Origin of the sequence: Microvirga vignae (genome assembly GCF_001017175.1) — a bacterium.
In the GTDB taxonomy this organism is placed as follows: Bacteria; Pseudomonadota; Alphaproteobacteria; order Rhizobiales; family Beijerinckiaceae; genus Microvirga; species Microvirga vignae.
The window spans coordinates 47,173-100,065 of sequence record NZ_LCYG01000005.1 but is presented as its reverse complement, the minus strand read 5'-3'; the positions used below and the strand labels follow the sequence as shown (position 1 = coordinate 100,065).

Here is a 52,893-nt window from a genome sequence, read left to right as displayed (position 1 = left end):
CCGGATGGCTCGGAACCTCCTCCATCGCCTCTCACGTCACCCCGGCCTTGGGCCGGAGATCCACGTCTTTTCGTGCGGTGGTTCCTAAGACATGGATGGCCGGGACTGATCCCCGGACCAAGTCCGGGGACGGCCATAACAAGAGGAGTGGAGCAGAGGCTATTGAATCCCTCCCGCGTCCCGAGGCCTCACGGCTGGAACCTGCATCGCCTCCTCCCGGTACTCATGCCAGGCCTGACGCAGGATCTGCACCGAGGATGAGAGGAAGAGGCCCGCCATCAAGGCGGCGACGGCGAGATCCGGCCATGCGGTCGCGGTGCCCCACACACCCAGAGCCGCCAGCACCACTACGACATTGCCGATGGCATCGTTGCGTGAGCACAGCCAGACGGAGCGCACATTGGCGTCGCCGTCCTTGTAGCGCATCAGCAGGAGCACCGAGCTTAAGTTGACCATGAAGGCAAGCACGCCGACGCCGCCCATCAGCTCCGCCTTCGGAAGACCAAGAATGAGAACCTGATAGATCGTCGATCCGAGCACCCACAGGGCCATCAGGCTCAGGGAGAGCCCCTTGAAGAGCGCCGCTGTCGCCCGTGTGCGCAGGCTGGCGCCGATGACGGCAAGGCTTAAGCCATAGGTCACTGTATCGCCGAGGAAATCAAGCGCGTCCGCCTGCAGGGCCTGTGACCGAGCGAGGTGGCCCGCGACCATCTCGGTAGCGAACATCGCCGCATTGAGCGCGATCACTGTCCAGAGGACGCGCTTGTAGCGCGGGTCCACTCCGTCAAAGACCGGGACACCTCCATGGCAGCCGCAAGCATCGCCCGTTCCGCAGCTCGTCGCCGGGCCTGCCTTCAGTGTCTCGGGCAAGGGAGCCTGGACCGGCTTGGAGTCACAGCAGGCATCGTTTGAGCAGCAGGTATCGGCCATGCGAATCGTCCTTTTCCTAAAGCGAAAGAGACTCTACGATCTCTAGTGACTAGAGGTTCAAGACCACAATGCTGTCGATTGGAGAATTATCCCGCCGCACGGCCGTGAAGGTACCGACGATCCGCTATTACGAGCAGGTCGGCCTTATGCCTGCGCCGCCGCGCACCGAAGGCAAGCAGCGCCGCTATGGGCCTGCCGAGGTGTCCCGCCTCAATTTCATCCGCCATGCCCGCGAACTCGGGTTCGAGGTAGAGGCCATTCGGGAATTGCTGGCGCTCAACGAGAACCCGGACCAGTCCTGTGCCGAGGCCGACCGAATTGCCCGCAGGCACATGATCGAGGTGGAAAGGCGAATCGAGCAGCTGACAGCCCTGCGAACCGAGTTGCAGCGCATGATCAACGAGTGCAGCCACGGCCGTGTGGGCGAGTGCCGGGTCATTCAGGCCCTTGCCGATCATGATCAATGTGCGCACGAGTGCCATTGACCGCGCTTGGTATGTGGCGGCGGGGCGAGGACATTCGCGCCGCCAACGCGGCAATTCAGATCGTCAAGGGAAAGTGAATTCCGGCGCGCGTATCCAGGACGCCTTCAGGCTGTTCTTGCCCGTGTGAAGGGAAACGAGCCAATCAGGATCTGCGCCATGCCTAAGAGCCTTGTCGCCGCTGCGCTTGTGCTGCTCTCGCTCAGCGCCGCCGCCTGCCAGACCATCGACTATCCTCTCCAGAACACCGACCGCCCCGATGATTGAAGGTCGGCCCCGGCCCGTCCGACCGCGCCCGGTCCCGGGTGGGACCGAGAGGGAGATAGCCGCCGCAGGAGTCGTACCGCAGAAATCGGGTGTCGCCGCCTCCTCAGACCGCCTAGAGTGCGATCAAGAGGAAACACGCCATGCTCGATACCTTGCGCGACATCACCATCGAACCCGGCCATTTCACGATGCCGGAGGAGCCTCAAACCGATTACGAGCGGGTGCGCCGGATCATTGCGTTCATCTCCGAGCGCTGGCGGGACCAGCCTTCGCTGGAGGCGATTGCGGATCATGTGGGGCTCTCCACCACTCATGTGCATCATCTCTTCCGGCGCTGGGCGGGCTTGAGCCCCAAAGCCTTTCTCCAGGCAATCACCCTCGACAACGCCAAGGCGCTTCTGGCCTCCTCCGCCAGCGTGCTCGACGCCACCTACGAGGTCGGCCTCTCGGGGCCTGCCCGTCTGCACGATCTCTTCGTGACCCACGAGGCCATGACGCCGGGCGACTTCAAGGCCGGCGGAGCGGGCCTCACGATGCGCTATGGATTTCACCCCTCTCCCTTCGGCGAGGCGGTTCTGGTGGCGACTGAGCGGGGACTCGCGGGCCTCGGCTTCGTGGACAATGGAGACCGGGAAGCGGCCCTTGCCGACATGACCCGCCGCTGGCCCAAAGCGAGCTATGTCAAGGACGAGGCCGCCACTGAGCCGCTCGCCCAGCGCATCTTCAACCCGACCCAGTGGCAGGCGGAGCAGCCCCTGCGGGTCGTCCTGATCGGCACGGATTTCGAGGTGCGGGTCTGGCAGACGCTGCTGCGCATCCCCCGCGACAAAGCCACCACCTATTCCGACATCGCCCGCCATATCGGAAAACCCGCCGCCTGCCGGGCCGTCGGGGCGGCGGTGGGCAAGAACCCCATCTCCTTCGTCGTCCCCTGCCACCGAGTGCTCGGCCGCTCCGGCGCGCTGACCGGCTATCATTGGGGCCTCACCCGCAAGCAGGCGATCCTGGGATGGGAGGCGGGGCGGAGCATGGGCGAGGGGTGAGGCCTGAGAACGCCTGATAAGTCCTCTTCCTGTCATGGCCGTCCACGGACTCGATCGGGGGATCAGTCCGGGCCATCTCGACCTTATTGAGCGCTGCGCCTTTCCCATCGTCGGATCACCGGCACAAGGCCGGTGGTGACGAGGCGGGTGTCATTCCCGACGAGCGAAGCGAGGGAGGGGAATCCATCACGCTGCGCATGATCGTGGATCCCCTTCCCGGTCCCAAAGGACCGCCGGGGATGACCCGCACGACGTCCCTCCCCCTTTGAGAGGGTTCGGGCGCCCTGGTCTTTCTATCCGTAATCCAAGCTATCCGTAATCCAAGCCGTTCCAGCCACTTACCCCCTATTGCAGTCCTGCAACAGGGGTCTTCTCTCATGCAATGAAGCCAACTAGCCTTCAGGATCGTCTTGCAGCGTTTGAGACGCCTTCTTATATCAGCGCCAGCAAGGCGCTTCGGGCGAAGCGCCCTTGTTTAAGTCATTCAACATGTAAGCCATGGGCCGAGCTGCTTTTAGGGCTCGGCGGTCTGCTTGAAAGTGAGGGATCCCGCCATGGGTAAGGTCATTGGTATCGACCTCGGCACCACCAATTCCTGCGTCGCTGTCATGGAAGGCACGACGCCCAAAGTTATCGAAAACGCGGAAGGCACCCGGACGACCCCGTCCATCGTCGCCTTCACCGACGAAGGCGAGCGCCTCGTCGGCCAGCCGGCCAAGCGCCAGGCGGTCACGAATCCGTCGCGCACCTTCTTTGCCATCAAGCGCCTGATCGGACGCACCTTTGAAGACCCCATGACCAAGAAGGACATGGGCCTCGTTCCGTATCACATCATCAAGGGTCCGAACGGCGACGCGTGGGTCGAAGCCGACGGCAAGCAATATTCGCCGTCGCAGATCTCCGCCTTCACCCTGCAGAAGATGAAGGAAACCGCGGAAGCCTATCTCGGCCAGCCGGTGACGCAGGCCGTCATCACGGTTCCCGCCTACTTCAACGACGCTCAGCGTCAGGCCACCAAGGACGCGGGCAAGATCGCCGGCCTTGAGGTCCTGCGCATCATCAACGAGCCGACCGCTGCGGCGCTGGCCTACGGCCTCGACAAGAAGCAGTCCGGCATGATCGCGGTCTACGACCTCGGCGGCGGTACCTTCGACGTGTCGATCCTCGAGATCGGCGACGGCGTGTTCGAGGTGAAGTCCACCAACGGCGACACGTTCCTCGGCGGTGAAGACTTCGACATGCGCCTCGTCGAGTACCTCGCGTCCGAGTTCAAGAAGGAGCAGGGCATCGACCTCACGAAGGACAAGCTCGCCCTTCAGCGCCTGAAGGAAGCCGCCGAAAAGGCGAAGATCGAGCTGTCCTCGGCCGCTCAGACCGAAATCAACCTGCCCTACATCACGGCGGATGCGTCCGGTCCGAAGCACCTCGCTCTCAAGCTCTCGCGCGCGAAGTTCGAGCAGCTCGTGGACGACCTCGTGCAGAAGACCATCGAGCCCTGCCGCAAGGCCCTCAAGGACGCCGGCATCTCCGCCGGCGACATCGACGAGGTGGTCCTGGTCGGCGGCATGACCCGCATGCCGAAGATCCAGGAAGTGGTGAAGAACTTCTTCGGCAAGGAGCCCCACAAGGGCGTGAACCCGGATGAGGTCGTGGCCATCGGCGCTGCGATCCAGGCGGGCGTGCTCCAGGGCGACGTGAAGGACGTTCTGCTCCTCGATGTGACCCCGCTCTCGCTCGGCATCGAGACGCTCGGCGGCGTGTTCACCCGCCTGATCGAGCGCAACACCACGATCCCGACGAAGAAGAGCCAGGTCTTCTCGACCGCGGAAGACAACCAGAATGCGGTGACCATCCGGGTCTTCCAGGGCGAACGCGAAATGGCGGCGGACAACAAGCTGCTCGGCCAGTTCGACCTCATGGGCATTCCGCCGGCACCGCGCGGCGTGCCGCAGATCGAGGTGACCTTCGACATCGACGCGAACGGCATCGTGAACGTCACGGCGAAGGACAAGGCCACCGGCAAGGAGCACCAGATCCGCATCCAGGCTTCCGGCGGTCTGTCGGATGCCGACATCGAGAAGATGGTGAAGGACGCCGAGGCTCACGCCGAGGAGGACAAGAAGCGCCGCGAAGTCGTCGAGGCGAAGAACCAGGGTGAAAGCCTGGTCCACGCCACCGAGAAGTCGCTTGCCGAGTACGGAGACAAGGTTGGAGAGTCCGACAAGCAGGGCATCCAGACCGCCATCGACGCGCTCAAGCAGGCTCTCGCCGGTGAGGACGCCGAGGTCATCAAGGCCCGCACCACGGACCTGATGCAGGCTTCCATGAAGCTGGGCGAAGCCATGTACGCGGCTCAAGCCAACGCCGGCGAAGGCGGCGAGCAGGCATCGAGCGGCGAAGAGGCCAAGAAGGACGACGTCATCGACGCCGACTTCCAGGAAGTCGACGAGGGTGACAAGAAGAAGCGCGCTTAAAAACGATGCGCACGTCTTGAGAGAATTCGGCACCCGGTTTCATGGCCGGGTGCCGTTTTCGTGAAATGGCTTGAAACAACAATGACCGATCAATCGACCAATCATCACGATGCTGGAGCATCGGACCCAAAAGTGGGTTCCACTTTTGGGATCAATCCGATGCTCCCTTTCTTAAGCAGCTTCGAGCGTCAGGGTCTGATCGGCGGGATGACGGAGCGCTTGTGCGCTCCCAGGGGCGCCTGACATGTCCAAGCGCGATTACTACGACGTTCTCGGCGTTGCGAGGACCGCGACAGAAGCGGAGATGAAATCCGCCTTTCGCAAGCTCGCGATGCAGTATCACCCGGACCGCAATCCGGGCGACCATGAGGCCGAGGTCAAGTTCAAGGAAATCAACGAGGCCTATCAGACCCTCTCCGATGGGCAGAAGCGCGCGGCCTACGACCGCTACGGCCATGCGGCCTTCGCCAATGGTGGCGGCGCGGGTCCTGGCTTCGGCGGCGATTTCTCCGACTTCATGTCGGACATTTTCGAAAACTTCTTCGGCGATGCCGGCGGCGGGCGCAGCCGAGGCCGCGGAGCGGGCGGCCGCGAGCGCGGCGCGGATATGCGCTATAACCTCGAGATCACCCTCGACGAAGCGTTCCACGGCAAGACCGCCGAGCTGAAGATTCCCACCTCCATTACCTGTGAGGCCTGCTCAGGCTCCGGCGCGAAGCCGGGCTCGAAGCCGAAGACCTGTCCCACCTGCGGCGGCGCGGGCCGCGTACGGGCGACACAAGGCTTCTTCTCCATCGAACGCACCTGCCCGAACTGCCATGGGCGCGGCGAGGTGATCGACGATCCGTGCGGAGCTTGCGGCGGCGCCGGCCGTGTCACGCGCGAGCGCACGCTCTCCGTCAATATCCCGGCCGGCGTGGAAGACGGAACGCGCATTCGCCTGGCTGGCGAAGGCGAGGCTGGCCTGCGTGGCGGACCTCCGGGCGATCTTTACATTTTCCTCTCCATCAAGCCTCATCCGTTCTTCCAGCGCGATGGCGCGGACCTGTTCTGCCGCGTGCCGATCTCCATGGTGACGGCAGCGCTCGGCGGCGAGTTCAGCGTGCCGACCTTGGGCGGCTCCGAGGCCCTCGTGAAGGTTCCCGAAGGCACTCAGACCGGCAAGCAGTTCCGCCTGAAGGGCAAGGGCATGCCGGTGCTGCGCTCGCGCGATGTGGGCGACCTCTACATCCAGGTTGTTGTGGAAACTCCGCAGAAGCTCTCCAGGCGCCAGCGCGAGCTTCTCGAGGAATTCGACAAGGAATGCTCGAAGGAAAATCACCCCGAGAGCTCAGGCTTCTTCTCGCGCTTCCGCGAGTTTCTCGATGGGCTTGGCGGATCAAGTTAACTTGACGGTCGTTTCCTTTGAGTTCTAAACAACCCATGTGATCCGCCCGCTTGAGGGGTCTGCCCAGTGCTTCAGTCGTCCCAACGGCCTACGACCCGGAAACTGCCCTTCAAGAAAGACCGCTTTCAGGACGAAGCCCGCTTTCTCCGCTCCTGGTTGGAACGCCCCCTGGTCGTGGGCGCAGTGACTCCTTCAGGCAAAGTTCTGGCGCGGACCATGGCCTCTTACGTCGATCGCCGCATTCCGGGGCCTGTCGTCGAGCTGGGCCCCGGCACGGGCCCGGTGACGGACGCTCTGATCCGGCGTGGCGTGGAGCAGGAACGGCTGATCCTCGTCGAGTTCAACCCCGAATTCTGCCAGCTCCTGAAGCGCCGTTTTCCAAAAGCGACCATCATCCAGGGCGATGCGTACGATTTGAAGGAAACGCTGTCCGGCATTCTGAAGGAGCCCGCCGCCGCCACCGTGTCGAGCCTTCCGCTCTTCACCAAGCCCATGGACCAGCGCCTGGATCTGCTCGAGATCGCGCAGGAGCTGATGCATCCGAACGCGCCCTTCATCCAGTTCACCTATGCCGTCGTGCCGCCGATCCCGGCACGCTCGCAATCGTACAAAGCCCGAGCCTCGAACCGCATCTGGCGCAACCTGCCCCCGGCCCGCGTCTGGGTCTACAACAAGGTCAACCATCCATGAGCAACGGTGTGTCTCCTTCCACGAATCCCGTTTCAGGGGGAGACATTCGCGACAGCCTCATCATTGGTCTCGATGTTCCAAGCGTCGAGGAAGCACGGACCATCGTGACGCGCATCGGCGATGCGGGCACCTTCTACAAGATCGGCTATCAGCTCGCTTATGCCGGCGGTTTTGAATTCGCGCGCGAGCTGATCGGCCAGGGCAAGAAGATCTTTCTCGATCTCAAGCTCCATGACATCGGCAACACGGTAGAAGAAGGCGTGCGCTCCATCGCGCGCATGGGCGTCACGTTCCTCACCGTTCATGCCTATCCGCAGACCATGCGGGCCGCCGTTACCGGAAAAGCAGGATCGAATCTGAAGATCCTCGCCGTCACGGTGCTCACCTCCTACGACGATAACGACCTCGTTGAGGCCGGCTATGCGCCCGTGTCGGCTGCGGAACTCGTTGCTCGTCGCGCAGGTCAGGCCCGCGAGATCGGCATTGACGGCATCGTGTGCGCCGCCACCGAGGCCGAGCGCGTGCGCGCCATCGTGGGACCCGACAGCTTCATCGTGACGCCTGGCATTCGCCCTTCCGGATCAGAGGCAGGCGACCAGAAGCGCATCGTCACGCCGGGTGATGCCATCCGCAACGGCGCCACGCATCTCGTCGTCGCGCGCCCCATCGTGAAGGCCGCCGATCCGCGCGCGGCTGCCGAGGCCATCGTCAAGGAAATGGGCGACGCAACGGCTTGACGCATCGCGCCTCCTGGCGTTCGCTGCACACCCCATACAGAGGAGTCCTCCATGCCTAAAGGCTATGTCATCGCCCGCGTCACCGTCACCAACCCGGAGGCCTATGCCGAATATGCCAAGGGCGCGACGGAGGCGATCAAGAAGTATGGCGGACGCCCGCTGGTGCGCGGCGGCGCCTACGAGGCCCTTGAAGGCGAGGCCCGGCCCCGCAACGTGGTGATCGAGTTCGATTCCGTCGAGCAGGCCCGCACCTATTACAACTCTCCCGATTATCAGGCGGCGAAGGCCAAGCGCGAGGGTGCGTGCGTCGCCGAGTTCGTGCTGGTCGAAGGAGCCTGAAGCGATGCCGAAGGGTTATTGGATCGGCCGGGTCGATGTGTCGAACCCGGAGGCTTACCAGAATTACGTGAAGGCCAATGCGGTCCCCTTCGCCAAGTTCGGAGCCCGCTTCCTGGTCCGCGGCGGCGGCTACCGCGTGGCGGAAGGCGACGCGCGCGCCCGCAACGTGGTGATCGAGTTCCCGACCTACGAGGCGGCTCTGGCCTGCTGGGACTCGCCCGAGTACCAGGCGGCAAAAGCCGAGCGGGACGGCCATGCGGTGGCCGACATCATCATCATCGAGGGTTATGAGGGCCCGCAGCCGGGTTGAAGTTTGTCCCGTCCCCTTCCCGTCATCCCGGACTTGTTCCGGGGATGACCGGAAGGGCATTCTCGAAGGTGGCTTAAGCCGCTATATGCCTTGCGCAGGCAAATAGGAGAACGAGCATGAGCGAAATGCGACTTGTCGTGGTCGGAGCGGCCGGGCGTATGGGGCGCATGCTCATCAAGACCGTGGCCGAGACGGAAGGCTGCCGCCTCGTAGGTGCCATCGAGCGCGAGGGCTCCCATGCGCTGGGCCAGGATGCGGGGGTGCTTGCGGGCCTCTCCCCGCTCGGCGTCAGCGTGACGGCCGATCCCCTCCCGGTCTTCGCCAAGGCCGACGGCGTTCTCGACTTCACGTCGCCTGCCGCCAGCGTGTCCTTTGCCGGCCTCGCCGCCCAAGCCCGCATCGTCCATGTGATCGGCACCACCGGCCTGCAGGACGACGATTTCACCAGGCTCGAAGCCGCCGCCCGGCATGCGCGCATCATCCAGTCCGGCAACATGTCGATGGGTGTGAACCTGCTCGCAGGCCTCGTGCGGAAGGTCGCTGCGACGCTGGGCGAAGATTTCGACATCGAGATTCTCGAAATGCATCACCGCATGAAGGTGGATGCCCCCTCCGGCACTGCGCTTCTCCTCGGCGAGGCGGCTGCGGAAGGCCGCAAGATTTCCCTGAAAGAGCACTCGGTGCGCAGCCGCGACGGGCATACCGGCGCGCGCAATGCCGGCGATATCGGCTTTGCAACCCTGCGCGGCGGCTCGGTGGTTGGCGATCATTCAGTGATCTTCGCAGGCACTGGCGAGCGCCTGGAGCTGTCGCATCGGGCCGAGGACCGCAGCATTTTCGCGCGCGGCGCGGTGAAGGCTGCGCTCTGGGGCTTCGACAAGAAGCCTGGGCTTTACACCATGGCTGATGTGCTCGGCCTTAACGACCTCTAGCGCATCGTGCGGACCCGAAGGGCCACGTCAGTGAAAAGTGGACCCGGTTTTCCGCATCAACGATGCGTTGCTTAAGAAAGGGAGCATCGGATGGATCCCAAAAGTGGATTCCACTTTTCTCGTCCGATGCTCTAGACACCCATCACGAGATTACGGAGACGCTGAGAAATGGATCGCCTTCTTGTGCTTGCCCGCCACGGCCAGAGCGAATGGAACCTCAAGAATCTGTTCACCGGCTGGAAGGATCCGGGGCTGACCGATCTCGGCATCGAGGAGGCGCGCACCGCCGGCCATCGACTGAAGGAGATGGGCGTGCAGTTCGACGTGGCCTTCACCTCCGTGTTAGGCCGCGCCCAGCACACCTGCAAGCTGATCCTGGAAGAGATCGGCCAACCGGATCTGAAGACCTTTACCGACCAGGCGCTCAACGAGCGCGATTACGGCGACCTCTCCGGCCTCAACAAGGACGATGCCCGCGCCCGCTGGGGCGAGGAGCAGGTCCATCTCTGGCGCCGCTCCTACGACGTGCCCCCTCCTGGCGGCGAGAGCCTGAAGGACACGGTGGCCCGCGTGCTGCCCTACTACATCCGCGAGATCCTGCCCCGCGTGATGCGCGGCGAACGCGTCCTCGTGGCAGCCCACGGCAATTCGCTGCGCGCCCTCGTGATGGTGCTCGACGGCCTGACGCCTAAGACAATCCCGAGCCTCGAGCTCGCGACCGGCATTCCGCTGGTCTATAGGCTCAACGCCGACACCACTGTCGCCGACAAGAAGGTGCTGGAGGGGTAATCGCCCTTCACATGTAAGACTCCCCTGTCATGGCCGGGCTCGTCCCGGCCATCTCATTTTGGAAGGGTGCTGTGCTTATTTGCATCGGGATCACCGGCACAAGGCTGGTGATGACAGGCGGAGACGGAACGTGCCAGATAGGGTCATGCCCTGCATCACCCTCAGCCCCGGCCTCGTCTACTACCCGGATTACTTGGATCGCCCTGCGCAGGAGCACCTTCTCCAAGCCTTGCGTGAGATCACGAGGATCGCTCCCCTCTTCACGCCGCGCATGCCGCGCACGGGCAAGCCCTTCTCGGTCCGCATGACCAATTGCGGGCGGCTCGGCTGGGTCTCCGACCCTGAGGGCTATCGCTACCAGCCGACCCATCCCGAGACGGGCCAGCCCTGGCCCGCCATGCCCGACCAGGCGCTCGAGGCCTGGGACGAGTTGAGCGGGTATCCACATCCGCCCGACGCCTGCCTTATCAACTATTATGACCTTCAGGCCCGCATGGGGATGCACCAGGACAAGGACGAGGAGGAGTTCGACGCGCCCGTCGTCTCGCTCTCCTTGGGCGATACGGCCCTGTTCCGCTATGGCGGGCTGGAGCGCAAGGATCCGACCCGCTCGATCCGGCTGAAATCCGGCGACGCGATCGTGTTCGGTGGGCCGGCGCGCCTGATCCATCACGGCATCGACCGGCTGATCCCCCACTCCTCGGACCTGCTGTCGCATGCGGGACGCCTTAATCTCACCTTGCGCAAAGTGGAAAAGCCCTGATAATGTAATTTCGTTCGGGGCAAGACTGATGCGTCTCCTTCTTCTCACGCTTCTATTCCTTTCGAGCCTCGATACTGCTTTTGCAGCGCCTACATTCCCACCTGGATCGAGGATCGGCCTCGTGCCCGCAGACGGGATGACGTTTTCCCGAGCCTCTGGAATTTTCGAGAACGCGTCAAAGCACGCCTCTGTCCGCTTCCGGGAGATGAAGCCAGAGGAATATGCGCTGCTAGAGCGGACCATCACGGATCCCAATCCGAAAGGCATGAAGGTGGTCTTTCAGGAGCGAACCACGATCGGGGGATATCCGGCCGTCCTGGTGACATTGAACCAGAAGTCCCAACATGGCTTCTTGCTGCGCAAATGGCTGCTTGCCGTGCGCGAGCCCACGCTCACGATGTTCATCGTGGTGCAGTCTATCGAAACCCCAGAGGGATATACCGATGCAGCCATTCGCCGGATGCTGAACTCCCTGGTCGCCCGGCCGACCGTTCCCATCGAAGCCGAAATGACTGAACTTCCCTTCGAAATCGGTGATAGGGCAGGTTTCAGGCCCGTGAGAATGGATACACTCCAAATCGCCATGACGGAGGGCCCGAGCGACGACCTTTACCGGCTCGACCAGCCCGTCGTCACAGTCGCCTTCACTCCGTTCAAAACGCCCGGTTCTTCAGTGGCACAAGGCTTTGCCGAGAGACTCCTGAAGGCTGACCCTGATCTTAAGGAGGTGAGTATCGAGCTATCCCAGTCTTTTCAGCATCGTGGCCGTCTCCGTCAGGAGATCGTGGGTCAGGCCAAGGACGCGGCTTCCGGCAAGAAGCTTGTCGTTTTGCAGACCCTGGAGTTCGGTCGACAAGGCATCTTGCGGATTAAGAGCGTGACACGTCCCGGGGAGAGGGACGCGCATTTTCGTCGCTTCCGCTCCTTTGCCGACGGGATTGAAATGAAGCGCTGAATTGACTTACCAATCCAGTATTGGATTGGGAGTATCCATATGAAGCGTGTTGCCCTTGCCGCACTCGGTCTGATTCTGTCCGCCCAGGCGGCTTTCGCTGCCGAGCCTGTCTTTCCGCCCGCCTCGCGGATCGGCCTCGTTCCGCCGCAGGACATGGCCTTGTCCAGGCGCTTCAGCGGCTTCGAGAACGAGGAGCGGGCTGCCGTGATCACCTTCGCGGAAATGCCGGCCCAGGCCTTCGATCAGCTCGCCTCCGGACTCACCAAGGAGGTTCTGAGGAAGCAGGGCCTCGACATGAAGTCCCGCGAGAACGTGAAGCTCGGCTCCAAGAATGCCATTCTCGTCAGCGGCACCATGACGAGGCCCGAGATGGGCCGCAAATGGCTCCTCGTGGTCAAGGATGAGGCCATGACCGGCCTCGTGGTGGCCCAGGTCCATGGCGGTCGGGACGGCTACAGCGATGTGCAGATTCGCGACGCCCTCAAAAGCGTCGCCCTGCGCCGTGACGTGTCGCTCGACGAGCAGGTCTCCGCCCTGCCCTTCCGTCTCGGCGAGAAGGCCGGTTTCAGGCCCGTGCGGGTGATGGCCGGCAACTCCGTGCTGTTCACCGACGGTCCGAAGGACACGATCAAGTCCGTGGAGCAGCCGATCATGATCCTGGCGGCATCCCTTCAGCCCTCGCCCCCTCCCGGCGAGCAGCGCAAGCAATTCGCCCAGGCCGCCCTCTATTCGAACAGGGTTCTGAAAGACATCCGCATCGAACGCTCGGAATCTTTCCGCCTGAGGGGTCAGGACTGGCACGAGATCGTCGCCAGGGCTACGGAAGCGGAATCGGGCCAGCCCATTGTCGTGATGCAGTCGATCCGCTTCGACGGCGACCGTTACGTGCGCATGGTTGGCCTCTCGCGCGAAGAGCAGCGGGATCAGAACCTGCCGCGCTTCCGTGCCATCGCCGATGGAGTCGAGACGAATTTTTAAGAAAACTACTCCCGGCTCGGGAAGGTCGGGAGAGACCACCCGCGCAGGATGGCGAGCGCCCGCAATCCGAAGGCAGCGGCAAAACCTGCTGCCGCACTCAAGGAGAGCGGAAGGCCGATGACCTGCAGGGTGAGGTGACGGCAACGGCGGCGCCCAGGGCCGCCGCCGTGACATAGATTTCCTGCCGTAGGACGAGCGGCGTGATGCCTGCGAAGATATCGCGGATGATGCCGCCGAAGGTGGCCGTAATCGTACCGAGCGCGATGGCCGACAAGGCGGGGACGCCAACCGCCAGAGCCTTGGCTGTGCCGGTGATGGCAAAGAGTGCAAGTCCCAAGGCATCCGCCCAAAGGACCACACGGCCGCGCCGCCCGCCTTCGAGAGCCGCCACCTTCTTCGGGCCGAGGGCAAAGACGATTTCGGCAACGATCAGGTAAACGAGCACATCGGTGGGATCGCCCACCCAGAAGACCGGCCTCGTGCCGATGAGGAGATCGCGCACCGTTCCGCCACCCACGCCTGTGAGGGTAGCAAGCAGGCAAAGCCGAACGGATCCATGCCATTGCAGGCCGCCATCAGCGCGCCCGTGAGCGCGAAGACGGCGACGCCGATGGCTTCAAAAGGAATGTGCTGGAGAAGATCCACTTAGAGCCTCGGACCCAAAAGTGGACTTGCACCTTTGGGATTGATCCGATGCTCATTCTTGAGAGGAGCGCATCGTTGGGAGCGGACCTCCGGTTCCGCACGATGCGCTAGGAAGCGGAGGAAGGATTGTCGGCGGCCTCGGAGCCTGCGCCGTTTGACGGAGCCTTGGGGCCGCCCTTGGCCACGCCAACCAGGGCCGGACGCAGCACGCGATCGCCGATCACATAACCGGACTGGACCACCTGCACGACCGTGCCGCTCGGCACGTCGGGGTTGGGCACCTCGAACATGGCCTGGTGGACGTTCGGATCGAACTTCTGGCCCTGCGGGTCGAGCTTCTTCACGCCGTGGCGCTCCAGGGTCTTGAGAAGGTCGCGCTCGGTCAGGTCGATGCCCTCGATGAGGCCCTTGAAGGCGCCTTCGGCGGAGGCTTTCGCATCCTCCGGAACGCTCTCGATGGCGCGGCGGACGTTATCGGCCACGTTCAGCATGTCGCGGGCGAAATTGGCTACCGCATAGGTGCGGGCATCGGCCATCTCGCGCTCGGTGCGGCGGCGCAGGTTCTCCATGTCCGCCATGAGGCGCAGGAGCTTGTCCTTCAGATCGGCCTTTTCAGCCTCGAGAACGGCCACCGGGTCAACCTGGGGCGCAGCGGCAGCCTCGGTCTCGGCGCCATTGGCGAGCTCGGCCTGGGGGTTCATGTTCTGGTTTTCCGTGTCGTTCGGATTCATGGTCGATCAACTGGGGTAGGGAAAGGGTCAGGGCACATATCAGGTCGAAGCGCTCACAAATCAAGCGCTCCGCTTCTGGGGATGCTCCGCTTCCTCGTTCTTGAACACATCGAGCAGGGTCCGGCGAATCGTGGCCTGGCGGCCGGCATGGGTCACCTTCGTGCCTGTCAGGTCCGTCACATAGAACACGTCCACCGCCTTCTCGCCGAAGGTCACGATATGGGCGGAGGCGATGTTGAGGTTGAGCTTCCCGAGCGCCGTCGTGAGATCATAGAGCAGGCCCGGCCTGTCGAGCCCGGAGATCTCGATGACCGTCTGGCGGCTCGACAGAGAGTTATCGAGGATGACTTCGGGCGGCACGTTGAAGGCCCGTGACGATGGCTTGGACGGCCGCTTGCTCTCCACGAGATCGGCAATCTTCACCTCTCCCTTCAGTGCCCGTTCGATGGCCTTGGCGACGCGCTCCGCGCGGCGCAGCTCGTCCTCGTCCCGGTCGAAGGCGCGCGAGAGCACGATGGTGTCGAGTGCCATTCCGTCCGTGGTCGTGAAGATCTGCGCATCCACGATGTTGCCGCCCGCCGCCGCGCAGGCGCCCGTGACGATGGCGAGCAGGCGCGGGTGATCAGGCGAGAGGACCGTCAGTTCGGTGACGCCGCGGAAGTGATCGGTTTCGTAACAGGTGGTGACCGTGCGTCCATCCTTGTCGGCGGCGCGCACGAAATGCGCCTGCTTCACGCGCCGCTCATCATCGGTCTTCAGCCAATACGCCGGCGTGTGGCGCGCCGCATATTGTTCAAACTCCTCGTCCGACCACTCGGGAAGAGCTTTGCGCAACTGCTCCTGCGCAAGACGCACACGATCAGAGCGCGCGACATCCGCCGCGCCACCGCCGAGCAGCACTTCGGTTTCATAGTAGAGCGTGCGCAGCAGCTGGCCCTTCCAGCCCGTCCATGTGCCAGGACCCACCGCCTTGATGTCCGCGATGGTGAGCACGAGAAGAAGCTTCAGCCGCTCCATGGTCTGCACCACATCGGCGAAGCTCTTGATGGTGGAGGGATCCGACAGATCGCGGCTCTGCGCCGTGTTCGACATGAGCAGGTGATGCTCGACAAGCCACGCCACAGTGTCCGTTTCCGCATCCGTCAACCCGAAACGCGGGCCGAGCTTGCGCGCAATCGCAGCACCTGCGATCGAGTGATCCTCCGGGCGTCCCTTGGCGATGTCGTGCAGGAACACGGCGACATAAAGTGCGCGGCGGTTCTGGATCGTAGTGAAAATCTGGTTGGCGAGCGGGTGCTCGTTGCCGAGCTGACCCGTCTCGATTTCCGTGAGCACACCGATGGTGCGGATGAGATGCTCGTCCACCGTATAGTGATGATACATGTTGAACTGCATCATCGCGACGATGCGGCCGAAATCGGGAATGAAGCGGCCGAGCACGCCCGCCTCGTTCATGTGCCTTAAAACCACCTCCGGGGCGTTCCTGGAGGTGATGATGTCGAGGAAGAGCTTGTTAGCCTCGGGATCGCGGCGGAGGTTCTGCCCGATGAGCTTCAAGGAACGTGTGGCAAGCCGCGTGGCGTCGGGATGAATTGCCAGATTATGCTTGTCCGCCAGCCAGAACAGGCGGATCAGGTTGACGGGATCGCGTCCGAACACATCCTCGTTCTTCACGTTGATGCGGTTGTTGTCGATGATGAAGTCGTTACCTGCGAGCGCCCCGCCGCGACGGCGGCGGAAGCGGCCGAACACCCGATCGAGCATCGGTCGCTTCTTCGTCTGGCGCGCTTCGAGTTCGGCGCAGACGATGGCAGTGAGATCGCCCACGTCTTTCGCGATGAGGAAGTATGTCTTCATGAAGCGCTCGACCGTCGACAGGCCACCGCGCGGCGCGACGCCGATGCGCTCGGCGATGACACGTTGCAGGTCGAAGGTGAGGCGCTCCTCGGCGCGACCGGTTGCGAAATGCATATGGCAGCGCACGCGCCACAGAAACTCCTCGCAGCGTTGGAAGAGCTTGAACTCCTCGGGCGTGAAGAGCCCCGCCTTCACGAGCTCCTTCGGCTTCTTCACCTGATAGACGTATTTGCCGATCCAGAAGAGCGTGTTGAGATCGCGAAGACCACCCTTGCCGTCCTTCACGTTGGGCTCGACGAGATAACGCGACGCACCGGCCTTCGCCACGCGCGCATCGCGCTCCTTCAATTTCGCGTCCACGAATTCCGCGGCGGATGTCGCAACGACCTCCTTGTCGAAGCGCTGCACGAGATCGTCGAACAGCGCGCGGTCGCCAAAGAGGAAGCGAGATTCGAGAAGCGCCGTGCGGATCGTCATGTCGGCCCTGGCCTCTCGAATGCAGTCCTCCACCGAGCGTGTCGCATGACCGACCTTGAGTTTCAGATCCCAAAGGACATAGAGCATTCCCTCGACGACACTCTCACTCCAGGCGGTCTGCTTGTAGGGCAGAAGAAACAGCAGATCGACATCCGAGCCCGGCGCCAGCGTGCCGCGCCCGTAGCCGCCTGTCGCCACCACGGCGATGCGTTCGCCCGATGACGGGTTCTCGGCAGGATAGAGGTGCCGCACCACCGCGTCGTGCACGAGCTGGACGAGATCGTCCATATGCGTCGAGAGATACTTGGCGCAGACAAGGCCGTCCTCGGTATCCAGAAGCTGCTGCTCCCCCCTCGCCCTTCCCTCCTCAAGGTAGAGCTTGAGCTTGGGCACGAGCTTGGCCCGCAACTCCCCCGCATCGCGGAGCGGCTCGTCGCCGAGAGCCTTCAGGATACCATCGGAGGTCTGGAGCGGCATGGAACAACCATCGTCGAAACTCGTTCTGGCTTACCATCCCCGAGGCCTCCCCCCAAGGGTAGACTGGACATATCCGGTAAGACGGATAGAGTGTTCTTTATAAGAAATTTCGTTTGACTTAGAAAACGGTCAGTTCCATAAAAAGAACACGCGCCGATTTGAGCATGCAGCTTGCGGGCGCGAAACAAGTACAGCTAAAGCGCCGGGCGCCTCAAGAACCACAGGTTCGAGCTCCCATGCGCCAAACATGGGACTAAAGACATGAGCCTGACCCGCCGTCTCCTCCTCGCCGCCTCCCTCGCGACCGGCCTGACCTCCTTCGCCACCGGCGCCTTCGCGCAGGTGAAGGAGATCAAGATCGATTTCGCCACCTACAACCCGGTGAGCCTCGTCCTGAAGGACAAGGGCTTCCTGGAAAAGGAACTGGAGAAGGATGGGATCACCGTCCGCTGGGTGCAGTCGCTCGGCTCCAACAAGGCGCTTGAGTTCCTCAACGCCGGCTCCATCGATTTCGGCTCCACCGCCGGCGCCGCCGCCCTGATCGCCAAGATCAACGGCAACCCGATCAAGTCGATCTACGTCTATTCCCGTCCTGAATGGACCGCCCTCGTCACCCGCAAGGATACGGGCATCGCCAAGGTCGAGGACCTGAAGGGCAAGCGCGTCGCGGTCACCCGCGGCACCGATCCGCACATCTTCCTCGTGCGCGCCCTTCAGGAAGCCAAGCTTACCGAGAAGGACGTGAAGCTCGTTCTGCTTCAGCATCCCGATGGCCGCACGGCTCTCGAGCGCGGCGACGTGGATGCCTGGGCCGGTCTCGACCCGATGATGGCGGCTGCCGAAGAGGAAAGCGGCGCGCAGCTCTTCTATCGCAACGCGGGTGCCAACACCTGGGGCGTGCTGAACGTGTCGGAGGCTTTCGCGAAGGACAATCCGGCTCTCGTGGGCCGCGTGCTGAAGGCCTACGAGGAAGCCCGCAAATATGCTCTCGCCAACCCGCAAGAGCTGAAGAAGACCCTCGCGACCTATACCAAGCTGCCGGAAGCCGTGATCGAGCGTCAGCTGCAGCGAACGGAACTCACGCACTCCGCCATCGGCCAGCCGCAGGCTGACACGATCCTCGCCGCAGGCCTTGCCCTGCAGCAGGCCGGTGTGGTGCCCGCCGACACGAATGTGCAGGCGACCGTCGATGCTCTCATCGACCGCCGCTTCGCCACCGCGTCGCGCTAATGACTTCATCGCGGGAGAGCGCCGTGACAGGCAACGCCACAAGCCATGCCTGGTCCTCCCAACAGGGTGCCGCCGCTCTCGCGGCCCCTTCCCTTGCCGAGAAGCGGCGCGCCTTCGACTGGCGCATCCTTCTCGGCTTTTTATTGCCGATAGCCGTGGCGCTTCTCTGGGAAGCCGCCGTGCGCTTCGGCCTCGCGCAAGGCCGCCTTGTTCCGCCGCCGAGCCGCATCTTCGCCGCGCTATGGTCGCTTGCCGAGACAGGCGAACTCTGGACGCATGTCTGGACCACGCTCTGGCGCGTCCTCACCGGCTTCATCATCGGTGCGGTCACCGGCATTGTCTTCGGTGCGTTGTCCGGCTCGGGTGAAACAGTTCGCCGCCTGCTCGATCCAACGCTGCAGGCCTTGCGCGCCATTCCGTCGATTGCCTGGGTGCCGCTGTTCATTCTCTGGCTCGGCATTTTCGAGGCCTCGAAAGTGGCGCTGATCGCGGTCGGCGTGTTCTTCCCGGTCTATCTCGGCATCGCCGGCGCGATCCTGTCCGTCGATCGCAAGCTCGTGGAAGTGGGCCACGTGTTCCGCCTTTCACGCTTCAAGCTCGCCAAGCGCATCCTGCTTCCGGCCGTTCTGCCCGAGGCGGTGATCGCGCTGCGCTCAGGGCTGGGCCTCGGCTTCATGTTCGTGGTTGCCGCCGAATTCATGGGCGCATCCGAAGGCCTCGGCTATCTGCTCGTCGATGGGCAGCAGATGGGCAAGCCCGATCAGATCCTGGCCGCCATCATCGCCTTCGCGCTTCTCGGCAAGCTCGCGGACAGCCTGCTCGTTCTTCTCACCAAGCCGCTCGTGCGCTGGCAGGACACCGTTCGGGAGAGATTGTGATGGCTGGATTCACACCGCCGTCATGCCCGTCCCCGGACTTGATCCGGGGATTGACCCGGGCATCCACGCCTTGGACAGACTGCGTTTCCGAAGACCTGGATGGCCGCAACAAGTGCGGCCATGACGAGAGGAGCGATCATTAATGCTCGAACTCGAACACCTCTCCAAAACCTATGCCGACGGCACACGCGCGCTGTCCGACATCAATCTCTCCGTACGCCAGGCTGAGATCGTCTCTCTGATCGGCGGATCGGGCTGCGGCAAGACGACGTTGCTGCGGCTCATCGCCGGTCTCGACCGCTCGAGCGCCGGCGCGATCCGGCTCGATGGCGAACTGCTCTCTGGTCCGCATCCTTCCGTCGGCATCGTGTTCCAGGAACCGCGCCTGCTGCCGTGGCTGTCGGTTTTCGAGAACATTGCCTTCGGCCTTGAGCACCTCGGCGCGAACGAGCGCAAAGCGCGCGTCGAGCATGCGCTCGACAAGATCGGCCTGTCCGAGCATGCCAAGCGCTGGCCGCGCGATCTCTCCGGTGGTCAGCAGCAGCGCGTGGCGATTGCGCGAGCGTTCGTGACCAACCCGACAGTGCTTCTCCTCGACGAACCCTTCTCCGCGCTCGACGCGTTCACCCGCGCGAGCCTGCACGAGCACCTGCTCGGATTGTGGGAGGAGACGCGGCCCACCGTCGTGCTCGTGACGCACGACGTGCAGGAGGCCGTGACGCTCGCGGACCGCGCTGTCGTCATGCAGCCGAAACCCGGTCGCATCTTCGATGAATTATCGCTCACGCTGTCACGCCCGCGCGACAAGACGGGCTTAGCCTTCGAGAATTCGGTGCGCCGCGTCTTGACGGCGCTCGATCATTCCCTCAACCCGTCTCAACAGCAGCCCCAGCGGGAACGCGATCGGCAGGCTGCCGCGTTGTGGTGGTAAGATCATTCAAGGACAAGCAACATGGACTCGACCGAATTGCGCGCGCTCCAGGCGCCGCTGAAAGACCAATATCGAAACGATCCAAACTCAGCTGTCATCACGCTGAAAGCGCAGGGCGCGCTGGATGATCAGCACATCGCCTGCAAGGTCGAGACCGGCCGTGCGCTTGCCGTCGCGGGTCTTCACCCGGCGACCGGCGGCTCCGGCGCGGAGCTGTGCTCCGGTGACATGCTTCTCGAAGCGCTCGTCGCCTGCGCGGGCGTGACTCTCAAGGCTGTTGCCACCGCGCTTGAGATCGATCTGCGCCACGGCGCCGTGAAGGCCGAAGGCGACCTCGATTTCCGTGGCACGCTCGGCGTTGATAAGACTGCACCCGTCGGCTTCAGGGACATCCGCCTCTCCTTCGAGGTGGACACGGATGCGCCGCAGGAGAAGATCGATCAGCTCCTCAAGCTGACCGAGCGCTATTGCGTGGTGTTCCAGACCCTCAACAACAAACCGAATTTGAGCGCGGTGCTGACGCGCAAGTAAGGCCTTGCGTTCAGTTGTTTGCCACCAAGGTACGCGGCGCGGCGTTGATCACGACAGCCGTGCCGCTCCGGATTTCCTGAACGGTCAGGGCGCGGTCATTGGTGCCGTTGGGGTTGAAGCGGAACACGCCGTCGGCACCGGCGAAGCCCGCACCGTTCGTGAGCACGCTGTCGTTGAAGGCCTGCGGCCCCTGCATGCGGGCGAGCGCAGCGGCAAGCGTCACCGCATCGTACGAGAGCGTCGCGAGGCGAACCGGATCGCTGTTGAAGCGCGCACGATAGCGCGTGGCAAAATCCATGAAGCCCCGTTTGTCCGGCGCGGCAAACCAGCCGCCCTGAAGCGTCGGCAATCCGAACACACGCGCCTCGTCCCACACGCCGGAGCCGAGCGGTTTTACCTGCTGGGCGTTGAAGCGAACCATCTGAAGCGCCTGCGCGACAGCGGGCAGTCCATCGCCGTTCTCAGGAATGAAAAGCGCGTTGGCCTGCGGCGCAGGCCCGCCGATCACCCGCGCCAGGCGTTGAACGGCTCCTTGCGGTTGCCCGGCAGGATAGCGCTCGACGGCAACGAGGCGGATGCCGTTTTCCGCCGCAGCCTCTCGCAGCTGCGCCTCCGCCACGCGACCATAAGCCGTCTCCGGGATCAGAGCGGCAATGGAGCGGCGGTTCTGGGTCGCAGCGAAAGCAATGATGCGGTCCACCTCCGCCTGCACCATGAAGCTCAGGAGATAGACGCCCTGCGCGGCCGCAGCGCGGTCGGAGGAGAAGCCGATGAGCGGCCTGCTCGCTTGGCGCGTCACTTGCCCGGCCGCCTGGACGGAGCCGGCAAAGAGCGGCCCGAGGATGAGTTGTGCGCCTTCCACGACGGCTTGGTTTGCAGCTTCCCGCGCACCTTCCGGCGTGCCGCGATCGTCCTTAATGAGGATGGTGAGATCGGAGCCTTGGAAGTCGCTGAGGGCGAGATCCGCGGCATTGCGCATGCTCTGCGCCACCAGAGAGCCCTGGCCGGGAGCGGAAAGCGGCAGGATCAACGCGACCTTCACGGGACCGTTGCCGAGAGTCATGCCACGCATCTGAACCGGCGCAGGGCCCGCAGGGACAGCCTGCATTTGAGCGGCCTGGACCTGGTGAATGGCCTGGACTTGGCCGACAGAAGTGCCCTCCGGAGGAAGATCGGCGTTGTAAACGGGCTGAGAGGGCGCGGATTGCGGGGCGGGTCGGCTCGCCTTCCGCGTTTGCCGCGCAGGGCCCGCTCCGATGCATCCGGACAGCGCGAGAGCGCCTGTCACCACAACCGCCAAGACCGCCCGGCTTTTCCAGCCCTGCTCCATTGCCCCAAAGAGAGACGCCATCTCCACCCCCTTTTGGAAACAGCTCGTCGGACATGCGGCCAACCTTGGCACCAAAAGGTAAACATTGTTTCCAAGTTCGGCGGGACGGGAAGCCAAGGCTTCTTCCGCCGGCTGGGGCATTCATGCGAGAATGACAGGTGATGACACAGAGAATCGACAACCGGACCCGGCGGCGCGAGCCGGGCGAGCGGACCGCCACCTTCACCGCCTTCGGCCTTGCGGCCGAGGCCAAGCCCCTGACGCCCGGCCTCTATGTGGTCGCGACTCCCATTGGCAACCTGCAGGACGTATCCTTCCGGGCCCTGAACGTGCTGGCAGCGGCGGACGCGATTCTCGCCGAGGACACACGGGTGACGAAGACGCTTCTCGCCCATTACGGCATCACGACGCCGCTGGTGGCCTACCACGAGCATTCCAACGACGCGGTGCGCGAGCGCATGGTGCACCGCATCCGTGAAGGCCAAGCCCTCGCGCTCGTGTCTGATGCGGGCACGCCGCTTGTCTCGGACCCCGGCTTCAAGCTCGTGCAGGCCGCCATCGAGGAAGGATTGCCGGTGACGCCAATTCCCGGCCCCTCCGCCGTACTCACGGCTCTTGTCGCCTCGGGTCTGCCCACCGACCGCTTTTTCTTCGAAGGTTTCCTGCCGCCGAAGAGCGCGGCGCGCCGTGCACGTCTCGCCGAGATCGCCTCGATCCCCGGCACGCTGATGCTGTTCGAAGGCCCGCATCGCCTGCCCGAAATGCTGGCCGACGCGGCCGCCATTCTCGGTGAACGGCAGGCCGTGGTGGCGCGCGAACTCACCAAGATGTTCGAGACGATCCGGCGCGGCACCTTGCCGGAACTCGCAGCGCAATTTGCGGAAGAAGGCCCGCCGAAGGGCGAGATCGTGGTGCTGATCGGCGAAGCGACGAAAGAGATGCATGCAGCGGAAGCCGATGCAGCCCTCGACGGCAGGCTCGAAACAGCTTTGAAAAGCCATTCGATCAAGGATGCAGCGGCTCTCGTCGCCGCAGAGCTCGGCCTGCCGAAGCGCGAGGTCTATACCCGTGCTCTTGAACTCGCGAAACGGGATGCATGAAGACGGCTCCAGAGCATTTTTCGGCGAAGTGGATCCGGTTCGCCGTACAAAAATGCGGCCGAGCAAAGAGAAGAGCGGATTCCGCGCGTGTGGAATCTGCTCTGGCGCGTCGACGAGTGACCTTCCTGCGTGGCCATTATGCGGAGTGGGTTGCGTTGCTGTTCCTGCTTGCGAAAGGCTATCGGCCGCTTGCACGCCGCTATGCCGCTGCGGGCGGCGAAATCGATCTCATCATGATGCGCGGCGATATCATTGTGTTTGTCGAGGTGAAGGCGCGCGGGCTCATGGACAATGCCTTGTCCGCCATCACTGCCACCAAGCGCCAGCGCTTTTCACGTGCCGTGCGCGCATGGCTGGCGCGCCATCCTCACGCGCAAGGAAAGACATGGCGGGCGGATGCGGTGTTCATCGCACCGAAGCGATGGCCGCAGCACATCGTATCGGCATTCGAGCTGGAAATGTTCTGAGACAGATTGCTCATCGTCGTGGCCGCACCTGGTTTAGGCCATCCACGCTTTTGAACCATTGCGCCCGAAGACGTGGATGCCCGGGACAAGCCCGGGCATGACGATTGGAACCAGCGCCTACGCGGCAATCTTTCGCGGATCTCTCACGGCATCGCGGATCATGCGCGCCATTTCCTGCACGATGTGATTGCCGCCGCCCTTCGGCAGGTAGAGGTTGACCATGAAGGGCGGAAGCAGCGGCAGGCCCGTGTCGGGGCCGAGGACCTCTAGGTTGCCCGGCACGGTGGAAGCCATCCCGGCCATCACGGCGGTATCGGCCGCAACGGTCGCCACTTGCGCCGATGTGTTGGTGGAATCGAACACCGAGCGCCATTCGATCCCGGCCTTCTGCAAGGCTTCGCGGATCGGCGCGCGGAAAGCGCAATCGGAGCAGCCGATGGAGACAGGCAGCGGCCGCTTCCAGGCCGCCTCACCTCCCCGCGCGCCGACCCACACGAGACGATCCATCACGAGGTTCTCGCCATCGGGATCGCAGGTGAGCTCGGTCGCCATCACCACATCGATTTTGCCGGCCGCGAGCTTCCCGCGAAGCTCGGCACTTGAGCCGCTGTTGAGCGAGATCTGCACGCGCGGATAGCTCCGCGCAAAACTCTTCAGGAAGGTGGGCAGATACGTGGTGATGATATCGCTGGGGATGCCAAGGCGGATTTCGCCCTCGAATTCCGGCGTCGTCATTTCGGTCCAGATCTCGTCGTTCATGGCGAGCAGGCGCTTCGCGCGTCCGAACAGCCGCTCGCCCGCGCTCGTCAGGGTCACCCCTCGCCTGTCGCGGGTGATGAGCTCCTCGCCCAAGGTCTCCTCAAGCCGCTTGATCTGCTGGCTCACCGCCGCCTGGGTGAGATTGAGGACACCGGAGGCTGCCGTCATGCCGCCCGTGTCCACCACGGCGACGAACGCTCTCAGAAGGCTGACATCAAGGTTGTGGGGCATGGCCGGATCCATAAATGTTCATTATTTTTGATATAATGAACATTCGTTTCCATTATGCAAGGGGCTGCCTCATACTCTCCTCATCAACCCAAGGAGAGCGCCATGTCAGCCCTTTCGAACACCTGCCCGGAGACTTATGAAACCGCCGCAACCCGTCCTTCCGGCCTGAAGGATCTCTTCTCGGCCGTGATGCGTGAGATCCGCCTCCGCCGCGCCATGCGGGAGATGGCCGCTTTGGACGACGCCATGCTGCAGGATATCGGCCTCGGGCCCGGGGGCATCGAGGATGCCGTCCGGTGCGGACGCCGTTAAGGCGCGAATACCGTTACGGCACAAGGTTTGATGGAGAAGTGCGCAGGCGTCTGGGTCACGATCTCGCCATCCGCATTGATGGGCCTCGACCGTCTTGTGCGGATGTCGAATTCCTTCGCGCGGATCGCCCGCACCTCGCTCCAGGCGCCGTGTTCTCCATAACGAAACGAGCGCGCCATGAAGGCGAGTTTCCAGGCGCGCTCGAGTTCCAGGCTGTAGAGATCGAGGTGCTGGTCGTCGATGGCCGCGTCCTTCTCCACCGCATTGCCGCCACCATAGAAGCGCCCGTTGCCGACGGCGATCTGCAAGGTCCGCACGCGCACGGATTCGGTCTCGCTCGTGATTATCGCGCGGAAGGGCTGGGCCTGCGCCAGCACCTTCATGGCGACCAGCGCATAGCCGAGCCGCCCGAAACGACGCTTGATATCATGGGTCAGCTGCTGCGCGAGTTCCGCCGAGAGGCCAAGGCTCGCCACGTTGAAGAAAGGCTGGCCGTTGACGACCCCCAGATCGATCCTGCGGGTATGCCCGTCGGCAATGACCTGTGCGGCACCATCGAGGTCGAAGGGAATCCCCAAGGTTCGAGCCAGGTCGTTCGCTGTTCCAAACGGCAGGATGCCGAGCGGCAGGCCGGTCTCGATCACGCCGAAAGCTGCGGCATTCAGCGTTCCATCGCCGCCGCCGACAATGGCGCAATCCACCCCTTCGCGATGCTTCACGATGAGAGGCGACAGATCCTCCCGCCGGCCGCATTCCACATGAACGGGCTCGATCCCATGAGCCTCAAGGACCTCGATGGCTGCTTTTGCCTGGGATTCGCCGCTTCGGCTCTTGGCGTTGATGATGAGAAGGGCGCGGCGTGACATGACTATCAGATGTGAAAACTTGGACTTATCCGCAAGGGTTCGGGGAAAGCCTGAAGCGGGGCTATTCAATAACACCCTTCCCGCTTTTTCGTTCATTCCCGCACCACGAGAGTTGCCTTCCTCAGGAAACAGTCCAATAAACCCGCTTCACCGGAGCCGTTTTCCCGCACCTGGAATCGGCTCCGTTTCTTGCCGTGCCGCATTTTTGATGGCGAACCGGGACCACTTCGCTAAAAAATGCCCTAGGAGGCCTAAATCATGACCCTCACCGTTGCGATCCAGATGGATCACATCAACAGCATCAAGATCGCAGGCGATACCGGCTTTGCGCTGCTGCTCGAGGCGCAACGGCGAGGCCATCAGATCCTGCACTACACCCCCGATCGCCTGTCCCTGCACGATGGCAAGGTGGTCGCGCTTGTGGATCCCATCGAGGTGCGGGATGAGGAGGGCAACCACTTCACGCTTGGTAAACCGGAGCGTGTCGACCTCTCGACCGTCGACGCGGTGCTCATGCGCCAGGATCCGCCTTTCGACCTCGCTTACATCACCGCCACGCATTTCCTGGAACGTATTCACCCGAAGACTCTCGTGGTGAACGATCCCATGCATGTGCGCAACGCGCCGGAAAAGATCTTCGTCACGCAGTTCCCGCATCTCATGCCGCCAACGCTGATCTCTCGCGACAAGGCGGAGATCGAGGAGTTTCGCCGCGAGCATGGCGATGTGGTGATGAAGCCGCTCTACGGGCACGGCGGTGCGAGCGTGTTCAAGGTAGGGCGCGAGGATCCGAATTTCGGCTCGCTCTACGATCTCTTCTCGAATCTCTTCCGCGAACCCTGGGTAACCCAGCGCTTCCTGCCGAAGATCACGGAAGGCGACAAGCGCATCATCCTCATCGACGGCGAAGCGGCTGGCGCAATCAACCGCGTGCCGGCCGCCAACGATATCCGCTCCAACATGGTGCGCGGCGGAGCTGCGAAGCCCACGGATCTGACGCCGCGCGAGCGCGAGATCTGCGAGACCATCGGCCCGGATCTCAAGCGGATGGGCCTCATCCTCGTCGGCATCGACGTGATCGACGGCAACCTCACCGAGATCAACGTGACGGCGCCCACCGGCATCCGCGCCATCAAGCGCCTCGGCGGGCCTGATCTCGCCGTAACGGTGTGGGAGGCAATCGAGAGCAAGGTGAAGCGGGTTTGAGCCTGCGTCATCCCGGGCGGAGCAGAGCGAAGATCCGGGATCGCGTGATGAACACTCTCCGTCGTCATGGCCGTCCCCGGACGTGATCCGGGGATCAGTCCCGGCCATCCACGTCTCAAGACAAGATGAAGACGTGGATCACCGGCACAAGGCCGTGATGACGTGGTGGCAGGCATTCAAGCCGCCAATTCCGCAATCACCGCATTCAGCACCGGAAAGCCCTTCTCCGTCACGGCAAGACGTGAGCCATCGACGCGGATGAGGCCTTCCTCTTCCATGATGCGCAGGCCGCGTTGATTCAGCGACTTTCCCGTGAACGCCTCATAGCGGCGCGGATCGATGCCCTCTTTCAGGCGAAGGCCCATGAGGAGGAACTCGTCGCCTTCCGCCTCGGAAGTGAGCACCTCCTCCTCGATCACGCCGTGTCCCTCACGCTCGACATGTTCGAGCCATGTCTCGGGATGTTTTTCGGTCGAGGTCGCAAGCCGTGCATTGCCGGTGACGAGGCGCCCATGCGCACCGGGACCGATGCCCGCATATTCGCCGTAGCGCCAGTAGAGCAGGTTGTGCCGTGATTCCGCACCGGGCTTGGCGTGGTTGGAAATCTCGTAAGCTGGAAGCCCATGCTTCTCGCAGGTTTCCTGCGTGATATCGTAGAGCGCGCGGCCCGTCTCCTCGTCCGGCACGGCGATCTTGCCGGCATTATAGAGACGCTCGAACCAGGTGCCGGGCTCGATGGTGAGCTGATAGAGCGAGAGATGCTCCACCGCGTAGCTGATTGCCTGTTCAAGCTCTGCTGCCCAGGCTTCCGGCGTGTGGCCTGGACGCGCGTAGATGAGGTCGAAGGAATAGCGGTCGAAGATCGACGCTGCGATCTTTACCGCAGCCAAGGCTTCTTCAACCGAATGCATGCGGCCCAGGCGGCGCAGGTCCGGATCGTTGAGCGCCTGCACTCCCAGCGACACACGGTTGATGCCGGCGTGACGATAGCCGCGAAAGCGCTCGGCCTCGACGCTGGTCGGATTTGCCTCGAGCGTGACCTCGGCGTTCGGATCGATAGTCCAAGCGCCGCCGACGGCATCGAGGATTGCGCCGACCGTCTCCGGCTTCATGAGCGAGGGCGTGCCGCCGCCGAAGAAGATGCTGGTGACATTGCGCCCTGGAATGCGCGCTGCCGTATGGGCGATCTCGCGTTTGAAGGCCGTGAGATACCGCTCCTGATCCACCGGCTGGTGGCGGACATGGCTGTTGAAGTCGCAATAGGGGCATTTGGAGGCGCAGAAGGGCCAATGGACATAGACGCCAAAGCCCGCATCGCGCGTCGGATGATCGATCATGGGCCGTATATGGCAGTTCTGAAGCCTGACGTCACGGTCAGCCCTTGCCGCATCGGATCATTTTCTGCTGAACCTCTTTTCCAAGCAGTTGTTCACCCTTCATGGGCCCTCCGCCCTAGCCTCTCCGGGAGCGGGGACTTAAGATTGGCTCATGGAGTGTTCAAAGGAGCCATCATGCGGCATTGGCGCGGCCCGTTCGACCGGCAGGGCTATCACCACGGCAATCTGAAAGAGGCGCTGATCGAGGCAGCGCAGCGTTTCATTGCCGAGCGTGGCCTTGGCGGGTTCACCCTGGCCGATGCCGCCAAGCTCGTGGGCGTCACGCCCGCAGCCCTCTACCGTCACTTCCGTGGCCGTGAGGCTCTGGTCGCCGAAGTGGCCTTCCGCGGGTTCGACGAACTCGCCAAGCGGCTCGGGAAGGCTCTCCAAAGCGAGGGAACGCCGCGGGAGCGCTTCACCCGCATGGGCGAGGCCTATCTTGCCTTTGCCGAGCAGGAACCGGGCTTCTACACGGCCATGTTCTCGGCGAAGCCCCTGGAGGGTGAAGCCTGTGGCCCGTGGGGCAAGGGCGCCTCGGACAGCTCTCAAGCTCCAGCCACGGCATTCGATTATCTGGTCCAGGCGCTCACGAAAACCTATCCCGAGGGTTTCCAGGGCGTGGATGTCCGCTTCATTGCTCTTGAGGTCTGGGCCCTCTCCCACGGCATCGCGACCCTCGATGCCGCGGGCCAGCTTCCGAAGGGTCCCGGCTTGCCGGACAAGTACGAACTGCTTCGCGCAGGCGTCCTTGCCCTGGTCCACGGTGCTCTGAAGGACAAGTCCGGGATGGCCAGCCGCTGACGGCTGCTGGCCTAGCTTCCCTTCCCCATGCCTGCTCCACGGACCGCTCCCGGTCCCCTCCGCCAAAATCGAACGGACCTCCCTTGAAAGCGCCAAAATCGATCCGCATGTTAATGTTGTTAGCATTAACATAGCGAGACTCACGATGTCTGACTCTGCTTCAACCGCCTGGAATCAGGGCCCTCATGCGGGACCTTGGAATGCCGGCGCTCACCGTCGCTGCGGGCGCTCACCCCGACGCGGTCTGGAGATCGTCGCCATCATCCTGGGCTTCATTTGGTTCTGGCCGCTCGCGCTGGCCTATCTGGTGTGGAAAATGTGTGGATATCCGAAATACGACGAGGCGAGAGCCTTCTTCCGCGACACTTTCGGCCGCACGGCTGAGGATCTGTTCGGATCGCGCCGCTCCACCGGCGGCTTCGGCTACACGACTTCGGGCAATGCGGCCTTCGACGAGTACCGCCGCAGCGAGCTGGAGCGTCTCGAGGAAGAGCGCCGCAAGCTCGACGAGGAAGCCCGCGCCTTCCGTGATTTCGTGGAGGAACTGAAGCGCGCCAAGGACCGCGAGGAGTTCGATGCCTTCATGGCCAAGCGCCGCGGCAACGGTCCGACGAACGTTTAACCTTCAAGACAAGCGAAGCGCCCTACGGGGCGCTTCTTCTTTGAAGCCTCTGCGTCACCCCGGGCTTGTCCCGGGGATCCACGCCTTTAAGCCTCGATGCTTCCAAAGACGTGGATGGCCGGGACTGTCCCCGGATCACGTCCGGGGACGGCCATGACGAAAACGGGAATATTACGCCCTGTTTAGGCACCCCGCTGCGAGCTTCACGAAAGCGCGCGCCCGGTGGGAGAGCCCTTCCGGCTCGGGCTTCGACCAGTCGATGCCGTGCTTTTCTTCCGACGACAGCTCGCCGAAGGTCTGGGTGAAACCGTCCGGCTGGAACATGGGGTCATAACCAAAACCCTTGTCGCCCCGCGGTGGCCAGACAACCTCGCCGAACACGCGACCCTCGAACAGTTCCTCATGCCCATCAGGCCAGGCAATGACGAGAGCTGAGACGAAGTGAGCGCGCTTGTCAGTCGCTTCACGTTTTTCCATCTCGCGACGCACTCGTTCCATGGCAGCGTAGAAATCCTTCTTTGGACCGGCCCAATCCGCCGTGAACAATCCCGGTGCCCCGTCGAGCGCATGGACGCACAAACCGGAATCATCGGAGAGCGCAGGAAGGCCTGTGGCCTTGGCCGCAGCATGAGCTTTGATGGCGGCGTTCTCGGCGAACATGTGACCCGTCTCGTCGGGCACGGGCAGGCCGAGTTCCCCGGCCGACGCGGCCTCCACGCCGAAGGGAGCGAACAGCTCCTGCATCTCGCGCAGCTTGCCTGCGTTGTGGGTGGCAATGACGACCTTGCCGGTGAGAGGACGGTGCTGCATCACGCCACCGCCTTCTTCTGCAGCTCCACGAGCTGCGCCACGCCAGCTTTGGCAAGGCGAAGGAGGCTCAGGAATTCCTCTTCCGAGAAGGGCTTTCCTTCCGCCGTGCCCTGCACCTCGACGATGCCGCCCGAACCCGTGATGACGAAGTTGGCGTCCGTCTCGGCGGCGGAATCCTCCGCATAATCGAGGTCGAGCACCGGCTGGCCCTGGTAGATGCCGCAGGAGATGGCGGCGACGGGCTCGCGCAGCGGGTTGATGGAAATGATCGAGCGGTTCTGCATCCAGGTGAAGCACTCGTGCAGGGCCACCCAGGCGCCGGTGATCGAGGCGGTGCGGGTGCCGCCATCGGCCTGGATCACGTCGCAATCCAGCACGATCTGCCGCTCGCCGATGGCCGGCAGGTTCACGACGGCGCGGAGCGAGCGGCCGATGAGGCGCTGGATCTCCTGCGTGCGGCCGGAGGGCTTGCCTGAATTGACCTCGCGCTTGGTGCGCTCATGCGTGGCGCGAGGCAGCATGGAATATTCTGCCGTCACCCAGCCCCTGCCGGTGCCGCGCAGCCACGGCGGACCTTTTTCCTCGAGCGAAGCGGTGCAGAGCACCTTGGTGTTGCCGAAGGTCACGAGGCAGGAGCCTTCCGCATAACGCGCGACGCTTCGCTCCAGGGTAACGGGACGCAATTCGTCGGGGGCGCGGTTGGAAGGACGCATGATCGTTATCTCCATGAGGCTTGTCTGAGAGCCTCTTTGGGCCCAGGAGGCGCTTTAGGCAAGCACAAGCCTTGCCTAAAGCACCGTTCGTCCGCACATAATGACCACTTGCAGGGTGGAATTGTGAAAGCGTAGAACCCATCGCATGCACGCCAACGGCCCCTTCTCGAACCTGTCGGACACCCGCGCCATCGCGGAATTGAACGACCGTTCCCGCGAGATTTTCCGCCAGATCGTCGAGAGCTATCTCGTGACCGGTGAACCCGTCGGCTCGCGCCATCTCTCGCGCATCCTGCCGATGACGCTCTCCCCCGCCTCGATCCGCAACGTGATGGCGGATCTGGAGGCGGCGGGCCTGATCTTCGCGCCGCATACCAGTGCCGGACGCCTGCCGACGGAAATCGGCCTGCGCTTCTTCGTGGACGCCATGATGGAAATCGGCGACGTGACCGCCGAAGAGCGGGCGCGGATCGAGGCGCAGATGCGGGCTGCCGCTTCCGGCCACACCATGGAAACAGCGCTCGCCGAGGCCTCGGCACTGCTGTCCGGCGTTTCGCGCGGCGCAGGCGTGGTGCTGACATCGAAGTCAAACGCCAGCCTCAAGCATATCGAGTTCGTGCGGCTCGACCCGACCCGCGCCCTCGTGGTGCTGGTGTCGGAGGATGGCTCCGTCGAGAACCGCCTCCTCGATCTGCCCGCGGGCCTGCCTGCCGGTGCATTGGTGGAGGCCGGGAACTTTCTCAACGCCCGCATCCGGGGCAAGACGCTGGGTGATCTCAAGCGCGAGATCGAAACCCGCCGCGAGGAGATGGAGCGCGAGCTCGACGCGCTCACCGCCAAGCTCGTGGAGGCAGGTCTTGCCACCACCGTGGGCCCGGCGGAATCGCGCCAGCTCATCGTGCGCGGCCAGGCGAACCTGCTCGACGACCTGAAGGCTGTGGAAGACCTGGAGCGCATCCGTCTGCTCTTCTCCGATCTCGAAACCCAGACTGACGTGATCGACCTTTTGAGCCGCGCCGAGGGCGGCGAGGGCGTGCGCATCTTCATCGGCTCGGAGAACAAGCTGTTCTCGCTCTCCGGCTCCTCGATGATCGCAGCTCCCTTCCGGGACGGCGGCCAGAAGATCGTGGGCGTTCTCGGCGTCATTGGCCCGACACGGCTCAATTACGCCCGTATCGTGCCGATGGTGGATTACACGGCCAAGGTGATCTCACGCATTCTGGAGCAGGGGCGATAGGGATTGCCTCTCACACACGTTGCCGTGAGAGAGGAAACTAACCTTATCGCAAGCGTTAAACCTCCGTCCCAAGGGGGCAAGGCCCCATCAGAGGAGGTTATCTTGAAGAGATTCACATTCATCGCCAGCGCCGGTCTCGTCATGCTTGGCACGATCGGCCTCGCGCAGGCACAGACCAGCGGCACGCCTGGTTCTCCCTTCCCGGACGCCGCTCCGCACGAGATCCAGATCATCAACGGCGTGCCCTGCCGCACCGTTCTCGACCATTCGAGCGACCGGCGCATTCCGGTGCAGTGCGCAGGCCCGGCCGGCATGATCGGCATGGATCCGGTGACAACAGGCAGCATCGTCGCCGCCCCGCCTCCCGGCGCTCCTGTCGCCGGTCCTCCCTATGGTGCCTTCCCCAACGCCGCACCGCATGAGATTCGCGTCATCAACGGCGTCCCCTGCCGCACCGTCCTTATTCCCGGCACCGATCAGCGCGTCCCCGTGGAATGCGCCCGCTGATCTTCCGTCCTCGAGGACAAGCGCAGGCTCGGACGCCTGCGCTTGTTGTCGCATCAGGACAGATGCATCCGAACATCAAGCCACTTGCCGCTCAGCTTTCGGCCGGAGCAACGCATAGAGTAAGAAGATCCCGGCGAGCAGCGCACCGGCGATTGCCGGCGCGCGCCAGTCACCTGTAACGACGCGCACGATCACGAGGCCCGCGCAGACGAGGCTGCCGAGGATCGGCAGAACCAGCGGGATCTCGAAGCGCCCGCGTGGCTCGCCCTCGCGGTTCTTCAGGACCACGAGCGCACCATTCAAAAGCGCGAAGACCGTCAGGAGCAAGAGCACGGTCGCAGCGGCAAGCTGGCCGATGGTGCCGATGACGGCAAGCGGTGCGACCACCGCAAATAAAGCCAGGATTGCAAGATGCGGCGTGCGCCGCGTGGCATGAACCCGGCCAAGCCAGGCCGGCAGCAATCCCTGATGCGCCATGCCATAGGCGAGCCGAGAGGCGGTGACGTAATTGACGAGCGCCGTGTTGGCGACGGCAAACAGCGTGATCGCCGTGTAGACGATCGGCGGAAGCCAGGGAGCGGCCTTATCCATCACTGCCGTCAGCGGCCCCGGTGCTGCAGCAAGCTCCCGCCACGGCATCACCGACACGGCGGTGATCGCGACCGCCATGTAGATCACCGCCGCAATCGCCATGGCGCCGATCAGGCCGATCGGAATCGTGCTCTGAGGATCGCGGCATTCCTCCGCGACGTTGAGGCTGTCCTCGAAACCGAGGAAAGCGAAGAAGGTAAGCACCGCGCCTTGCAGCACGACCAGGATGATCACATCGCTCGCGCCGCCTTCCCCTGGCGGCGGCGTCTCCAGAAGGTCGACAGACCCCCAATAGCTGATGCCTACCGCTACCACGAGCAGCAGGCCGCCCGCTTCGATGCATGTGCATAGCACGTTGACCCACATGGATTCACGGATGCCGCGCAGCACGAGCCCCATGAGCAGCAGGAGGAAGCCCAGCGCCAGCAATGTGATGGCTCCCTCTCCGCTTCCGGTGAAGGTCGCGAGATTGGCCGCAAAGACCCGGGATTGGGTGGCGACCGAGGTGAGCGCCGAACAGGCCACGGCCAGCCCCACCACGAATCCGACAAGGGGCGAGCGATAGGCGCGCTCCGCGATATAGGCCGCTCCGCCGGCGCGAGGATAGCGCGAGCCGAGAGAAGCGTAGGTCAAGGCCGTCAGCAGAGCCGCCACAAGGGCTACCAGGAAGGCCAGCCAGACGGCATTGCCCACTTGTCCCGCTGCCTGCCCGATCAGACCGTAAACCCCGGAGCCCAGCATGCTGCCGAGCCCGTAGAGCGTCATCTGGAATGGCCCGATGGTGCGATGAAGGGCGGGGCGGCCAAGATCGTCCACCACATCTGTCAGAATGGGAGTGTTCGCCATGCCCGCCTTCCAGTCTCCCCTTCCGTTCAGGTAGGGCGATAGCCAGGGAAGGCGAAACTCGGTTGGTGATCAGGGCCCCGGGAGGGGCGCGGCACCAGCCTCCCTTGGCTTTGGTGGCTGCCCCTGCTATTGCGGCCTGAACATTCTTATATTTGCAGAATTATGACCGCACGCACCTTCGACACCATCCGCAACTTCTCCATCGTGGCCCATATCGACCACGGCAAGTCGACCTTGGCCGACCGTCTGATCCAGACCACGGGGGCGCTCTCCGCCCGTGAGATGACGGAGCAGGTGCTCGACAACATGGATATCGAGCGTGAGCGCGGCATCACCATCAAGGCACAGACCGTGCGCCTGGAATACAAGGCTCAGGACGGCAAGACCTACATCCTGAACCTCATGGATACCCCCGGCCACGTGGACTTCGCCTACGAAGTCTCCCGTTCGCTCGCCGCCTGCGAAGGTTCGCTGCTGGTCGTCGATGCCTCCCAGGGCGTGGAAGCCCAGACGCTCGCCAATGTCTACCAGGCCATCGATGCCAATCACGAGATCGTGCCGGTCCTGAACAAGATCGACCTGCCTGCCGCCGATCCGGACCGGATCAAGGAGCAGATCGAGGAGGTGATCGGCATCGACGCCTCGGACGCGGTTCCGATCTCGGCCAAGACCGGCCTCAACATCGAGGGTGTGCTGGAGGCCATCGTTAAGAAGCTGCCGCCGCCCAAGGGCGACAGGGAAGCGCCGTTGAAGGCGATGCTCGTCGATTCCTGGTACGACGCCTATCTCGGCGTGGTCGTGCTCGTGCGCATCATCGACGGCACGTTGAAGAAGGGCCAGACCATCAAGATGATGGGAACCGGCGCGACCTATGGTGTCGACAAGGTTGGCGTGTTCCGGCCCAAGATGACCGATGTGGATGTGCTCGGCCCCGGCGAGGTCGGATTCCTCACCGCATCGATCAAGGAAGTGGCCGACACCCGCGTCGGCGACACCATCACCGATGATCGCAAGCCCACCGCCGAGGCGCTTCCCGGCTTCAAGCCGGTCCAGCCGGTGGTGTTCTGCGGTCTCTTCCCCGTGGATGCCGCAGACTTCGAAAACCTGCGTGCTGCCATGGGTAAGCTTCGCCTCAACGACGCGAGCTTCACCTACGAGATGGAAACGTCGGCGGCACTGGGCTTCGGCTTCCGCTGCGGCTTCCTCGGCCTCCTGCACCTCGAAATCATCCAGGAGCGCCTGGAGCGCGAGTTCAATCTCGACCTCATCTCCACCGCGCCCTCCGTGGTCTATCACCTGCGCATGAGCGATGGCACGGCGAAGGAGCTGCACAACCCGGCCGACATGCCGGACGTGATGAAGATCGACGCCATCGAGGAGCCGTGGATCCGCGCCACGATCCTCACGCCGGACGATTATCTCGGCGCCGTGCTCAAGCTCTGCCAGGACCGCCGCGGCGTGCAGATCGATCTCAACTATGTCGGCAAGCGCGCCATGGTGGTCTACGACCTGCCGCTCAACGAGGTGGTGTTCGACTTCTACGACCGCCTGAAGTCGGTCTCGAAGGGCTATGCCTCGTTCGACTATCACATCTCCGACTATCGCGAAGGCGACCTCGTGAAGATGTCGGTGCTGGTGAACGGCGAACCGGTGGATGCGCTCTCCATGCTCGTGCACCGCACCCGCGCCGAAGGCCGTGGCCGCGCCATGTGCGAGAAGCTCAAGGAGCTCATCCCGCCGCACATGTTCCAGATCCCGGTGCAGGCGGCCATCGGCGGCAAGATCATTGCCCGCGAAACCATCCGCGCGCTCCGCAAAGACGTGACCGCCAAGTGCTACGGCGGCGACGCCACCCGCAAGCGCAAGCTGCTCGACAAGCAGAAGGAAGGCAAGAAGCGGATGCGCCAGTACGGCAAGGTCGACATCCCGCAGGAGGCCTTCATCGCCGCGCTGAAGATGGACACTTGAAAACAGCACGGTCCTTCACTGATTGCAGACAGCCTGGCTTGGAAACGAGCCAGGCTTTTTCGTTCCGCCCAATGGAACCTTGGAACCCGACCTGACGGTCGGAGTTCAACCCACGCACAGGGCCTGAACCCCACCGACATCCTCTCAAGCACGGAGTTTCTCAAGCGCCGGGCTTTGATCTGTCATGGATGCGTGGTTGCGGACCAGGCTCTCACGATACAGACCAAAGATCTCGCCTTCAGGAGAGCCCGTGCCCACCTCCATGCGCTCCGTTCTGCCGACCCTGGTTGCACTTCTTCTCGGCTATGCCCTCATGCAGATCGGCAATACTCTGCAGGGCACTCTCCTCAGCGTGCGCGGCAGCATCGAGCAGTTCTCACCCACAGTCATCGGCGCTGTAGGCGCAGCCTTCTGGGCGGGCATCGTCGTGGGCTCTCTCTGGGCTGGACGCGTCATCCAGCAGGTGGGACACACGCGCACCTTCGCGGCATTGGCTGCCATCGCGGCAAGCGTTGCACTTCTTCATCTTCTCGTGATCAGCCCAATGGTCTGGATCGCCGCCCGTGCGGTGACAGGCTTCTGCTTCGCCGGCCTCTTCATCGTCGTCGAGAGCTGGCTCAATGCCTCCGTCACGGCCCAGACGCGCGGGCAGGTCCTCAGCATTTATGGGATGACGGGGCTCATCGCAGGCATTGGCGGCCAGATGCTTCTTCCGACCGGCGACCCGCATGGCTACAGGCTGTTCTGCTTCGTCGCCATTCTCATCTGCCTCGCGCTCGTGCCGACCGCGCTCTCACGCGCCGTCGCGCCGGCGCATGCGGTGAGCGACACAAAAATCGACCTGATGCAGCTTTATCGGCAGTCGCCCTTCGGTGTGGTGGCCGCGGTTCTCTGCGGCATCACCACCAGTTCGTTCTTCGCACTCGGCCCCATCTGGGCGCAGGATCGCGGATTGGACACGGCAGAGATCGCGATCTTCATGGCGTGCGGAACGCTCGGAGGCTTCGTCACCACATGGCCGCTCGGCTGGTTGTCGGACCGGATGGATCGGCGCCACGTCATCATCGCCGCAGCGGCCATGGCAGCGGCCATCCTGATGGCACTGATCCATTTCGTGCCGCCGACAGTGCCGACATGGCTGATCTTCATCTATGTGGCGATTTTCGGCGGCAGCGTGATTCCCACCTACAGCATCGTCACCGCGCATGTGAACGACATGGTCAAGCCCGGCGAGTTCGTGGCGGCAGCCGGAGGCCTTCTGATCCTGCAGGGTGCGGGCTCCGTCATCGGGCCTGTCGTTTCGGGCCTCGCGATGACCGAGTTCGGACGCCTGGGCCTGCTCTATATTGTCATCGTGGCTCAGGCTCTCATGGCGATTTGGGGAGCCTATCGCAGCCTCATGCGGGCATCTCCACCCCAAGCCGAGAAGGAACACTTCGTTCCGGAACCGACTGTTCCCGTTGGGACGCAGCTTGAAGCCTCTTGAGGCTCAAGCCGTCCCGGCGCGACGACCTGATGCGTCCACGACGATTTCACCATCTTCTTTCCGGAACTCACCCGATTGCGGCGGCAGGATATCGATCACCGTCTCAGAAGGACGGCAGAGACGTACACCGAGTGGGGTAACGACGATGGGGCGGTTGATGAGAATGGGGTGTGCCATCATGGCATCGAGCAGCTGATCGTCACTCAACGACGGATCATCGAGCCCGAGTTCGCGATACGGTGTCCCCTTTTCGCGGATCACTTCGCGCACACTCAAGCCCATGCGCGCGATGAGCTGGCGCAGGAGCAATCGGGTGGGTGGCGTCTTCAGATATTCGATGATGTGCGGCTCAATCCCGGCATTGCGGATCAGCCCCAGCGTATTGCGCGAGGTCCCGCATTGCGGATTGTGGTAGATGATCACGTCCATGATCCGTATCCTCAAGAGGAGGTCAGGGGAACCTTGATCCGGTACGCGGTGAGCACCAAACCGGCGTTGTGCAAGGAGAGCGACTATGAAGGTTCTACATAGAACAAGGGCTCACAAGATGAAATGAGCCTTTGCGGGAAGACCCACCTATTCCTTATTCCGAGTCACAGAGGAGAGTTATCATGCGGATGTCGCAGCATCCCTGGTTCAGAAGGCCATTTGGCTGCCGCAGCCCGGCCCATGATGCACCTTCAGGCCTGCCAGAAGACTGCGCACCAGAGAATCGTATTCCTCCTTCACCGGGACATTTGAGAAGGAAAGCTCAAGAACCCAATCGTCGGACAGGGGAACGATGAAAGCCTCAACCGTCAGCGGGCCGGAGGGGAGATGAGCATCGACCCACGTTGCCGACCACCGCGTTGTCTCCGGGGAAAGAGACACCAAGGAAACGGACTGGGCAGGACGGCCAAGAAGGCTTTCATAATCCTGCTGAAGGAGGGCGGCATCCCGGCTCGCCAGATCAGCTTGCGGCAATCCCCGAAGTTCATGGGCAGGGCGAAGGCCGACTTCGAGCTCCGCATCAGAAAGCACCGACTTCAGGCGCGTTTCCATGCCGCCTGTCGTGGAGCGCCATTCCTGTTGAAGCGCGAGTGAGAAGCACAGGTGAGAGGCGACGCGACCTGCGACTCGAGTCTGACGGAGCTGCGGATCGAACTGCACTCGCACAAGATCATCAAAGCCGGAGGCACCCTGCAACGGAATCTTTGCGGCTTGAGCTTCCGGGAATCCGCACAGAATAGCCGTAACCAATCCCATGCACGACAGGCCTGCAAGATAGTGTCTCATCACTCCGATAACCTTCAGATCGGCCTCTCTTCATAGCAACGCCTCAAAGCTCGGCAGGTTGCTTGAAGCGCAGCGGCCTTGAGTTGCCTGACAATGACCCTACCTCGCTCAAGAGCTGAACAATTCCAGGAGAGAACTCATGCAGGCTTTGCTGCGCGCCTCGGTCATTGCAACTCTTCTTCTTGCGGCGGGACAGGCCACGGCCGCCACCTGCCGGGATCCCGCCGGATTCGAGAAATGGCTTGGGGATATCGAGCAGGAAGCCATCGCGCAGGGCATTTCGCCCGAGGCGGTGAGCCGAGGCCTGTCGGGCGTGACATTCGATCAGAGCATCATCCGGAAAGATCGTGGCCAGGGTGTGTTCAAGCAGAGCTTTGAACAATTTGCCGGACGCATGGTGTCGCCTGCGCGTCTGAAAGGTGGAGCGAACATGCTTAAAAAGCATGCCGCGACCCTCGCACGGATCGAACAGCGCTACGGCGTGCCGGGTCCCGTGCTCGTGGCAATCTGGGGCCTCGAGACCGATTTCGGCGCGGTGAAGGGCAACCTCCCCGTCATCCGCTCGGTCGCAACGCTCGCCTATGATTGCCGTCGCTCGGAATTCTTCCAGGCTCATCTCTTCGATGCCTTGCGTATCGTCGATCGCGGCGATCTCTCGCCTGCCGAGATGCGCGGTGCATGGGCCGGCGAGATGGGGCAGACACAATTCATGCCATCAAACTACGTGAAATATGCCGTCGACTTCGATGGGGATGGACGCGCGGATCTGCTCCACAGTCCGGCTGACGTTCTGGCGTCGACGGCCAATTATCTCAAAAGTCACGGCTGGGTCAGAGGCGGCGGTTGGGAACCCGGCTCGCAGAATTTCGAAGCGATCCGCGCCTGGAACAAGTCGCAGGTCTATTCGCAAACCATTGCTTATTACGCCACCAGGCTCGCGGGGGGAGACACCTCGACCTTCCCGAGCCAATGAGGCCTAGAGCATCGGACCCAAAAGTGGAATGCACTTTTGGGTCCGATGCTCCCTTCTTAACTGGCGCATCGTTTGGGGCGGAAAACCGGGTCCACTTTTCGCTGACGCGGCCCTTCGGGTCCGCACGATGCGCTAACGGAAAAGGGCGGGCCTCATGCCCGCCCTACCTCTTTAATGAAGTCCGTCCGATCAGCCGCGAGCGCGGGCGCGGACCATGAAGGTGTCGTAGGCGTACTCGGCCACTTGGAACCAGAGATATTCCTCGCCACGGAACACCTTGTAGCTGTCGTAGATCTTCTTGAAGTCCGCATTCTTGGCCGAGATATCGTCGTAGATCTCGTTGGCGGCCTTGTAGGCGGCGTCCATGATCTCCTGCGAGAAGGGACGCAGCTGCGCGCCGTTGCCGATCAGGTTGCGCAGGCCCGCCGGATTGCGCGCATCGTACTTGGCCTGCGTATCCACGTTCACGTAGCCTGCCGCAGCCTGGATGGCCGCCTGATAGGTTTTCGGCAGCTCGTTCCACTTCTGCAGGTTGATGAAGAAATGGATCGCCGGACCACCCTCCCAGAAGCCCGGATAATAGTAATAGGGCGCGACCTTGTTCAGACCGAGCTTCTCGTCGTCGTACGGAGCCACCCATTCGGCGGCATCGATGGTGCCGCGCTCGAGCGACGGATAGAGATCGCCGCCTGCGATCTGTTGCGGCACCACGCCGAGCTTCTGCATGATCTGGCCCGCGAGACCCGCGATGCGCATCTTCAGGCCCTGCAGATCCTGAACGGTCTTGATCTCTTTGCGGAACCAGCCACCCATCTGCGCGCCCGTGTTGCCGGCAGGCAGGGCGAAGAGGTTGTGCTTGGCGTAGAACTCGTTGAGCAGTGCGTTGCCGCCGCCGTGATAGAGCCAAGCATTGGTCTGGCGCGAGTTCAGGCCGAACGGCAGGTTGGTGCCGATCGCGAAGGTCGGATCCTTGCCGACATAGTAGTAGGAGCAGGTGTGCCCCATCTCGACGGTGCCGCCGGCAATAGCATCGGCCGCCTGCGGCGCGCCGACGATCTCGCCCGGCGCGAAGGCTTGGATCTGGAACTTGCCGTCGGTGGCCTCCGACACGAGCTTCGCAAAGGTCTCGCCGCCGCCGAAGAGCGTATCAAGGGATTTCGGGAAGGCGGAGGTCATGCGCCAGCGAATCTCAGGTTGCGACTGGGCGACGGCCGGTTTGGCGATCGCTCCTGCCACTGCACCGACTGAAGCGGCTGTGAGGAATGTACGGCGTTTCATGGCGTCTCTTTCTTGTATGAAGGTTTCAATGCGTCGCCGAGACATAAAGTTTCAACGTGGCATCTTGAAACGCAAAAAGAAGACACCTCTCATAAGGATCTCTGCAACGAGAGGCAAAGCTTCATAAGCAGAGACTGCATGCACTGAGTGCATGCTTAGGCTTCATAGGAGGAACAGTCGCCAGACATCTTGAAGGCTTGAGGATTAGAAGATCAGCTCGCCCGCGCCCCAGGCGAGAAGGATGAGAAGGATGAAGCCCAAGAGGAACAGGGCAAACAGGATCTTGGCGATCGTCTTGGCGCCTGAAGCGACGCCGGTGAATCCCAAGGCTCCCGCGATCAGCGACACCACGAGAAAGATCAGGGCCCATTTCAGCATCGTGCAAGCCTCGTCGGGAACGGTTCAGCTTGACGTATAAGTGCGGGAGCTCGGCCCTGGTTCCTTTGACGAGTCCGGCAGATCTTTCTGCCGGAGCCTCACATGACGACGGTCACCTTGTCGGCGGCGCGGGTCAGGCCGGTATAGAGCCAGCGGCTGCGGTGCTCGCGGAAGGCGTAGGATTCGTCGAAGAGCACGAGGTCGTCCCATTGCGAGCCTTGGGCTTTGTGCACGGTCAGCGCATAACCATAGGTGAATTCGTCGGACTCGCGACGCAGGGCGAACGGCACCTCTTCCTCCGTGCCCTCGAAGAAGGCCTTATGGACTGCGACCTCTACGGACTTCCGGCGCACATCGTCGTCGGGAATGACATCCATGCGGATGAAGTCGTTGCGAATGCCGCGCAGAGCCTGGATGCTCCAGGTGCCGCCGTTGAGCAGACCTTTGGTCTTGTCGTTGCGCAGGCACACGAGCTTCTCGCCGGCAGCCGGCATCGGATCGCGATAGCCGTTCAGTTCGCGCAGGCGCGTGTTGTAGAGGCGGCGCGTTTTGTTGAGGCCCACCAGCACCTGATCGGCCGCCATGACGGTGGCGGCGTCGATCTCGCGGCGACGGATGATGCGGCTCTCGCCGTAAGAGCCGGGCTCGAGCCTGCCGCCCTCACGCACCTGCATGGACAGATGAACGATCGGGTTGTCCTTGGCCTGTCGGTGAACCTCGGTGAGCATCACATCGGGCTCGGCCTCGGTGAAGAATCCTCCACCCTTCACCGGCGGCAATTGCGCCGGGTCGCCGAGGACGAGAACCGGCGTGCCGAAGGACAGAAGATCGCGCCCCAATTCCTCGTCCACCATCGAGCATTCATCGATCACGATAAGGTCGGACTTGGCGGCCTGGCTCTGCCGGTTGAGGACGAATTGCGGGCCGTTCTCATCTCCCTCCCGCGAGCGATAGATCATGGAATGGATGGTGGACGCATCCGTGCAGCCCTTCGTTCGCAACACGAGGGCCGCCTTTCCCGTATAGGCTCCGAAGGCCACCTCGCCGTCGACACCCTCGGCGATATGCTTGGCGAGCGTCGTCTTGCCGGTGCCTGCATATCCAAAGAGGCGGAAGACGGGACGGTCGCCACGCCGGAGCCAATCGGCCACGGCCTTCAAAGCGGCGTCTTGCTGCGGCGACCAGGTCATAGCGATTTCGCCTCGCGGTTCAGGCTGTAGAGAAGGCCGACGACGATGCAGCCGCTGCCGAGAAACACATAAGGATCGAGCGGCTCACCATAGAGCTGCCAGCCGACAAAGGCGATCAGCGGAATGCGCATGAAGTCGAGGGGCACGACCATGGTGGCATCGCCTCGACGATAGGCATTGGTCAGACAATAGTGCGAAAGCAGGCCGCCCGCGCAGATGCCGACGAGCGGCAGAATATGCGCCGGCTGGATCGCGAGCCAGAAGGCCCGGCTGACGCCCGCGAGGTTCATGGGCAGTTGCAGCAGGTTCATGAAGAACAGGATCGAGAAGGTGCTCTCCGTTCGTGTCAGGCGCTTCGTCATGATGGCCACAAGGGCGAACGAGAAGGCCACACCCAGCATCAGGAGGCTTGCTGGCTGCAGCGTTTCGACGCCTGGGCGAAGGATGATGAGAACGCCCGCAAATCCCAGCACGACAGCCACGAAACGGCCCCAGATCATGCGCTCCTGAAGCAGCGGGATCGCCAGCAACGCAACCCATGCAGGCGTGGTGAATTCAAGCGCGAAGACGGTGGCGAGAGGCAGAAGCGTGAGGCTGAAAGCCCAGCCGTCGGTGCCCGCGAAATGCAGCACGTTGCGGGCGAGATGAAGCGAGAAGCGCCGGGGCTTCAAACCGGCTCTGAGCCCCGGCTTGAAGCCGGCGAGGGCAAGCAGGACCGCGACGCCCGCGGCGTTGCGCATGGCCAGCATTTCAAAAACCGAGAAGGCCGGGGCAAGCGCGCGGACCGCGATGGCGGTTGCGGAGAAGGCGAGGAGCGCGCCGCTCATCCAGGTGACGACGGCGAGGAGATTGCGATGAGGCAAGATGGACCACAAAGAGATGATTGATGTTCTTCGATACCTTGCCTCGTGCACCAGGTGAAGGGTCGAGCGGGAGGCAGGTTGCCGCGTGTCACCTCACGATGAATCGAAGGTGCGTTTCAGAGTCATTCTTGTCCCTACGTCAGGATGCTCGTGAGGTGATTCTTGAGTCACTCGAAGCATCAAACCGCGTTTCGACGACCTTCAAGGCGCATTTTTTCGAGTGGACCGCGAAAAATTTTTCACCTCTCGAAAAGCACTTCAAGAACACCTCCTCCACTTGCCCGATCCCTCTCGGGCAGAACAGATTTTTGACGTGCTCGACAAGAAGCCCGAAGCAAAGGCGGAGATCGGTGTGCCACAGCTAACTGATTGAAAACAAAGGCCTTTCAAGTAGGGCTCAAAACTAATCTGATAGATCAATAGTGATGCTGAAGAGTCCGAAGAAGAGACCCTGCGAGTCGCATCTTGCGCCTTCTATCGCACTCTGAAAGCACAAGTTCAGGCTGCTCATCTCGGCAAAGTATCCACAGAAAAAGTGCAAGTTCTACTTTCTACACTTTCCGTTAATCGGAACCCGCTTGGTATAACGACGTTGCCTTGCAAGCGTGACGGTTGCACGCGAAGGCCCTTGAAGGAGGCGGCTATGCCGACAGACAACAAGAACCCGCTGACAGCATTGTTCACGGGTGACACCGGTGCGACCAGCACCAAGAAAAGCGGAGCCAAGAGGGGCTCCAAGACCAGCGCCAAGAAGGCCGGCACTTCCTCGGCTCGCAAGAGCACGAAGGCCGGCACGAAGACCGCTGCCAAGAAGACTGCTGCTAAGAAGACCACGGCCAAGAAGGCTGTGAAGTCCTCGGCGAAGTCCTCTGCCAGGAAGACCACGGCGAAGAAGACTGCCGCCAAGAAGACTTCGGCCAGGTCGGCCGCTAAGTCCTCGGCGAAGTCCTCTGCCCGGAAGACTGCTGCCAAGAAGACCACTGCGAGGAAGACCTCCGCCAAGTCGGCTGCGAAGTCCTCTGCTCGCAAGTCTTCCGCTCGTTCGACGGCTCGCAAGTCCGCGGCCCGCAGCTCCAGCCGCACTGCGGTGAAGGCTTCGGCCCGTAAGACGGCGGCCAAGAGGACGACGAAGCGCGCTGCTGCTGCGTCCAGCCGCACTTCCGCTACGAAGAAGTCCGGCAAGGTCGCCAAGCGTTCGTCGGGCGCTCGCAAGAGCCCCTCGAAGTCGAAGCGCTAAGCCAAGCATGCGTCATGCGCCAGGAGAGAGCCTAGCTCTGTCGGCTGGCGCATGGGCATAAAAAATCGCCCGGTGAAAGCCGGGCGATTTTCTTTTTGATAGGCTGTTATCGGCTCTAGCGCCTCGTGCGGAACCGGCGGTCCGCGTCAGTGACCCGAAGGGCCATGTCAGCCAAAAGGGGACCCGGTTCTCCGCAACAAACGATGCGCCGCTTGAAAAGGGAGCATCGGTTGGAACCCAAAAGCGGCCTCCACTTTTCTCGTCCAATGCTCTAGCGGCCAGTGCTCATCGGGTCGCTCTCGCCCCAATAGGGCGTGGCATTGTAGTAGCGGTGGACGTGCTCTTCCCATTCGCGGTCGTAAGAGGCGTCATGCCCCTCGGCCGTGCGACGGGGCGCCCCGCGCAGCTGGTCTTCCGAAAGATTCAGTTCGTAGGCGTCGAGTTCGGTGTTGTACTTCAGGACGCTCCAGGGAAGTGTGTAGTATTCCTCACCCAGCCCCATGAAGCCGCCGAAGCTCATGACCGCATAGGCGACCTTGCCGGACCGCTTCTCGATCATGACACGCTCGATCGTTCCAATCTTCTCACCATCCGAGCGGCGAACCGGAGTCCCTTCTACTTTGTCACTGGCAATCAGGCTGTGGGTTTCACGGACATCGCTGCTTTGTACCGTCGTCTCCATCATCTCACTCCCTTCATCTGCAAGGTCTAAGGCAACGCTCGGGTCAAGAAGCCGTTCCGGTTGCCGAGCCCTTACTTCCCAAGCATTCCAAGGTTTTGCGACCCCTGTCGCAGCAAGCGCTGCCATAGGAACCCCGCGATTACCCTCACGTTGACCCTCGATTTTCCCAGGACAACGAAGGAGATTGCCATGCCCGTTCGCCAGAAGACGGTCGAGGAGCAAGTGGTCGTCATCACGGGCGCTTCCAGCGGCATCGGCCTCGCGACAGCGCATCTGTTCGCTTCGCGCGGAGCCAAGGGCCTTGTTCTGGCTGCCCGGAATGAAGAGGCTCTGCGCAAGGTCGCGGAAGAACTCGGCCGGGGTGGCACCCGCGCCATCGCAGTGCCGGCGGACGTGAGCAAGCGCGAGGATCTGGAGCGGATCGCCCGAACCGCCATCGACACTTTCGGCGGCTTCGACACCTGGGTGAACGATGCTGCGGTTGCTCTCTACGGAACGCTCGACAAGATCCCGATCGAAGATCAACGGCAGCTCTTCGAGGTGAATTACTGGGGCGTGGTCAACGGCTCGATGATCGCGGCCGAACATCTGCGCAATCGCGGCGGCACCATCATCAATGTCGGCAGCGTTCTGTCCGAACGCGCCATGATGCTTCAGACCCAGTACTCGGCCTCGAAGCATGCGGTGAAGGCCTTCACCGACGGACTGCGCATGGAGCTGGAAACTCAAGGAGCGCCGATCGCCGTGACGCTCATCAAGCCATCGGCCATCGACACGCCCTATGTCGAACACGCCCGCAACTACCTCGACAAGGAAGCGGCCGTTCCGCCTCCAACCTATGATCCGCATCTCGTCGCCAAAGCCATTGTCTTCGCCGCCGAGCATCAACGGCGCGAGCTCACCATCGGCTTCGGTGGGTGGGTCATCGGTGCCATGGGCAAGATCGCTCCTCGCCTGACGGACAAGGCGATGGAGCTGACCGGGTACAGCTCCCAGACGACGAACCAGCCGGAGCGCCCACAGATGCGCGACAATCTCTATCGCGCCCGCGAGGATGGCGACATGTATTCGTCGCTGCCAGGCGAACCGCGCAAGACGAGCCTGCTGCTCGAGGCCCAACTCCATCCCTTCGCGACGGCGGCCGTTCTCGCCGGCATCGGCGCCGCGGTCGCAAGCCTGCTCTTTGCACCCTTCACCACCAGCGGACGCCGACCGAGCCACGCGAAGCGTCCGATGCCGCGCTACCAGCCCACCATGCGCCGCACCGGCAATGGCCACGACAAGCGCGTCATGGGCCCTGGCCACATCAGCCAGCGTGGAGCGAGCGAAGGCCGGCCGCAGCCACGGCATTGATCAGCATGAGAGGGCCGGACCTCGTGAGGTCCGGCCCCATCTTCAAGCGACACAATGACAGCATGCGGGGCGTTTCGGACTTTGCGCGTACACGCTAGCCTTGCCTCATGAATCCGATTCGCTCCCTCGCCTTCATCGCTGCGCTCGTCATCGGCGGCTCCGCTGCTGCCCAGGACAAGGGCACGCTCGATCCGCAGCCGCTGCCGCCCTTGGCCAATCCCAACGATCCCTCGCTTGCCGCGAAGGAACTGTTCGGCCGCCGCACTGCTCCTGCATCGCTTCAAGCGCGCTCCATCGGCAGCTATGCCCGTGGCTGCGTGGCCGGAGCGGCTGCGATCCCTGTCGACGGGGAGACCTGGCAGGTCATGCGGCTGTCCCGCAACCGCAACTGGGGGCACCCGCAGCTGATCGCCCTGCTGCAGCGCCTCTCTGCCCGTGTACCCAGCATCAATGGATGGCCGGGCCTTCTCATCGGCGATATCTCGCAACCGCGCGGCGGCCCCATGATCACGGGCCACGCCTCTCATCAGATCGGCCTCGATGCGGATGTGTGGCTCACGCCCATGCCCGATCGCCGCTTGTCACAGCTCGAGCGTGAGGAGATGTCCGCGACCAATATGGTGCGCAGCGATTGGCTCGATGTCGATCCCGCTGTCTGGACGCCGCAGCATACGGCTCTCATCCGCGCTGCCGCGTCCGAGAAGAGCGTCGCGCGCATCTTCGTGAACCCGGCGATCAAGAGGGCGCTCTGCCGCGAGGCCGGGCAGGATCGCGGCTGGCTGAGCAAGGTGCGGCCGATGTTCGGCCATAACTACCATTTCCACATCCGCATCGCCTGCCCTGCGGGGGACGCCAACTGCTCCGATCAGGATCCGCCGCCGCGCGGCGACGGATGCGGCGAGGAACTCGCGCGCTGGTTCACACCGGAGATGCTCCATCCGAAACCCGGCAAGCCGCGCCCGCCCCTCACCATGGCGCAGCTGCCCGAGGAATGCCGACGGGTTCTCGTTTCACCGTGAGACCGCAAGCGCAGACGGCACTCTCTGTCTGCGCTTTTCTTTACTCGGCCGCAACACCCGTACCGATCTGGCAAGACACGCCCGTGCCGCCCAGGCCGCAATAGCCGTTCGGATTCTTGGCGAGATATTGCTGGTGGTAATCCTCGGCAAAGTAGAACGGACCGGCGTCCAGGATCTCCGTCGTAATGGGGCCGTAACCGCGCTCCGCGAGCGCCTGGACGTAGGCCGCCTTAGACGCTTCTGCCGCTCTGCGCTGAGCCTCGTCGAACACGTAAATCCCTGAGCGATACTGTGTGCCCGCATCGTTGCCCTGGCGCATGCCCTGGGTGGGATCGTGGTTCTCCCAGAAGGTCTTCAACAGCGCTTCATAGGACGTCTTCGTCGGGTCGAAGACGACAAGAACGACTTCGTTGTGCCCGGTCATGCCTGAGCACACTTCCTCATAGGTCGGGTTGGGCGTGATGCCGGCGGAATAGCCCACGGCCGTCACCCAGATGCCGTCGCCCATCTGCCAAAACTTGCGCTCGGCGCCCCAGAAACAGCCAAGCCCGAACAGAGCTTTCTCCATGCCTTCCGGATAAGGCGGCTGGAGGGAACGGCCATTGACGAAGTGACGCTCGGCCGTCGGAAGCGGAACCGCACGGCCCGGCAGAGCCTGGTCCGGGGTGGGAAGGGTCAGGGGTTTGCGGAAGCTGAACATGAAGGCCTCTCTGGTGACCGGCCTTATGTAGGAATTCCGTGCCGCCGGAAGGAGGGACCTGAGCGCTCACCTTGCCGTGAAGGGCTCGGCCGTTCCACCCCAGCGGGAACGGCTCTCTTCATTCCTTCGGCGCGCTGTTTAAAGGGCGAACCGGGTCCACCGCGTCTAAAATGTGTCTTAGCGCCCTGCGAGGTAGCCGATGGGCTCGAGCGGCTTCTGCCCGACCCATAGGAGCAGCGCACCGACCAGGAAGCCGGTCAAAGAGGCTGGAAGCTGGAGGAGCTGGCTGACGAACGGATCCCACAGCCAAGGATAGGTACGCGCGGCGATCTGCCCCTCGAACCCCGTCGCGCCGCCCGGAAACAAGGTGCCGACCGCGCTCGAGAGCGAAACGAACGAGATGGCATGATTGACGATCGAACGCGTTCCATCGATCACCAGACCGATGAAGCCGGCCGCGACCAGCAGAAGCCCCAAAGTACGCGCCAGGAATTTCAAGGGAAGATACCTCTCCAAACAGAGGGGATTATCTAGAGTGTTTTGAGGCTGCCGCAAAGTCACCTCCCCCAAACTTTCTGAAGATCGGTCTTGCCTTTTGCACCATTTTGGAGCTACAGGAGCGCTCCGCGTTGATGCGGGGAATCTGATCTCGTTCGCGCAGATGCGAACAAGGTTGCAGAAGCAAAAAGATTCCGTGCTGGAGGGGTGGCCGAGTGGTTGAAGGCGCACGCCTGGAAAGTGTGTATACGGGAAACCGTATCGCGGGTTCGAATCCCGCTCCCTCCGCCATTATTCCCAGTTAAAGCACCTCAATCATCTCAGGAAAATAGTTTCCGTCGCGGGGCTTCCCATCGCATCCACTACCTGGGCCTTCAGCTTGGCTATCAGCGAGCCCATCTCCTTGCCTTTCGTCCGCGCTCTTCCGGCAGATGGATTATATCGCCCTTTGCCAGCCAACGTGCGGAGGGCTTCTTCCCGGACTGAGTATCCTGCCGGCTGCTCCCGTCGATATTTCCCAAACCTCGACGACTGCCCGGATGTTTTCGGGCAGGTCCGAGGGCAAAGCATCGGACAAAACCCTCTCGGCCACAATTCTCTCCAGAACAGCTCGGTACCGCTCCGCTGCCTCAAGCCGTCCGGCACCAATTTCGTCCGGCCTAATCTCTGCCAACTTACGCGATGAGGAACTTAATACGCTAAGGAGTGCACGCATGGCCTGCTCCCGCATTGTGGGGTTAGCATAGGGTATAGCTTTTGCGCGGCCTAGCGCGTGCGCAAAGACACTTGATGCGGGTACACCACTTCTCAGGGAATGGGATTGCGGGGGCTTTGAGCGATAACCATCAAGGTGGTGAGAGCACCCCAGCCAACAGTAAGCTACCCAAAAGGGCTGTGCGGATCCGGAATGCGTTTGCCCATCCAGGACAAGTGTACAGCCTCCTCCCGCGCTCCTGCCGAAGAGCGGCCTCATCAGAATCGGTGAGACTGAGAAGGGTATCAACATCATCCAGCAGGTTGAGCAGATCCTTAGACGTGCTCTCCTGACGTCATCTCTGACGCTGTTCACTGCTTGTCTTTAAGTTGATTGATTTGGCTTTGATGCGTGCAGCGGTTCGCACCTCCTTTCGGACGGAATAGATCCCGAACACCAGCAGGAGCATCACCAGGACGAGAACGCCAACAGCAGCCAGTCCCTAGCGGTCAACGCTGAAAGAAAGCTGGCCATTGAGGGCTCGTCAAGTTGCATGTCGGTCCTGAGATTTAGACGTGCACTCATTGGCTTCCTGCAGAAGGTGAAAGGATGACCACACCCCGTCAAATTCCTCTGCTATGACGTCATGAATCGAAATCTCTTGGCTACGACCACTTCGTCATTCGCGCTGCTGCTGAGGCACAGGGTGCATTTTGTGTCAGAGGCCGATTCAAGAAGCACTGTTCGTGAGGTTCTTGCCTATGCTTTCTCTGCAGCAGAAAGAGAGATTATGCCTCCAACGAGGCTTCCGCATCATTCTCCGACACCTTATTCCTCGCCTACGTTCTCCATTTTGGAGAGACACCCAACATCACTCATCCTGCATGGCCGTCGAGAATGGAAGCCTCCAACATGAGCTTCTAGTACCACGGCCCGAAGCCTTCGAGGTTTTGCCCCAAGACTAACTATACAGAAAGGGTATTAGGCTCACGCCTGAAGCCGCTTTATCAGCCGTGCGGATGCCACGATGCCGCTGAGGATCTGCACGATGCTCAGCGGCATCGTGGCGGACTAGAAAAGGGCCTAAGGACACCTCTGTTAGAGAATGATGCAGGATCCCACAAGGACTTCGGCACCGATAAACCTGATGGTAAAGTCAGCAGTTCTGTCAACGTTCAGGTCGCCATAAACGTATCCGTTCTCGCTTCGGAGTTGACTATCAATCCCCGTGAAAACCTTAGACCCGATGAACTTGAAGGTTTGGTTGCCAGCTGTGTCTGTATCAGCATCCATACGGGATAGATCCATCTTATCGCAGCCACGCTGAAAGTCGGTGATATTATCCGGGCTGCTCCTTGTGCTGTGTGATACAGAGTCGAAGCGGAACACGTCGTAGCCAGCACTACCAGCCAAAGCGTCCTGACCAGTGCCGCCGATGATGGTATCATTCCCGTTCCTGCCCACGATATCCTCGTTGCCACCGTAGCCAACGAGGATATCGTGGCCGTCATACCCGGCGATGACGTTGCGAGCGGTGTTCCCAATGACAGTGTCCTTGCTGCATCCCCGAACAGGGCGGCTTTGACCTTTGCCATAGGTGAGCACGCATTGGATGTGGCGGCCCGGCTGCCCGCGCCGCTCGGGATGAGCATTGCCGGATCCATCTTGAGGCCGCTCTCGAGAGTGAGGCGCTGCCGGTCACGAGGCGCGGTGAAGCCTCCTGGACGGCTCTCCCTTCGCCGCCGGTGCTTGCCCCGTAAGCCTGTGCTTGCCTCGTGAGAAGGTGTATAATTCACAGCAGAATGGGAGGTGGCGATGCGCAAACTTCTCGTTGCATTAGGCGCTTTTGCCGTGGGCGCTCTTCTCATCCCGGATGATGCTGCAGCCCAGCGTGGGTTCCGGGGTGGTGCCGTCCGGTCCGGCATTGGATTAGGCGGCGGGAGAATGATAATCCCTCCCGGTCGGATCGGCGGCTTCGGAGGTGGGGCAATTGCCGCTCGACCTGGTGGATTCTATCGAGGTGCGGTTGGCGTTGGAGGATACCGAGGGGCTGCGATCGGCTATCCCGGCATCGGCTATCGCTACCGTCCGGCCTTTCGTGAATACGGCTACCGCTATCCGTACGATGGCGGCTATTACCGCCCCTACTATCGCAGGAACTATGGTGGTGCCGTCGCCGCCGGCCTGATTGGCGGCTTGGCGCTCGGAGCCCTGAGCAGCCCCTATTATTACGGCTATCCCTACAGCTACGGTTATTCCTATGGCTACCCGTACTATGGCGTGAGCGCAGCCGCCGGCAACGAATGTTACTGGGAGCGGCGGCGCGTCATCGATCCATGGGGGCGCGTCGTCATCCGCCCGGTTCAGGTTTGCTATTACTGAGACGTGTCGGCGCAGGAAGCTGAAGTGAGGCCCGCGTTATGCTTTGCCGCTGCGCGCCCCCTACAGCCTTTCAACAGAGCTCTTCCGCAGCCTATCCAGGAGGAAGGCACGATGGCTATGACGATCAATCCGAGTGCGAGTGTGCTTGACCAATCCGGGGCCGAGGTTTTCCTGTCGGACGGAACCTCGTTCGAGTCTGCCGGCAGCTGGACACAGGCAGGAAGCGGCCCGTTCTTCTGGTTTCTGGGCGACTTCAACGGCGACGGCCTCGACGACATTTTCCGTTCTGTGCCCGGTCGGTCCGGAGCGG

The 52,893-nt window shown here is 62.5% G+C and carries 54 protein-coding genes, 1 tRNA gene and 1 pseudogene; 33 read left to right on the top strand and 23 right to left on the bottom strand.

The annotated features are described in order from the left end of the window. Positions 1-159: 159 nt before the first annotated feature. A complete protein-coding gene (locus tag AA309_RS02115; RefSeq protein ID WP_047187325.1) occupies positions 160-930 on the bottom strand; it encodes a cation efflux transmembrane domain-containing protein in 771 nt (256 codons plus the stop codon). A 68-nt stretch (positions 931-998) separates the two neighbouring features. On the opposite strand from AA309_RS02115, the gene AA309_RS02110 reads away from it, so the two are divergent. The 13 genes from AA309_RS02110 (at position 999) to AA309_RS02050 (ending at position 13,076) form a co-directional block, all read left to right on the top strand. Continuing rightward, complete coding sequence (locus AA309_RS02110; protein WP_047187324.1) at positions 999-1,415, top strand: MerR family transcriptional regulator; 417 nt, start codon at positions 999-1,001, stop codon at positions 1,413-1,415. A 452-nt stretch (positions 1,416-1,867) separates the two neighbouring features. Beyond that, positions 1,868-2,722, top strand: a complete 855-nt coding sequence (locus AA309_RS02105; RefSeq protein ID WP_244470228.1) for a methylated-DNA--[protein]-cysteine S-methyltransferase — start codon at positions 1,868-1,870, stop codon at positions 2,720-2,722. Positions 2,723-3,276: 554 nt separating this feature from the next. Next, the gene (dnaK, locus tag AA309_RS02100) at positions 3,277-5,196 is read left to right on the top strand and encodes a molecular chaperone DnaK (RefSeq protein ID WP_047187322.1); all 1,920 of its coding nucleotides are present in this window, start codon (positions 3,277-3,279) and stop codon (positions 5,194-5,196) included. Positions 5,197-5,440: 244 nt separating this feature from the next. Next, entirely contained in the window at positions 5,441-6,583 is a 1,143-nt protein-coding gene (gene dnaJ, locus AA309_RS02095; protein ID WP_047187321.1) for a molecular chaperone DnaJ, read from the top strand. 66 nt (positions 6,584-6,649) lie between these two features. Then, entirely contained in the window at positions 6,650-7,273 is a 624-nt protein-coding gene (locus AA309_RS02090) for a class I SAM-dependent methyltransferase (RefSeq protein ID WP_047187320.1), read from the top strand. Between the two features lie 8 nt (positions 7,274-7,281). Then, positions 7,282-8,010 carry an orotidine-5'-phosphate decarboxylase gene (pyrF, locus tag AA309_RS02085; RefSeq protein WP_244470224.1) on the top strand — a complete coding sequence of 243 codons (729 nt, stop codon included), beginning with the start codon at positions 7,282-7,284 and terminating at the stop codon, positions 8,008-8,010. Between the two features lie 51 nt (positions 8,011-8,061). After that, entirely contained in the window at positions 8,062-8,349 is a 288-nt protein-coding gene (locus AA309_RS02080; RefSeq protein ID WP_047187318.1) for a DUF1330 domain-containing protein, read from the top strand. Positions 8,350-8,353: 4 nt separating this feature from the next. Next, complete coding sequence (locus AA309_RS02075; RefSeq protein WP_047187317.1) at positions 8,354-8,659, top strand: DUF1330 domain-containing protein; 306 nt, start codon at positions 8,354-8,356, stop codon at positions 8,657-8,659. 125 nt (positions 8,660-8,784) lie between these two features. Next, positions 8,785-9,591 (top strand): 4-hydroxy-tetrahydrodipicolinate reductase, encoded by an 807-nt coding sequence (gene dapB, locus AA309_RS02070; protein ID WP_047187342.1) that lies wholly within the window; start codon positions 8,785-8,787, stop codon positions 9,589-9,591. Positions 9,592-9,759: 168 nt separating this feature from the next. Then, the gene (locus AA309_RS02065) at positions 9,760-10,380 is read left to right on the top strand and encodes a 2,3-bisphosphoglycerate-dependent phosphoglycerate mutase (protein ID WP_047187316.1); all 621 of its coding nucleotides are present in this window, start codon (positions 9,760-9,762) and stop codon (positions 10,378-10,380) included. A 145-nt stretch (positions 10,381-10,525) separates the two neighbouring features. After that, positions 10,526-11,143, top strand: coding sequence for an alpha-ketoglutarate-dependent dioxygenase AlkB family protein (locus AA309_RS02060; RefSeq protein WP_047187315.1), 618 nt, complete (start codon positions 10,526-10,528; stop codon positions 11,141-11,143). A gap of 136 nt (positions 11,144-11,279) precedes the next feature. Then, entirely contained in the window at positions 11,280-12,098 is an 819-nt protein-coding gene (locus AA309_RS02055) for a hypothetical protein (RefSeq protein ID WP_047187314.1), read from the top strand. 39 nt (positions 12,099-12,137) lie between these two features. Beyond that, the gene (locus AA309_RS02050; RefSeq protein ID WP_047187313.1) at positions 12,138-13,076 is read left to right on the top strand and encodes a hypothetical protein; all 939 of its coding nucleotides are present in this window, start codon (positions 12,138-12,140) and stop codon (positions 13,074-13,076) included. Positions 13,077-13,173: 97 nt separating this feature from the next. Here the strand turns inward: AA309_RS02050 and AA309_RS36235 are convergent, their stop codons facing one another. From AA309_RS36235 to AA309_RS02035, 4 genes and pseudogenes are all read right to left on the bottom strand, one after another. Beyond that, positions 13,174-13,434 (bottom strand): trimeric intracellular cation channel family protein, encoded by a 261-nt coding sequence (locus AA309_RS36235; protein WP_244470227.1) that lies wholly within the window; start codon positions 13,432-13,434, stop codon positions 13,174-13,176. 105 nt (positions 13,435-13,539) lie between these two features. Then, positions 13,540-13,652: pseudogene (locus AA309_RS36230) on the bottom strand (TRIC cation channel family protein); the annotation flags it as partial. 176 nt (positions 13,653-13,828) lie between these two features. Next, the gene (gene grpE, locus AA309_RS02040; RefSeq protein ID WP_047187312.1) at positions 13,829-14,452 is read right to left on the bottom strand and encodes a nucleotide exchange factor GrpE; all 624 of its coding nucleotides are present in this window, start codon (positions 14,450-14,452) and stop codon (positions 13,829-13,831) included. A gap of 60 nt (positions 14,453-14,512) precedes the next feature. Beyond that, positions 14,513-17,263, bottom strand: coding sequence for a [protein-PII] uridylyltransferase (locus tag AA309_RS02035; protein ID WP_047187311.1), 2,751 nt, complete (start codon positions 17,261-17,263; stop codon positions 14,513-14,515). Positions 17,264-17,524: 261 nt separating this feature from the next. Between AA309_RS02035 and AA309_RS02030 the strand changes: the two genes are divergently transcribed. From AA309_RS02030 to AA309_RS02015, 4 genes are all read left to right on the top strand, one after another. Next, complete coding sequence (locus AA309_RS02030; protein ID WP_047187310.1) at positions 17,525-18,493, top strand: aliphatic sulfonate ABC transporter substrate-binding protein; 969 nt, start codon at positions 17,525-17,527, stop codon at positions 18,491-18,493. Between the two features lie 23 nt (positions 18,494-18,516). After that, the gene (locus tag AA309_RS02025) at positions 18,517-19,371 is read left to right on the top strand and encodes an ABC transporter permease (RefSeq protein WP_047187309.1); all 855 of its coding nucleotides are present in this window, start codon (positions 18,517-18,519) and stop codon (positions 19,369-19,371) included. A 142-nt stretch (positions 19,372-19,513) separates the two neighbouring features. Further along, the gene (locus tag AA309_RS02020; RefSeq protein WP_047187308.1) at positions 19,514-20,302 is read left to right on the top strand and encodes an ABC transporter ATP-binding protein; all 789 of its coding nucleotides are present in this window, start codon (positions 19,514-19,516) and stop codon (positions 20,300-20,302) included. A 21-nt stretch (positions 20,303-20,323) separates the two neighbouring features. After that, positions 20,324-20,833: an OsmC family protein gene (locus tag AA309_RS02015; RefSeq protein ID WP_047187307.1), complete on the top strand. Its 510-nt coding sequence runs from the start codon at positions 20,324-20,326 to the stop codon at positions 20,831-20,833. 10 nt (positions 20,834-20,843) lie between these two features. Here the strand turns inward: AA309_RS02015 and AA309_RS02010 are convergent, their stop codons facing one another. After that, the gene (locus AA309_RS02010) at positions 20,844-22,184 is read right to left on the bottom strand and encodes a penicillin-binding protein activator (RefSeq protein WP_244470223.1); all 1,341 of its coding nucleotides are present in this window, start codon (positions 22,182-22,184) and stop codon (positions 20,844-20,846) included. Between the two features lie 140 nt (positions 22,185-22,324). On the opposite strand from AA309_RS02010, the gene rsmI reads away from it, so the two are divergent. After that, positions 22,325-23,263: a 16S rRNA (cytidine(1402)-2'-O)-methyltransferase gene (rsmI, locus tag AA309_RS02005; RefSeq protein ID WP_047187305.1), complete on the top strand. Its 939-nt coding sequence runs from the start codon at positions 22,325-22,327 to the stop codon at positions 23,261-23,263. Between the two features lie 89 nt (positions 23,264-23,352). Further along, a complete protein-coding gene (locus tag AA309_RS02000) occupies positions 23,353-23,730 on the top strand; it encodes a YraN family protein (protein WP_047187341.1) in 378 nt (125 codons plus the stop codon). Between the two features lie 117 nt (positions 23,731-23,847). On the opposite strand, the gene AA309_RS01995 is transcribed toward AA309_RS02000, so the two are convergent. After that, positions 23,848-24,720 (bottom strand): LysR family transcriptional regulator, encoded by an 873-nt coding sequence (locus AA309_RS01995; protein WP_047187340.1) that lies wholly within the window; start codon positions 24,718-24,720, stop codon positions 23,848-23,850. A gap of 102 nt (positions 24,721-24,822) precedes the next feature. Here AA309_RS01995 and AA309_RS01990 point away from each other — a divergent pair, with 102 nt between their 5' ends. Then, positions 24,823-25,032, top strand: coding sequence for a YjiS-like domain-containing protein (locus AA309_RS01990; RefSeq protein WP_047187304.1), 210 nt, complete (start codon positions 24,823-24,825; stop codon positions 25,030-25,032). On the opposite strand, the gene AA309_RS01985 is transcribed toward AA309_RS01990, so the two are convergent. Continuing rightward, a complete protein-coding gene (locus tag AA309_RS01985; RefSeq protein ID WP_047187303.1) occupies positions 25,029-25,898 on the bottom strand; it encodes a lipid kinase in 870 nt (289 codons plus the stop codon). The two genes, AA309_RS01990 and AA309_RS01985, sit on opposite strands and share 4 nt — an antisense overlap. 258 nt (positions 25,899-26,156) lie before the next feature. Between AA309_RS01985 and gshB the strand changes: the two genes are divergently transcribed. Then, positions 26,157-27,104, top strand: coding sequence for a glutathione synthase (gshB, locus tag AA309_RS01980; RefSeq protein ID WP_047187302.1), 948 nt, complete (start codon positions 26,157-26,159; stop codon positions 27,102-27,104). 176 nt (positions 27,105-27,280) lie between these two features. Here the strand turns inward: gshB and hemW are convergent, their stop codons facing one another. Continuing rightward, a complete protein-coding gene (gene hemW / locus AA309_RS01975) occupies positions 27,281-28,441 on the bottom strand; it encodes a radical SAM family heme chaperone HemW (RefSeq protein WP_047187301.1) in 1,161 nt (386 codons plus the stop codon). A gap of 174 nt (positions 28,442-28,615) precedes the next feature. Here hemW and AA309_RS01970 point away from each other — a divergent pair, with 174 nt between their 5' ends. Then, positions 28,616-29,281 carry a TetR/AcrR family transcriptional regulator gene (locus AA309_RS01970; RefSeq protein WP_047187300.1) on the top strand — a complete coding sequence of 222 codons (666 nt, stop codon included), beginning with the start codon at positions 28,616-28,618 and terminating at the stop codon, positions 29,279-29,281. Positions 29,282-29,426: 145 nt separating this feature from the next. Next, positions 29,427-29,903: a DUF2852 domain-containing protein gene (locus AA309_RS01965; RefSeq protein ID WP_047187299.1), complete on the top strand. Its 477-nt coding sequence runs from the start codon at positions 29,427-29,429 to the stop codon at positions 29,901-29,903. A gap of 171 nt (positions 29,904-30,074) precedes the next feature. On the opposite strand, the gene rdgB is transcribed toward AA309_RS01965, so the two are convergent. Both rdgB and rph read right to left on the bottom strand, forming a co-directional pair. Then, entirely contained in the window at positions 30,075-30,716 is a 642-nt protein-coding gene (gene rdgB, locus AA309_RS01960) for an RdgB/HAM1 family non-canonical purine NTP pyrophosphatase (protein WP_150117356.1), read from the bottom strand. Next, positions 30,713-31,426, bottom strand: coding sequence for a ribonuclease PH (rph, locus tag AA309_RS01955; RefSeq protein ID WP_047187297.1), 714 nt, complete (start codon positions 31,424-31,426; stop codon positions 30,713-30,715). The genes rdgB and rph overlap by 4 nt, the downstream gene beginning before the upstream one ends. A 145-nt stretch (positions 31,427-31,571) precedes the next feature. On the opposite strand from rph, the gene hrcA reads away from it, so the two are divergent. Beyond that, positions 31,572-32,663: a heat-inducible transcriptional repressor HrcA gene (hrcA, locus tag AA309_RS01950; protein WP_047187296.1), complete on the top strand. Its 1,092-nt coding sequence runs from the start codon at positions 31,572-31,574 to the stop codon at positions 32,661-32,663. 102 nt (positions 32,664-32,765) lie between these two features. Beyond that, positions 32,766-33,170: a hypothetical protein gene (locus AA309_RS01945; RefSeq protein ID WP_047187295.1), complete on the top strand. Its 405-nt coding sequence runs from the start codon at positions 32,766-32,768 to the stop codon at positions 33,168-33,170. Positions 33,171-33,245: 75 nt separating this feature from the next. Here the strand turns inward: AA309_RS01945 and AA309_RS01940 are convergent, their stop codons facing one another. Continuing rightward, positions 33,246-34,607, bottom strand: a complete 1,362-nt coding sequence (locus AA309_RS01940; protein ID WP_047187294.1) for an APC family permease — start codon at positions 34,605-34,607, stop codon at positions 33,246-33,248. Positions 34,608-34,769: 162 nt separating this feature from the next. Here AA309_RS01940 and lepA point away from each other — a divergent pair, with 162 nt between their 5' ends. Both lepA and AA309_RS01930 read left to right on the top strand, forming a co-directional pair. Then, positions 34,770-36,575, top strand: coding sequence for a translation elongation factor 4 (gene lepA / locus AA309_RS01935; protein ID WP_047187293.1), 1,806 nt, complete (start codon positions 34,770-34,772; stop codon positions 36,573-36,575). A 250-nt stretch (positions 36,576-36,825) separates the two neighbouring features. Beyond that, positions 36,826-38,061, top strand: coding sequence for an MFS transporter (locus AA309_RS01930; protein ID WP_084730800.1), 1,236 nt, complete (start codon positions 36,826-36,828; stop codon positions 38,059-38,061). A 3-nt stretch (positions 38,062-38,064) separates the two neighbouring features. Here AA309_RS01930 and arsC read toward each other — a convergent pair whose 3' ends face one another. Then, positions 38,065-38,490 (bottom strand): arsenate reductase (glutaredoxin), encoded by a 426-nt coding sequence (arsC, locus tag AA309_RS01925; RefSeq protein ID WP_047187291.1) that lies wholly within the window; start codon positions 38,488-38,490, stop codon positions 38,065-38,067. Positions 38,491-38,697: 207 nt separating this feature from the next. Continuing rightward, a complete protein-coding gene (locus AA309_RS01920; protein WP_150117355.1) occupies positions 38,698-39,336 on the bottom strand; it encodes a hypothetical protein in 639 nt (212 codons plus the stop codon). Between the two features lie 139 nt (positions 39,337-39,475). Here AA309_RS01920 and AA309_RS01915 point away from each other — a divergent pair, with 139 nt between their 5' ends. Then, positions 39,476-40,309 (top strand): lytic murein transglycosylase, encoded by an 834-nt coding sequence (locus tag AA309_RS01915; protein ID WP_047187289.1) that lies wholly within the window; start codon positions 39,476-39,478, stop codon positions 40,307-40,309. Between the two features lie 189 nt (positions 40,310-40,498). Here AA309_RS01915 and AA309_RS01910 read toward each other — a convergent pair whose 3' ends face one another. The 6 genes from AA309_RS01910 to AA309_RS01885 all read right to left on the bottom strand — a co-directional run bounded on the left by AA309_RS01910 (position 40,499) and on the right by AA309_RS01885 (position 45,937). Further along, positions 40,499-41,587, bottom strand: a complete 1,089-nt coding sequence (locus AA309_RS01910) for a TRAP transporter substrate-binding protein (protein ID WP_047187288.1) — start codon at positions 41,585-41,587, stop codon at positions 40,499-40,501. A gap of 204 nt (positions 41,588-41,791) precedes the next feature. Further along, positions 41,792-41,965: a DUF1328 domain-containing protein gene (locus AA309_RS32790; RefSeq protein ID WP_047187287.1), complete on the bottom strand. Its 174-nt coding sequence runs from the start codon at positions 41,963-41,965 to the stop codon at positions 41,792-41,794. A gap of 98 nt (positions 41,966-42,063) precedes the next feature. Further along, a complete protein-coding gene (locus AA309_RS01900; protein WP_047187286.1) occupies positions 42,064-43,155 on the bottom strand; it encodes an ATP-dependent DNA helicase in 1,092 nt (363 codons plus the stop codon). Next, a complete protein-coding gene (locus tag AA309_RS01895; protein WP_052954429.1) occupies positions 43,152-44,018 on the bottom strand; it encodes a DMT family transporter in 867 nt (288 codons plus the stop codon). Before AA309_RS01895 ends, AA309_RS01900 begins: the two co-directional genes overlap by 4 nt. Before the next feature lie 507 nt (positions 44,019-44,525). Beyond that, entirely contained in the window at positions 44,526-45,230 is a 705-nt protein-coding gene (locus tag AA309_RS33990; RefSeq protein ID WP_047187285.1) for a hypothetical protein, read from the bottom strand. A 296-nt stretch (positions 45,231-45,526) separates the two neighbouring features. Next, complete coding sequence (locus AA309_RS01885; protein WP_047187338.1) at positions 45,527-45,937, bottom strand: PRC-barrel domain-containing protein; 411 nt, start codon at positions 45,935-45,937, stop codon at positions 45,527-45,529. A 189-nt stretch (positions 45,938-46,126) separates the two neighbouring features. Here AA309_RS01885 and AA309_RS01880 point away from each other — a divergent pair, with 189 nt between their 5' ends. Next, entirely contained in the window at positions 46,127-47,290 is a 1,164-nt protein-coding gene (locus tag AA309_RS01880; RefSeq protein ID WP_047187284.1) for an SDR family oxidoreductase, read from the top strand. 107 nt (positions 47,291-47,397) lie between these two features. Continuing rightward, positions 47,398-48,309 carry a penicillin-insensitive murein endopeptidase gene (mepA, locus tag AA309_RS01875; RefSeq protein ID WP_047187283.1) on the top strand — a complete coding sequence of 304 codons (912 nt, stop codon included), beginning with the start codon at positions 47,398-47,400 and terminating at the stop codon, positions 48,307-48,309. 40 nt (positions 48,310-48,349) lie between these two features. Here the strand turns inward: mepA and msrA are convergent, their stop codons facing one another. Beyond that, the gene (gene msrA / locus AA309_RS01870) at positions 48,350-49,009 is read right to left on the bottom strand and encodes a peptide-methionine (S)-S-oxide reductase MsrA (RefSeq protein WP_047187282.1); all 660 of its coding nucleotides are present in this window, start codon (positions 49,007-49,009) and stop codon (positions 48,350-48,352) included. A gap of 177 nt (positions 49,010-49,186) precedes the next feature. Then, positions 49,187-49,507 (bottom strand): PetM family of cytochrome b6f complex subunit 7, encoded by a 321-nt coding sequence (locus tag AA309_RS01865; protein ID WP_150117354.1) that lies wholly within the window; start codon positions 49,505-49,507, stop codon positions 49,187-49,189. 201 nt (positions 49,508-49,708) lie between these two features. On the opposite strand from AA309_RS01865, the gene AA309_RS01860 reads away from it, so the two are divergent. Next, positions 49,709-49,798, top strand: a tRNA-Ser gene (locus tag AA309_RS01860). Positions 49,799-51,299: 1,501 nt separating this feature from the next. On the opposite strand, the gene AA309_RS01855 is transcribed toward AA309_RS01860, so the two are convergent. Then, a complete protein-coding gene (locus AA309_RS01855; protein ID WP_052954427.1) occupies positions 51,300-51,806 on the bottom strand; it encodes a M10 family metallopeptidase C-terminal domain-containing protein in 507 nt (168 codons plus the stop codon). A 210-nt stretch (positions 51,807-52,016) separates the two neighbouring features. Here AA309_RS01855 and AA309_RS31590 point away from each other — a divergent pair, with 210 nt between their 5' ends. Next, complete coding sequence (locus AA309_RS31590; RefSeq protein ID WP_052954426.1) at positions 52,017-52,583, top strand: hypothetical protein; 567 nt, start codon at positions 52,017-52,019, stop codon at positions 52,581-52,583. A 111-nt stretch (positions 52,584-52,694) separates the two neighbouring features. Continuing rightward, positions 52,695-52,893 (top strand): hypothetical protein (locus AA309_RS35015; protein ID WP_047187280.1); only part of this gene is annotated, 199 nt, incomplete at its 3' end.

What these genes read in the sequence shown, in the direction of transcription:
- AA309_RS02115 (WP_047187325.1), bottom strand. Translation starts at nt 930, where the DNA reads ATGGCCGATACCTGCTGCTCAAACGATGCCTGCTGTGACTCCAAGCCG.
- AA309_RS02110 (WP_047187324.1), top strand. Translation starts at nt 999, where the DNA reads ATGCTGTCGATTGGAGAATTATCCCGCCGCACGGCCGTGAAGGTACCG.
- AA309_RS02105 (WP_244470228.1), top strand. Translation starts at nt 1,868, where the DNA reads ATGCCGGAGGAGCCTCAAACCGATTACGAGCGGGTGCGCCGGATCATT.
- dnaK (WP_047187322.1), top strand. Translation starts at nt 3,277, where the DNA reads ATGGGTAAGGTCATTGGTATCGACCTCGGCACCACCAATTCCTGCGTC.
- dnaJ (WP_047187321.1), top strand. Translation starts at nt 5,441, where the DNA reads ATGTCCAAGCGCGATTACTACGACGTTCTCGGCGTTGCGAGGACCGCG.
- AA309_RS02080 (WP_047187318.1), top strand. Translation starts at nt 8,062, where the DNA reads ATGCCTAAAGGCTATGTCATCGCCCGCGTCACCGTCACCAACCCGGAG.
- AA309_RS02075 (WP_047187317.1), top strand. Translation starts at nt 8,354, where the DNA reads ATGCCGAAGGGTTATTGGATCGGCCGGGTCGATGTGTCGAACCCGGAG.
- dapB (WP_047187342.1), top strand. Translation starts at nt 8,785, where the DNA reads ATGCGACTTGTCGTGGTCGGAGCGGCCGGGCGTATGGGGCGCATGCTC.
- AA309_RS02065 (WP_047187316.1), top strand. Translation starts at nt 9,760, where the DNA reads ATGGATCGCCTTCTTGTGCTTGCCCGCCACGGCCAGAGCGAATGGAAC.
- AA309_RS02060 (WP_047187315.1), top strand. Translation starts at nt 10,526, where the DNA reads ATGCCCTGCATCACCCTCAGCCCCGGCCTCGTCTACTACCCGGATTAC.
- AA309_RS02055 (WP_047187314.1), top strand. Translation starts at nt 11,280, where the DNA reads ATGACGTTTTCCCGAGCCTCTGGAATTTTCGAGAACGCGTCAAAGCAC.
- AA309_RS02050 (WP_047187313.1), top strand. Translation starts at nt 12,138, where the DNA reads ATGAAGCGTGTTGCCCTTGCCGCACTCGGTCTGATTCTGTCCGCCCAG.
- grpE (WP_047187312.1), bottom strand. Translation starts at nt 14,452, where the DNA reads ATGAATCCGAACGACACGGAAAACCAGAACATGAACCCCCAGGCCGAG.
- AA309_RS02035 (WP_047187311.1), bottom strand. Translation starts at nt 17,263, where the DNA reads ATGCCGCTCCAGACCTCCGATGGTATCCTGAAGGCTCTCGGCGACGAG.
- AA309_RS02030 (WP_047187310.1), top strand. Translation starts at nt 17,525, where the DNA reads ATGAGCCTGACCCGCCGTCTCCTCCTCGCCGCCTCCCTCGCGACCGGC.
- AA309_RS02020 (WP_047187308.1), top strand. Translation starts at nt 19,514, where the DNA reads ATGCTCGAACTCGAACACCTCTCCAAAACCTATGCCGACGGCACACGC.
- AA309_RS02015 (WP_047187307.1), top strand. Translation starts at nt 20,324, where the DNA reads ATGGACTCGACCGAATTGCGCGCGCTCCAGGCGCCGCTGAAAGACCAA.
- AA309_RS02010 (WP_244470223.1), bottom strand. Translation starts at nt 22,184, where the DNA reads ATGGCGTCTCTCTTTGGGGCAATGGAGCAGGGCTGGAAAAGCCGGGCG.
- rsmI (WP_047187305.1), top strand. Translation starts at nt 22,325, where the DNA reads ATGACACAGAGAATCGACAACCGGACCCGGCGGCGCGAGCCGGGCGAG.
- AA309_RS01995 (WP_047187340.1), bottom strand. Translation starts at nt 24,720, where the DNA reads ATGCCCCACAACCTTGATGTCAGCCTTCTGAGAGCGTTCGTCGCCGTG.
- AA309_RS01990 (WP_047187304.1), top strand. Translation starts at nt 24,823, where the DNA reads ATGTCAGCCCTTTCGAACACCTGCCCGGAGACTTATGAAACCGCCGCA.
- AA309_RS01985 (WP_047187303.1), bottom strand. Translation starts at nt 25,898, where the DNA reads ATGTCACGCCGCGCCCTTCTCATCATCAACGCCAAGAGCCGAAGCGGC.
- gshB (WP_047187302.1), top strand. Translation starts at nt 26,157, where the DNA reads ATGACCCTCACCGTTGCGATCCAGATGGATCACATCAACAGCATCAAG.
- hemW (WP_047187301.1), bottom strand. Translation starts at nt 28,441, where the DNA reads ATGATCGATCATCCGACGCGCGATGCGGGCTTTGGCGTCTATGTCCAT.
- AA309_RS01970 (WP_047187300.1), top strand. Translation starts at nt 28,616, where the DNA reads ATGCGGCATTGGCGCGGCCCGTTCGACCGGCAGGGCTATCACCACGGC.
- AA309_RS01965 (WP_047187299.1), top strand. Translation starts at nt 29,427, where the DNA reads ATGTCTGACTCTGCTTCAACCGCCTGGAATCAGGGCCCTCATGCGGGA.
- rph (WP_047187297.1), bottom strand. Translation starts at nt 31,426, where the DNA reads ATGCGTCCTTCCAACCGCGCCCCCGACGAATTGCGTCCCGTTACCCTG.
- hrcA (WP_047187296.1), top strand. Translation starts at nt 31,572, where the DNA reads ATGCACGCCAACGGCCCCTTCTCGAACCTGTCGGACACCCGCGCCATC.
- AA309_RS01940 (WP_047187294.1), bottom strand. Translation starts at nt 34,607, where the DNA reads ATGGCGAACACTCCCATTCTGACAGATGTGGTGGACGATCTTGGCCGC.
- lepA (WP_047187293.1), top strand. Translation starts at nt 34,770, where the DNA reads ATGACCGCACGCACCTTCGACACCATCCGCAACTTCTCCATCGTGGCC.
- arsC (WP_047187291.1), bottom strand. Translation starts at nt 38,490, where the DNA reads ATGGACGTGATCATCTACCACAATCCGCAATGCGGGACCTCGCGCAAT.
- AA309_RS01920 (WP_150117355.1), bottom strand. Translation starts at nt 39,336, where the DNA reads ATGAGACACTATCTTGCAGGCCTGTCGTGCATGGGATTGGTTACGGCT.
- AA309_RS01915 (WP_047187289.1), top strand. Translation starts at nt 39,476, where the DNA reads ATGCAGGCTTTGCTGCGCGCCTCGGTCATTGCAACTCTTCTTCTTGCG.
- AA309_RS01910 (WP_047187288.1), bottom strand. Translation starts at nt 41,587, where the DNA reads ATGAAACGCCGTACATTCCTCACAGCCGCTTCAGTCGGTGCAGTGGCA.
- AA309_RS32790 (WP_047187287.1), bottom strand. Translation starts at nt 41,965, where the DNA reads ATGCTGAAATGGGCCCTGATCTTTCTCGTGGTGTCGCTGATCGCGGGA.
- AA309_RS01900 (WP_047187286.1), bottom strand. Translation starts at nt 43,155, where the DNA reads ATGACCTGGTCGCCGCAGCAAGACGCCGCTTTGAAGGCCGTGGCCGAT.
- AA309_RS01885 (WP_047187338.1), bottom strand. Translation starts at nt 45,937, where the DNA reads ATGGAGACGACGGTACAAAGCAGCGATGTCCGTGAAACCCACAGCCTG.
- AA309_RS01880 (WP_047187284.1), top strand. Translation starts at nt 46,127, where the DNA reads ATGCCCGTTCGCCAGAAGACGGTCGAGGAGCAAGTGGTCGTCATCACG.
- mepA (WP_047187283.1), top strand. Translation starts at nt 47,398, where the DNA reads ATGAATCCGATTCGCTCCCTCGCCTTCATCGCTGCGCTCGTCATCGGC.
- msrA (WP_047187282.1), bottom strand. Translation starts at nt 49,009, where the DNA reads ATGTTCAGCTTCCGCAAACCCCTGACCCTTCCCACCCCGGACCAGGCT.
- AA309_RS31590 (WP_052954426.1), top strand. Translation starts at nt 52,017, where the DNA reads ATGCGCAAACTTCTCGTTGCATTAGGCGCTTTTGCCGTGGGCGCTCTT.